General features: G+C 69.9%; 51 protein-coding genes and 1 pseudogene (2 of these 52 running past the window's edge). 42 read left to right on the forward strand and 10 right to left on the reverse strand.

All coding sequences use genetic code 11. From position 1 onward, the window contains the following. The 9 genes from ACZ6ZP_RS38490 to ACZ6ZP_RS38530 form a co-directional block, all read left to right on the forward strand. A protein-coding gene (locus tag ACZ6ZP_RS38490; protein ID WP_351170157.1) for a hypothetical protein crosses the window boundary here: on the forward strand, positions 1 to 575 show its 3' portion. Its footprint begins 286 nt before the window's first position; the window shows 575 of its 861 coding nt (coding positions 287-861); the start codon falls outside the window, past its left edge; it ends in the stop codon at positions 573 to 575. Next, a complete protein-coding gene (locus ACZ6ZP_RS38495) occupies positions 572 to 1,882 on the forward strand; it encodes a CpaF family protein (protein ID WP_351170160.1) in 1,311 nt (436 codons plus the stop codon). The genes ACZ6ZP_RS38490 and ACZ6ZP_RS38495 overlap by 4 nt, the downstream gene beginning before the upstream one ends. A gap of 7 nt (positions 1,883 to 1,889) precedes the next feature. Continuing rightward, positions 1,890 to 2,957 carry a type II secretion system F family protein gene (locus ACZ6ZP_RS38500; RefSeq protein WP_351170163.1) on the forward strand — a complete coding sequence of 356 codons (1,068 nt, stop codon included), beginning with the start codon at positions 1,890 to 1,892 and terminating at the stop codon, positions 2,955 to 2,957. Continuing rightward, positions 2,954 to 3,889 (forward strand): type II secretion system F family protein, encoded by a 936-nt coding sequence (locus tag ACZ6ZP_RS38505; protein ID WP_351170166.1) that lies wholly within the window; start codon positions 2,954 to 2,956, stop codon positions 3,887 to 3,889. The genes ACZ6ZP_RS38500 and ACZ6ZP_RS38505 overlap by 4 nt, the downstream gene beginning before the upstream one ends. Before the next feature lie 79 nt (positions 3,890 to 3,968). Then, complete coding sequence (locus tag ACZ6ZP_RS38510) at positions 3,969 to 4,220, forward strand: hypothetical protein (protein ID WP_351170169.1); 252 nt, start codon at positions 3,969 to 3,971, stop codon at positions 4,218 to 4,220. A gap of 103 nt (positions 4,221 to 4,323) precedes the next feature. Next, positions 4,324 to 4,707, forward strand: a complete 384-nt coding sequence (locus ACZ6ZP_RS38515; protein ID WP_383820344.1) for a TadE family protein — start codon at positions 4,324 to 4,326, stop codon at positions 4,705 to 4,707. Next, on the forward strand, positions 4,707 to 5,150 hold the full coding sequence (locus ACZ6ZP_RS38520; protein ID WP_469410278.1) for a TadE/TadG family type IV pilus assembly protein: 444 nt from the start codon (positions 4,707 to 4,709) through the stop codon (positions 5,148 to 5,150). The genes ACZ6ZP_RS38515 and ACZ6ZP_RS38520 overlap by 1 nt, the downstream gene beginning before the upstream one ends. After that, positions 5,147 to 5,623, forward strand: coding sequence for a TadE/TadG family type IV pilus assembly protein (locus ACZ6ZP_RS38525; protein ID WP_383820340.1), 477 nt, complete (start codon positions 5,147 to 5,149; stop codon positions 5,621 to 5,623). The genes ACZ6ZP_RS38520 and ACZ6ZP_RS38525 overlap by 4 nt, the downstream gene beginning before the upstream one ends. Positions 5,624 to 5,664: 41 nt before the next feature. Continuing rightward, on the forward strand, positions 5,665 to 6,306 hold the full coding sequence (locus ACZ6ZP_RS38530; protein ID WP_351170175.1) for a hypothetical protein: 642 nt from the start codon (positions 5,665 to 5,667) through the stop codon (positions 6,304 to 6,306). Positions 6,307 to 6,309: 3 nt separating this feature from the next. Here the strand turns inward: ACZ6ZP_RS38530 and ACZ6ZP_RS38535 are convergent, their stop codons facing one another. After that, positions 6,310 to 6,663 carry a hypothetical protein gene (locus ACZ6ZP_RS38535; RefSeq protein WP_351170178.1) on the reverse strand — a complete coding sequence of 118 codons (354 nt, stop codon included), beginning with the start codon at positions 6,661 to 6,663 and terminating at the stop codon, positions 6,310 to 6,312. Positions 6,664 to 7,013: 350 nt separating this feature from the next. Here ACZ6ZP_RS38535 and ACZ6ZP_RS38540 point away from each other — a divergent pair, with 350 nt between their 5' ends. Both ACZ6ZP_RS38540 and ACZ6ZP_RS38545 read left to right on the forward strand, forming a co-directional pair. Next, positions 7,014 to 7,631, forward strand: coding sequence for a hypothetical protein (locus ACZ6ZP_RS38540; protein WP_469410279.1), 618 nt, complete (start codon positions 7,014 to 7,016; stop codon positions 7,629 to 7,631). A 128-nt stretch (positions 7,632 to 7,759) separates the two neighbouring features. Beyond that, a complete protein-coding gene (locus tag ACZ6ZP_RS38545; protein ID WP_469410280.1) occupies positions 7,760 to 8,683 on the forward strand; it encodes a hypothetical protein in 924 nt (307 codons plus the stop codon). Between the two features lie 81 nt (positions 8,684 to 8,764). Here ACZ6ZP_RS38545 and ACZ6ZP_RS38550 read toward each other — a convergent pair whose 3' ends face one another. After that, complete coding sequence (locus ACZ6ZP_RS38550; protein WP_469410281.1) at positions 8,765 to 9,838, reverse strand: hypothetical protein; 1,074 nt, start codon at positions 9,836 to 9,838, stop codon at positions 8,765 to 8,767. A gap of 2 nt (positions 9,839 to 9,840) precedes the next feature. Beyond that, positions 9,841 to 10,470 (reverse strand): hypothetical protein, encoded by a 630-nt coding sequence (locus tag ACZ6ZP_RS38555; RefSeq protein ID WP_366461867.1) that lies wholly within the window; start codon positions 10,468 to 10,470, stop codon positions 9,841 to 9,843. A 450-nt stretch (positions 10,471 to 10,920) separates the two neighbouring features. Between ACZ6ZP_RS38555 and ACZ6ZP_RS38560 the strand changes: the two genes are divergently transcribed. The 4 genes from ACZ6ZP_RS38560 (at position 10,921) to ACZ6ZP_RS38575 (ending at position 16,711) form a co-directional block, all read left to right on the forward strand. Further along, a complete protein-coding gene (locus ACZ6ZP_RS38560; RefSeq protein WP_469410282.1) occupies positions 10,921 to 13,920 on the forward strand; it encodes a BTAD domain-containing putative transcriptional regulator in 3,000 nt (999 codons plus the stop codon). A 138-nt stretch (positions 13,921 to 14,058) separates the two neighbouring features. After that, the gene (locus tag ACZ6ZP_RS38565) at positions 14,059 to 14,775 is read left to right on the forward strand and encodes a prepilin peptidase (protein WP_469410283.1); all 717 of its coding nucleotides are present in this window, start codon (positions 14,059 to 14,061) and stop codon (positions 14,773 to 14,775) included. A gap of 93 nt (positions 14,776 to 14,868) precedes the next feature. After that, positions 14,869 to 16,068 (forward strand): cyclic dehypoxanthinyl futalosine synthase, encoded by a 1,200-nt coding sequence (gene mqnC / locus ACZ6ZP_RS38570; RefSeq protein ID WP_351170196.1) that lies wholly within the window; start codon positions 14,869 to 14,871, stop codon positions 16,066 to 16,068. 7 nt (positions 16,069 to 16,075) lie between these two features. Then, positions 16,076 to 16,711 carry an amidohydrolase family protein gene (locus ACZ6ZP_RS38575; RefSeq protein ID WP_351170198.1) on the forward strand — a complete coding sequence of 212 codons (636 nt, stop codon included), beginning with the start codon at positions 16,076 to 16,078 and terminating at the stop codon, positions 16,709 to 16,711. Positions 16,712 to 16,718: 7 nt separating this feature from the next. On the opposite strand, the gene ACZ6ZP_RS38580 is transcribed toward ACZ6ZP_RS38575, so the two are convergent. After that, positions 16,719 to 17,732: a chitinase gene (locus ACZ6ZP_RS38580; RefSeq protein ID WP_469410284.1), complete on the reverse strand. Its 1,014-nt coding sequence runs from the start codon at positions 17,730 to 17,732 to the stop codon at positions 16,719 to 16,721. Between the two features lie 329 nt (positions 17,733 to 18,061). On the opposite strand from ACZ6ZP_RS38580, the gene ACZ6ZP_RS38585 reads away from it, so the two are divergent. From ACZ6ZP_RS38585 to ACZ6ZP_RS38595, 3 genes and pseudogenes are all read left to right on the forward strand, one after another. Continuing rightward, positions 18,062 to 18,754: a demethylmenaquinone methyltransferase gene (locus ACZ6ZP_RS38585; RefSeq protein WP_361469059.1), complete on the forward strand. Its 693-nt coding sequence runs from the start codon at positions 18,062 to 18,064 to the stop codon at positions 18,752 to 18,754. 216 nt (positions 18,755 to 18,970) lie between these two features. After that, a pseudogene (locus ACZ6ZP_RS38590) lies at positions 18,971 to 19,039 on the forward strand (zinc-ribbon domain-containing protein); the annotation flags it as partial. A gap of 399 nt (positions 19,040 to 19,438) precedes the next feature. Beyond that, entirely contained in the window at positions 19,439 to 21,631 is a 2,193-nt protein-coding gene (locus tag ACZ6ZP_RS38595) for a hypothetical protein (protein ID WP_469410320.1), read from the forward strand. Positions 21,632 to 21,681: 50 nt separating this feature from the next. Here the strand turns inward: ACZ6ZP_RS38595 and ACZ6ZP_RS38600 are convergent, their stop codons facing one another. After that, the gene (locus tag ACZ6ZP_RS38600; protein WP_383820321.1) at positions 21,682 to 22,029 is read right to left on the reverse strand and encodes a PASTA domain-containing protein; all 348 of its coding nucleotides are present in this window, start codon (positions 22,027 to 22,029) and stop codon (positions 21,682 to 21,684) included. 30 nt (positions 22,030 to 22,059) lie between these two features. Further along, entirely contained in the window at positions 22,060 to 22,584 is a 525-nt protein-coding gene (locus tag ACZ6ZP_RS38605; RefSeq protein ID WP_351170211.1) for a GNAT family N-acetyltransferase, read from the reverse strand. Positions 22,585 to 22,681: 97 nt separating this feature from the next. On the opposite strand from ACZ6ZP_RS38605, the gene ACZ6ZP_RS38610 reads away from it, so the two are divergent. The 3 genes from ACZ6ZP_RS38610 to ACZ6ZP_RS38620 are packed head-to-tail and all read left to right on the forward strand — an operon-like array spanning position 22,682 to position 25,091. After that, positions 22,682 to 23,971, forward strand: a complete 1,290-nt coding sequence (locus tag ACZ6ZP_RS38610; protein WP_351170213.1) for a geranylgeranyl reductase family protein — start codon at positions 22,682 to 22,684, stop codon at positions 23,969 to 23,971. A 7-nt stretch (positions 23,972 to 23,978) separates the two neighbouring features. Further along, on the forward strand, positions 23,979 to 24,716 hold the full coding sequence (locus ACZ6ZP_RS38615) for an IclR family transcriptional regulator (protein WP_361469052.1): 738 nt from the start codon (positions 23,979 to 23,981) through the stop codon (positions 24,714 to 24,716). Between the two features lie 48 nt (positions 24,717 to 24,764). After that, positions 24,765 to 25,091, forward strand: a complete 327-nt coding sequence (locus ACZ6ZP_RS38620) for a putative quinol monooxygenase (protein WP_351170218.1) — start codon at positions 24,765 to 24,767, stop codon at positions 25,089 to 25,091. A gap of 106 nt (positions 25,092 to 25,197) precedes the next feature. On the opposite strand, the gene ACZ6ZP_RS38625 is transcribed toward ACZ6ZP_RS38620, so the two are convergent. Continuing rightward, the gene (locus ACZ6ZP_RS38625) at positions 25,198 to 26,016 is read right to left on the reverse strand and encodes a C40 family peptidase (RefSeq protein WP_366461871.1); all 819 of its coding nucleotides are present in this window, start codon (positions 26,014 to 26,016) and stop codon (positions 25,198 to 25,200) included. A gap of 1,048 nt (positions 26,017 to 27,064) precedes the next feature. Between ACZ6ZP_RS38625 and ACZ6ZP_RS38630 the strand changes: the two genes are divergently transcribed. The 15 genes from ACZ6ZP_RS38630 (at position 27,065) to recQ (ending at position 45,262) form a co-directional block, all read left to right on the forward strand. Continuing rightward, on the forward strand, positions 27,065 to 27,424 hold the full coding sequence (locus ACZ6ZP_RS38630; protein ID WP_003992243.1) for an NADH-quinone oxidoreductase subunit A: 360 nt from the start codon (positions 27,065 to 27,067) through the stop codon (positions 27,422 to 27,424). Between the two features lie 21 nt (positions 27,425 to 27,445). Continuing rightward, complete coding sequence (locus ACZ6ZP_RS38635) at positions 27,446 to 28,000, forward strand: NuoB/complex I 20 kDa subunit family protein (protein WP_160506582.1); 555 nt, start codon at positions 27,446 to 27,448, stop codon at positions 27,998 to 28,000. After that, positions 27,997 to 28,722, forward strand: a complete 726-nt coding sequence (locus tag ACZ6ZP_RS38640; RefSeq protein ID WP_469410285.1) for an NADH-quinone oxidoreductase subunit C — start codon at positions 27,997 to 27,999, stop codon at positions 28,720 to 28,722. The genes ACZ6ZP_RS38635 and ACZ6ZP_RS38640 overlap by 4 nt, the downstream gene beginning before the upstream one ends. Further along, complete coding sequence (locus tag ACZ6ZP_RS38645; RefSeq protein ID WP_351170226.1) at positions 28,722 to 30,044, forward strand: NADH-quinone oxidoreductase subunit D; 1,323 nt, start codon at positions 28,722 to 28,724, stop codon at positions 30,042 to 30,044. Before ACZ6ZP_RS38640 ends, ACZ6ZP_RS38645 begins: the two co-directional genes overlap by 1 nt. Positions 30,045 to 30,082: 38 nt before the next feature. Continuing rightward, positions 30,083 to 30,889 (forward strand): NADH-quinone oxidoreductase subunit NuoE, encoded by an 807-nt coding sequence (nuoE, locus tag ACZ6ZP_RS38650; protein WP_351170443.1) that lies wholly within the window; start codon positions 30,083 to 30,085, stop codon positions 30,887 to 30,889. After that, positions 30,886 to 32,250: an NADH-quinone oxidoreductase subunit NuoF gene (gene nuoF, locus ACZ6ZP_RS38655; protein ID WP_351170229.1), complete on the forward strand. Its 1,365-nt coding sequence runs from the start codon at positions 30,886 to 30,888 to the stop codon at positions 32,248 to 32,250. The genes nuoE and nuoF overlap by 4 nt, the downstream gene beginning before the upstream one ends. Further along, complete coding sequence (locus ACZ6ZP_RS38660) at positions 32,247 to 34,760, forward strand: NADH-quinone oxidoreductase subunit G (protein WP_383820311.1); 2,514 nt, start codon at positions 32,247 to 32,249, stop codon at positions 34,758 to 34,760. The genes nuoF and ACZ6ZP_RS38660 overlap by 4 nt, the downstream gene beginning before the upstream one ends. Positions 34,761 to 34,768: 8 nt before the next feature. Continuing rightward, entirely contained in the window at positions 34,769 to 36,133 is a 1,365-nt protein-coding gene (gene nuoH, locus ACZ6ZP_RS38665; protein ID WP_351170446.1) for an NADH-quinone oxidoreductase subunit NuoH, read from the forward strand. Continuing rightward, complete coding sequence (nuoI, locus tag ACZ6ZP_RS38670) at positions 36,126 to 36,797, forward strand: NADH-quinone oxidoreductase subunit NuoI (RefSeq protein WP_351170235.1); 672 nt, start codon at positions 36,126 to 36,128, stop codon at positions 36,795 to 36,797. Before nuoH ends, nuoI begins: the two co-directional genes overlap by 8 nt. Further along, positions 36,794 to 37,609, forward strand: a complete 816-nt coding sequence (locus ACZ6ZP_RS38675; RefSeq protein WP_351170238.1) for an NADH-quinone oxidoreductase subunit J — start codon at positions 36,794 to 36,796, stop codon at positions 37,607 to 37,609. Before nuoI ends, ACZ6ZP_RS38675 begins: the two co-directional genes overlap by 4 nt. Next, a complete protein-coding gene (nuoK, locus tag ACZ6ZP_RS38680) occupies positions 37,606 to 37,905 on the forward strand; it encodes an NADH-quinone oxidoreductase subunit NuoK (protein ID WP_249588397.1) in 300 nt (99 codons plus the stop codon). Before ACZ6ZP_RS38675 ends, nuoK begins: the two co-directional genes overlap by 4 nt. A 14-nt stretch (positions 37,906 to 37,919) precedes the next feature. Next, on the forward strand, positions 37,920 to 39,815 hold the full coding sequence (gene nuoL, locus ACZ6ZP_RS38685; protein WP_351170242.1) for an NADH-quinone oxidoreductase subunit L: 1,896 nt from the start codon (positions 37,920 to 37,922) through the stop codon (positions 39,813 to 39,815). A 5-nt stretch (positions 39,816 to 39,820) separates the two neighbouring features. Next, on the forward strand, positions 39,821 to 41,392 hold the full coding sequence (locus ACZ6ZP_RS38690) for an NADH-quinone oxidoreductase subunit M (protein ID WP_351170245.1): 1,572 nt from the start codon (positions 39,821 to 39,823) through the stop codon (positions 41,390 to 41,392). After that, complete coding sequence (gene nuoN / locus ACZ6ZP_RS38695; protein ID WP_351170248.1) at positions 41,389 to 43,092, forward strand: NADH-quinone oxidoreductase subunit NuoN; 1,704 nt, start codon at positions 41,389 to 41,391, stop codon at positions 43,090 to 43,092. Before ACZ6ZP_RS38690 ends, nuoN begins: the two co-directional genes overlap by 4 nt. 175 nt (positions 43,093 to 43,267) lie before the next feature. Further along, a complete protein-coding gene (gene recQ, locus ACZ6ZP_RS38700; protein ID WP_469410286.1) occupies positions 43,268 to 45,262 on the forward strand; it encodes a DNA helicase RecQ in 1,995 nt (664 codons plus the stop codon). A 142-nt stretch (positions 45,263 to 45,404) separates the two neighbouring features. Here the strand turns inward: recQ and fahA are convergent, their stop codons facing one another. After that, complete coding sequence (fahA, locus tag ACZ6ZP_RS38705; RefSeq protein ID WP_351170254.1) at positions 45,405 to 46,700, reverse strand: fumarylacetoacetase; 1,296 nt, start codon at positions 46,698 to 46,700, stop codon at positions 45,405 to 45,407. A gap of 193 nt (positions 46,701 to 46,893) precedes the next feature. Here fahA and ACZ6ZP_RS38710 point away from each other — a divergent pair, with 193 nt between their 5' ends. From ACZ6ZP_RS38710 to ACZ6ZP_RS38720, 3 genes are all read left to right on the forward strand, one after another. Then, the gene (locus ACZ6ZP_RS38710; protein WP_366461877.1) at positions 46,894 to 48,150 is read left to right on the forward strand and encodes a carboxylate--amine ligase; all 1,257 of its coding nucleotides are present in this window, start codon (positions 46,894 to 46,896) and stop codon (positions 48,148 to 48,150) included. Positions 48,151 to 48,279: 129 nt separating this feature from the next. Next, positions 48,280 to 49,482: an FAD-dependent oxidoreductase gene (locus ACZ6ZP_RS38715; protein ID WP_351170260.1), complete on the forward strand. Its 1,203-nt coding sequence runs from the start codon at positions 48,280 to 48,282 to the stop codon at positions 49,480 to 49,482. Between the two features lie 224 nt (positions 49,483 to 49,706). Next, a complete protein-coding gene (locus tag ACZ6ZP_RS38720; protein WP_351170263.1) occupies positions 49,707 to 50,522 on the forward strand; it encodes an HAD family hydrolase in 816 nt (271 codons plus the stop codon). Positions 50,523 to 50,528: 6 nt separating this feature from the next. On the opposite strand, the gene ACZ6ZP_RS38725 is transcribed toward ACZ6ZP_RS38720, so the two are convergent. Both ACZ6ZP_RS38725 and ACZ6ZP_RS38730 read right to left on the reverse strand, forming a co-directional pair. Next, complete coding sequence (locus ACZ6ZP_RS38725) at positions 50,529 to 52,517, reverse strand: CocE/NonD family hydrolase (protein WP_469410287.1); 1,989 nt, start codon at positions 52,515 to 52,517, stop codon at positions 50,529 to 50,531. A gap of 19 nt (positions 52,518 to 52,536) precedes the next feature. After that, the gene (locus ACZ6ZP_RS38730; protein ID WP_351170269.1) at positions 52,537 to 54,051 is read right to left on the reverse strand and encodes a peptide MFS transporter; all 1,515 of its coding nucleotides are present in this window, start codon (positions 54,049 to 54,051) and stop codon (positions 52,537 to 52,539) included. A 316-nt stretch (positions 54,052 to 54,367) separates the two neighbouring features. Between ACZ6ZP_RS38730 and ACZ6ZP_RS38735 the strand changes: the two genes are divergently transcribed. The 3 genes from ACZ6ZP_RS38735 to ACZ6ZP_RS38745 form a co-directional block, all read left to right on the forward strand. Further along, positions 54,368 to 55,378 (forward strand): polyprenyl synthetase family protein, encoded by a 1,011-nt coding sequence (locus tag ACZ6ZP_RS38735; RefSeq protein ID WP_351170272.1) that lies wholly within the window; start codon positions 54,368 to 54,370, stop codon positions 55,376 to 55,378. 155 nt (positions 55,379 to 55,533) lie between these two features. Beyond that, entirely contained in the window at positions 55,534 to 56,538 is a 1,005-nt protein-coding gene (locus ACZ6ZP_RS38740) for a CHRD domain-containing protein (protein ID WP_469410288.1), read from the forward strand. A 249-nt stretch (positions 56,539 to 56,787) separates the two neighbouring features. Then, a protein-coding gene (locus ACZ6ZP_RS38745; RefSeq protein ID WP_351170278.1) for a LolA family protein crosses the window boundary here: on the forward strand, positions 56,788 to 57,091 show its beginning. Its footprint extends 986 nt past the window's final position; 304 of the gene's 1,290 nt are visible here — the first part of the coding sequence; the start codon lies at positions 56,788 to 56,790; its stop codon lies beyond the right edge, outside the window.

Raw genomic sequence — 57,091 nt, forward strand, 5'->3', positions numbered from 1 at the left:
CCGAGCAGGCCGCCGGGCTCGCGGGTCTCTGGCCGACCCTCGGCCGCGCCTTCTCCCAGCTCGCCGACTCCCCGCACGCGCCGGCCGACGTCATCGCCGACTGCGGTCGTATCAGTGGGGACACCCCCGCCGTCGAGCTCTTCCCGCAGGCGGCCCTCGTGCTGCTCGTCTCGCGGACCGAGCCCGAGGCCATCGCGCGCGTCCGTGACCGGGCCGCCGCTCTCGCCACGAAGCTGCACGGCGGATCGCGGGGGGCCGCGTCCCTTGCGACCCCGCTCATCGGCGTACTCCTGATCGCCGACCCCTCGACATCCGCCAAGCTCGTCCACCAGGTCAACGACATGCTGATGGCCGCGCAGACCGGCGCCCGCGTCGTCGGCACGCTCGCCGAGGACCCGGCGGGCGCCGAGCAGTTGGCGGGCCGCAAGCGCGGACGTCTCGACAAGTCGATGCTGATCCGCTCGGCCCGCAAGGTGACCGTCGACCTCTACCAGCAGTACGGCGCCGCGTGGGCCAACCCGACCGCGGGCACGCACGGCGGGCACGGGGCCGGCGCGCACGGGGCCGGCCGATGAGCGTTCCCGTCGATCACCAGCTCGTGAAGCGGTTCCGGCAGGACGCCGGTGACCGCATCGCCGAGCAGCGCCGCCTGGACCAGGTCTCCGGCGTCACCCCCATGTCGGGCGAGGACGAGCGGCAGTACGCCCGCGCGGTCATCGCCCAGATCCTGGAGGAGTACGCCCGGATAGAGATCAACGCCGGGCGCACCCCGCTGGACGCCGAGACCGAGGAGAAGTACGCGGCCGCCGTGCACGCGGCGCTCTTCGGCGTCGGACGGCTCCAGCCGCTGCTCGACGACCCCGAGGTCGAGAACATCGACATCAACGGGTGCGACCAGGTCTTCGTCGGATACGCCGACGGCCGCGAGGCCAAGGCCGACCCGGTCGCCGAGACGGACGAGGAGCTCGTCGAGCTCATCCAGATCCTCGGCGCCTACTCCGGTCTCTCCTCGCGCCCCTTCGACTCCGCCAACCCGCAGCTCGACCTCCGGCTGCCCGACGGCTCGCGTCTGTCGGCCGTCATGGACGTCACGCGGCGCCCGGCGCTCTCCATCCGACGTGCCCGCATGGGCAAGGTCTTCATGTCGGACCTGGTGGGCAACGGCACGGTGACCCCCGAGGTCGCGCACTTCATGGCGTGCGCGGTGCGGGCCCGCAAGAACATCATGATCGCGGGCGCGACGAACGCCGGGAAGACGACGCTGCTGAGGGCGCTCGCGAACGAGATCCCGCCGCACGAGCGTCTTGTCACCGTCGAGCGAGCCCTTGAACTCGGCCTCGACCAGTTCGCCGACCTGCACCCGAACGTCGTCGCCTTCGAGGAGCGTCTGCCCAACTCCGAGGGCCAGGGCACCATTTCGATGGCGGAGCTCGTGCGCCGATCGCTCCGTATGAACCCGTCGAGGGTCATCGTCGGTGAGGTGCTCGGCGACGAGATCGTGACGATGCTGAACGCGATGTCGCAGGGCAACGACGGCTCGCTCTCCACGATCCACGCCAACAGTTCGAGTGAGGTCTTCAACCGCATCTCGACGTACGCCCTCCAGGCCACCGAGCGGCTGCCCATCGAGGCGAGCCAGATGCTCGTGGCCGGAGCCGTCAACTTCGTCGTCTTCATCCAGCGGCGCAACAACTACCAGACCGGCGGCAAGCTCCAGCGCATGGTGACCTCGGTCCGCGAGGTCAACGGCGTCGACGGCCGCGTGCTGTCCAGTGAGGTCTTCGCGGAGGCCGCGAACGGGCAGGTCGTCGCGCACGCGCCGATCTCCTGCATGGACGACCTGGCCGCGTTCGGCTACCGCCCCGCCGGGCAATGGGGGTGAGCACGACATGAACTCACTCGGCTCGATGGGCGGCCTTTTCTCGCTGCCCGTCCTGTACGCACTGGGCTGCGGTGTCGCGGTCGGCGGTGGCCTCGCGGTCCTCGCGATCGCGCTGCGCGGGCTGCCGGTGAAACCCGAGCACGAGAAGCAGAAGGCAAGCGAGCGGATGAGCGAACTCATCCGCTTCGCGGGCCGGCGCGGTTCGCTCGCGATCGGCGTGGGCCTGGCGGTCCTGCTCCTCACGCGCTGGGCGGTGGCGGGCATCGCGTCCGGCATCCTCGTCTTCTTCTGGGACAAGCTGTTCGGCGGCGCGTCGGAGGAGCGGTCGCAGATGCGGCGCGTCGAGGCGCTCGCCGCCTGGACGGAGTCCCTGCGCGACACGATCGCGGGAGCGGTCGGCCTGGAACAGGCGATCCCCGCGTCGGCGCGGGCGGCGGCTCCGGTGCTCCGCCCCCACCTGGACGCCCTGGTGGACCGTCTGCGCGCGCGTACGCCGCTGCCGGAGGCGCTGCAGGTCCTGGCCGACGAGATCGACGACGCGTCGGCGGACATCATCGTGGCGGCACTGATCCTGAACGCGAAGCTGCGCGGCCCGGGTCTGCGGCAGGTGCTCGGCGCCCTGGCCAAGTCGGCGCGCGAAGAGGTCGACATGCGCCAGCGCGTGATGTCGCAGCGGGCGTCGACGCGGCGGTCGGTGCAGATCGTGGTCGCGGTGTCGATCGCGTTCGTGCTCGGCCTCTCGATCTTCAACCGCGACTTCGTCGAGCCCTACGGCACGGCGGTGGGCCAGCTCGTACTCGCCTGCGTCTGCGGCCTGTTCGCACTCGGCTTCTGGTGGCTGCGCAAGCTCTCGACGGTGGAGACACCGGACCGCTTCCTGGTCAGGGACGAGCCGGGCGTGCAGTTCGTGCGCCCGCGGGGCCCGGGCACCGCCCCCGGTACGGGCGAGCAGGCCCCGCTGACGGGCCAGGCGGGCCCGTACGGCCAGCCGCAGGCACAGCCGGGTTCGGCCCCGGGCCAGCCGGGTCACCCCGGTCAGCCGGGCTACTCGAATCCTGAGGGGGTACGTCGATGAGCCTGACGATGCCGATAGTGATAGGCGCCATCATGGGCCTGGGCATCTACGCCCTCGTCCGCGCCCTGATGCCCTCCAAGCGGAGCGCGGTCGCGACGGTCGCGCGGATCGATGCGATGCGGGCCAGGGGGGCGGCGTACGAATCGCACCGCTCACCGGCCGGGAACGCCGGCAAGAGTTCGGGGCGGCTGGACTCGACGCGCTCCCGGGTGGGCGAGCGGGTCGCCGAGTTCTACCTCACGCAGGGCTGGGAACAGCGCTCGCTGCGGGCCGACTTGGCCGTGCTCGACCGCAGCTGGGAGAAGTTCCTGGCGACCAAGACGCTGCTGGCGGCTGCGGGAGTCTTCTTCGGGCCGTTCATGTTCGTCATCATCTGGACGCTGGGGGTCGGTCGCAGCCCGATCATCCCCGTGTGGCTCGCGTTGATGTTCGGCGTCATCTTCTTCTTCCTTCCCGACCTCGAAGTGCGAAGGGACGCCGCGGCCAAGCGGCGTGACCTGCGCCGCGTCATCGGCGCCTATCTGGACCTGGTGTCGATGAGCCTGGCGGGCGGCCGCGGCCTCCCCGAGGCCCTGATGGCGGCGGCGGAGATCTCCGACGGATGGGCGACGCAACGTATCCGAACCGCTCTGGCCGATGCGCGGATCACCGGCATCAGCCAGTGGCAGGCGCTCGGCACGCTCGGCGAGCAGCTGGGCATCGAAGAGCTCAAGGACCTGTCGGCCTCGCTCGCCCTGGTGGCGGACGACGGTGCGAAGGTGCGTGACTCGCTCGCCTCCCGAGCGGAGACGATGCGCCACCGCGAGATGGCCGAGATCGAGGGCAGCGCGGGCGAGAAGTCCCAGTCGATGCTCGTCGCCCAGCTGCTTCTCTGTGCCGGCTTCCTCGTCTTCCTCATCTTCCCCGCGGCCATGCGCGTGTTCCAGGTCTAGCGATCTTTACGGCGACGGACGGGCCGGCGGACGGCGGCGGCCCGACAACCTCCCCCCACTCCTGAGAGGACAACTCACCATGAACGGACGGAACTTCAGCACCGGCAACCCGGCTGTGGACTTCCTGGTCACCTTCCTGAAGGGCCGCGTGCAGCGTGCCCGCTCCGGCGAGCTCGACCGCGGTGCGTCCGCGGTCGAGTGGGTCATCATCTCGGCGGTCGTCGTGGCGATCGTCGGCGTGGTCGCCGCCGTGATCAACGGCGCGCTGAAGGGCGGCGCGGAAGACGTCAAGAACTGCATCGAGGGCGCGGACGCCGACGGCACCTGCTGATCGGCCGTTGACCGGGGATCGAGGGCGGATACGAGTGCGCGGATGCGTGAAGCGATGGATACGCCGCAGGGTGGAGGCAGCCTCCACCCGCGGTGAATCCGGCATGACCGCGATCGAGTTCGTGCTGCTCACCCCGGTGCTGTTCTTCATGATCTTCGCGACGGTGCAGTTCGCGCTGTACTTCTTCGCGGATCACGTCGCCCAGGCCGCGGCCCAGGCGGGTGCGCGCAAGGCCCGTGCGACGGCCGACGAGAACCCGGGCGGCTGGCGGGGCGAGGCGCGGGACGTGGTCGACGCCTACATCCGGCAGCTCGGCCCGCAGTTGGTGCTCGGCCCGGACGTGAAGACGGTCGAGCCGAAGGCGAACACGGTCGGCGTGGAGATCACCGCGAAGGTGCCTTCCGTCTTTCCCGGTCTCGACATGACGGTGCGCGCGCGGTCGTCCGGACCGGTGGAGCGGTTCGTCGAGGAGGGCGAGGGCGGCTGATGAGGAACGTATGGGTACGTGCTCTTCTCCGGTACCGCGCGCTCGGCCTCGGGTCCGACCGGGGTCTTTCGACGATCGAGGTGGTCATCCTCGCGCCCGTGATGATCCTTTTCATCCTGATCCTGGTGGCCTTCGGTCAGCTCGTCGACGGCCGGGGAGCCGTCGACGGCGCCGCGCGTGACGCCGCGCGCGCCGGATCGATCCAGAAGGACATGGGCACGGCGATGGCCGAGGCACGGGCGGCGGCGGAAGCAGACCTCGAGGGCGTCTGCGTGGGCCCGGTCACCGTCAGCCAGACGAGCGCGGGCTTCGTCCCCGGCACGTTCTTCACGGTGGAAGTGAGCTGTGAGGTAAGGGGCCTGGCCATGCTGGGCCTCGACATGGAGACGACACTGAAGGCCAGCTTCAGCTCTTCGCTGGACCCCTACCGGAGGTCGGCGTGAGCACCGCTACTCGTATCGGCCCGCGCCTGCGCGCGTGGGTGGCCGCCCGCCGCGAACGCCTGGACGACCGCGGCTCGGGCGCGGGCGCCGTCATCATCTTCGCGCTCGTCTTCCTCTCGCTCTCGGCCTTCGTCATCGACGGCGGCCTGTCGATCTCCAAGCGGGAGCGGGCCGCGGACATCGCGGAACAGGCCGCGCGGTACGCCGCGCAGGATCTCGACACCGAGGGCATCTACGAAGGTGCCAAGGGCGCGCCCATCAACTTCGAGAACTGCGGCGCGCGAGTACAGCAGTACGCCCGCTCGACGGGCATGCGCGGCGCGGACGTCGCGGCGACGCACTGCGTGACGGCGAACGCGAACCAGGTCGAGGTCGAGGTCCAGCTGACCTACAGCCCGGTGTTCACGGGGATGTTCTACGGCGGCGACGTGACGGTGCACGGCCGCGCGGCGGCGGAGAACGCGGTCGGCTGACGCCGGCGGCGGTGAGTGTTGTCGAAAGGACGAGGACAGCCATGACCCGGTATACGGAGCCGCGGACCATCGCTCGCGGCGGGTTCAGCATCAAGGTGCCGGAGACGTGGTGGGAGTTCGACGTGCGGCCCGAGTCGCGCGACGCCGCCATCCGGCAGATGATCAACGACCGCGTACGTCAGCGCCCGGAGCTGGCCCCGTATCGGGAGGACTTCGAGGGCTTCCTGCGCAAGGCGTCGAAGGATGCCTGGCAGTCCGGCGCCCTGTACTGCGGCTGCATGGCGGAGAGCTTCGGCGGCGATACGCCGGTCACCGGCTCGGTCACGGTCTCCCTGGTCGGCGCCCGCACGGCGAACGGCGACGTCCTGCCGACGGACCCGGACCGCATCGTCGCCCAGCTCGGCGTGCGCGAGGCCAGGCGGGAGGGTGACGCGTGGCGGAAGGTGAAGACGGTCGACATCCCGGGCGTCGGGCTCGCGGCGCGGACGTACGGCCTGGAGGACATCTCCGTGCCGGGCGACGAGCGCACGATCCGCGTCGTCCTGATGCAGACCTTCATTCCGGTGCCGGGGCAGGAGGGCAAGGTGGCACTGGTCTCGGGCAGCAGCCAACAACTCGAACTGGCGGACGCGTTCTTCGACATCTTCGACGCGGTGACGTCTACGTTCCGCTTCGCGGAGTGACGGCTACGTGCCGTCTTTGCCCTTGCCCTTTCCCGTGCCCGTGCCCTTGTTCGGCTTCACCGCGTCGTTGACCTCCTTGGCCAGCTTGTCGTCCAGCTTCTTGAACTCGCGTACGACGGCGTCGGACAGTTCGGCGAGGGCGGTCAGCTGCTGGCCGATGTCCTCGCGGCCGTCCTCCCAGTTGGACTCGAAGTCCTCGAGCGAGTCGTACACGCCGCCGTCGCCGATGTCGTCCCTGTAGGACTCGAAGGTCTTCTTCGTCCGGTTCATGCGGTCCTTGATGGAGCGCAGCCGGGATCCGTAGTCCTCCAGCTCGGTGAGCGGGACCGCGAGGTCGCTCTTTCCCTTACCGCCCATGTTCGTATCCCCCTTGGGTGCCGAGGTAGAGCTTGCCGCCCGGAGCGATTCCCGCATAGCTGTTGCGGAGATCTCATCGTCCCACTCGGCCGCGAGAGGGTCGAGCCGAAACCACTGCGGCGTTCAGGCCGCCCCGCGGGTGGCGCCCGGCGTCGTAGACGCCTCGAAGGGCATGCGCGGCGAGGCGTCTACTTGAGGGGTCAGCCGGACTCATCCGACATTCACTCCGGGGACGACGATCATCTGGTGACCTTCGGGAGCGGCGGCGGGTTTTACCTCCTGTCCCCGTTTGCAGGAGGTAGGTCCGGATGCGTACGAGAGTGGCGTCGTCGTCGCTGGTTGGTGTGGCTGTGGCTGTGGCTGTGGCTGTGGTGGTGCTGGCTGGGTGCGGTGGTGGCACGGAGCCCGAAGGCTCCGACGAGATCGCTGGAGTGGGCGAGGGGGCGAAGGCCTCGCCCGAGGCGCACCCGGTGCGCGACGGGATCGCACGGCCCAAGGTGTCGCTGCCGCAGGGGGACCAGCTCGTCTTCGTGCCCCGGGAGACGGGTGACGCGAGGACGGACGCGGTGCTGCGTGACAACGCCGAGTACTTGCGGGCCATCGACGAGGCGATCGGGAACCAGGACCCCAAGGCTAGGGCGGTGGCCTTCTACAGCAAAGGTGCGGCCTACCTGGACTCGGTGGACTGGATCGGCGGCTTCGTCGAGGAGGGCACCACGGTGACGGGGACGGTGCGTTACGTCGATCGTCGGGTCACGTTCGGAAAGGACGGTTCAGCCGGGCTCACGTACTGCGGGGACGAGTCCAAGGGCTACACCAAGAACCTCAAGACGGAAAAGACCAACGTCACCCCGGTCACCAAGGATTCGTACGTCTTCTACAACGACCGGCTGAGGAAGAACACCAAGGGCGTGTGGCAGGTCACCAAGAGCGTTTCGGAGCGAGGCAGCAAGGCCTGTCGCCCATGACCGGCCGCCATGGCGCGGCATCCGCGCTCACCGCGTTCGCGGTACTCCTTCTCATCATGCCGACAGCCGCGCCGAGTTGGGCTGACCGGAGCCACAACGGAGGGTCCAGCGAAGAAGCGAAGGGTGGCATGAGCGGCGGTGCCATCACTGTGGAGACGAGGGTGCGGACGTCGGTCGGCGGTGGCTCGACCGGCATGTCATCCACGACCGGCTCGCTGGCACCGGTGAGGCCCGACTGGACGCCCCCGGCGTGCTGGTACGAGCCCGCGTTCTCTCCGAAGGAGATCGAGCGCACCGTCAAGGCGTGGCGGAGGTTCGGGGCGGGGGCTCCGCTCGTCGGTGGGATCGGGTACGTCATCAGCGACGCGCTGGAGCACCGTTACAAGGACGGCCATCCCTACAAGAACTACAACCTCTCCAAGCAGGGCGAGGGCATGTTCTGGGCGCCCGTGGTCAATCCGAACCGTGAGGGCGAGCCCGAGGCGACGGCGTGCGACCGGCAGCCCTTCTGGGTGGACAAGGGGCAGACTCCGGACGAGCCCCTGGCCGTCTCCCCGGAGGTCCTCGCCGAGTACGCGTACGACGAACTCCCCGTCCCCGGCACCGAGATCAAGATGGCGCCGCGCGGCAGGTCCACGGTGAACCTGCCCACCTGGGTCTGGCTGGACAAGGCCAGGTTCAAGAAGATCACCGTCACCGCGAGCCTGCCCGGCACGGGCCTCTCGGCGACGACGACGGCCGAGCCCGAGGCCCTGCACATCGATCCGGGCACGCAGGACGCGACCCGTTTTCCCGCGTCGGGCGCGTGCGCGATCCGCAAGGGCGGCGGCATCGGCGAGCCGTACGTGCGAGGCAAGGCGGAGAGGGTGCCGCCGTGCGGGGTGACGTACCTGCGCTCCACGGCCGCAGACGAGGCGTACGCCGTCCGGGCCACGCTCAGTTGGAAGATCCACTGGACCAGCACCACGGGCGAGGGCGGCTCGCTGCCGTCCGGCTCCTTCGGCGCGACTCAGCGGATTCCCGTACAGGAGATCCAGTCCGTGAACCGCTGACCCCGGCCAGGGTCCGCCGGTGAATCGCCGTCAATGCCATATCTCGGGGTCGAAACCAGGCCTGGGTCGCCACCTCTTGCCTCAGCGGTTGATCGACTGGATTTCCTGGACGTCCATGTCCTGGGTCGTCTCGAAGGTGCCGTTCGGCAGCAGGTGCTTGCCGTCGTTGTCGGAGCCCTCCCAGGAGATTTCCCAGGTGATCGATGCCTTCAGTTGGTACGGCTTTCCGCCCGTCGCGCGGAGGTACTTGATGCCGCACGGCGGGTCCTGCTTCGACTTGCCCTTTGCGTAGGGCGTGCCGATGCTGCCGTCTTCGTTGATCTCGCATTCGCCGGAGGCGGGGAAGGTCTCCGCGTCGGACGTGCCCGGTTCCAGGTGGAGGCTCTTCGGCTTGGCCGTGGTCTCCGCCCACAATCCCGTGTTCGGGAGCTCCGCGCGGACCTTGACGTCCTTGAAGGTGCCCTTGTCCAGCCAGACCCAGGTCGGCATGTTCACCGTCGACTTGGCCTCCGGCTTCAGTTCCACCTCGGTCTCGGGGACCTTCACCTTGTCGTAGGCGTACTCGGCGAGCATCTCCGGCGTCGGGGCGTGCGGGATGTCGGGGACCGTTCCCGCGTCTTGCCAGAACATGATGCGGCCGCAGTCCCAGGAGTCCGGGTCGGTGTCGTCCGGTGCGACACCGCGCCAGAAGTAGCCGTCCTTGCCGATGTTGTAGTTCTTGTAGCCCTCGGCGCGGCTGTTCTCGTCGTCGAAGTTGTCGTTGGCCTCGCCCTTGTCGTAGTGATCGATGAAGATCGCGTCCGACCAGAACTCGTGGATGCCGGCGTCGTCGACTTCTCCGGCCTCCGCGGCCTTCTTGAGCTGCTCCGGCGTGTAGGCGGGCTCGTACCAGCAGGCCGGGGGCTTCCAGTTGGGGTCGATCGGCGCGAGGTTCCCCTTCTTGCCGCCGCCCTCACCACCGCTCTTGTACGTGACCTTGATCGAGGAGTGCGTGACCCCGGCCCCGAGGTTGCCTTCGTCGTCCACGCTGCCGCCGCCTTCATGGCCCGGCCCGCCCAGCGCCAGCGCGGGCGAAGGGACGAGAGCCGAGACGATCGCCAAGGGGGCGATCACCCGGACGGCAACGGTTCCTATGGCGCTGCGAGTGGAGCGCATGATCAGCATCCTCCCGGGGCGGTCTCCACCGAGGTGGTCATCCAGACTCCGTTGTCGCTCTTCTCGAGCGCCGTGCGGTACTGGACCTTGGGGGACTCGCCTTCGGGGGTCCCCTCCTTCTTGCCGGTCTTGAGGTCCTTGCTGAAGCCCTTGCTCTCGTCCACGCAGTAGAAGAGGGTCGCCCGGCCCTTCTCGCGGATCTCCGCCTCGGGGCTGAAGGCCTTGATCTCACCGGTGATCGTCAGCCCTTCGTAACCCCTGACCCACTTCTCACCGCTGGCGAGGGCGGAGCGGGCGCTGTAGAAGGCCAAGTAGTCGGCCTCGGGGTCGGCTTCACCGATCGCGGCGTAGGTTCCGCGGAGTCGTTCCTTGCCGTCGTTCAGGATCGACTGGATCTTCGGATCGCTGTCCGTCCAGCCCTCGAAGTCGGCCTTGAAGGACGTGGGCAGGGTGATCTTAGGACGGTCGACGTCCGACGATTCCGACGCGGTGGGCGACGGTTTGCCCGACCCCTTCCCCGCCCCCTCGATCCTGTCCGAGGAGTCATCGCCCCCGCCGCCTCCGCAGGCGGTCAGGAGCAGGGCCGCGCTCGTCACCAGCGCGGTCACGGTGGGCAGGGTGCGACGGGCCACGATTGCAGTCCCCCAGAGTTCGGCGTGTGTGCAGGAGAGAATGGAGCCGGACGAAATTACCAGGCGTGGGTAACCAGTACCGGTGGGCCTTGTGAAGGTTCTCGTGTTCTGTGCGGTGACGGAAGCGAACGCGAATGACGGGGCCCCAAGTGCTACGGGGGCGCAGCGATTCCGTGCCGGAACTGTGACGCGGGGGAGTGAAGGGGGGATGCGTGCCTGTTCTGGGCGGGCAATCCCGGGCGCGAGAACGGGCGGAGGCGGACCGTAAGCGGGCGGAGAGAGTGCCGCTTAACTCTCAACTCGGGCTCAAACGGGCACCCGCGCAAGACCCTTGGGCACCGATGCCTCTGTATGACCTTCGGCCCCTTCCGTACCATCGCCTCAGTACCCTCAGCGCACACACCGCTGATCCCTATCCGCTCCCTCTCAGAGGACACCAGGACTCCCGCCATGGCGCGCACCACTTCAAGTTCGAACGGCGGCCCGTCGGCTCCACGGAATCGGACGCCGCAGCCGCTGCCCCGGCGTCGTCGTACGTTCGGGGACTTCGTCAAGGCGTTCCTCGCCTTCGTCGCGTTGGCCGTGCTCGTCATCGGCGTCCCTGGCGCGCTCGCGTACGCCGTGGGGTGGCCGCTTCCGGGCGGTGCGCCCTCGCTGGACTGGTTGCAGCAGGAGATCACGGTCGGGACGTTCATCAACGTACTGACCGTCGTCGTCTGGCTCGCCTGGGCCCAGTTCACCGCCTGCGTGCTGGTGGAGGTCAAGGCCGCGCTCTCCGGGGTCGGGATGCCGGGGCGCATTCCCGGGGCCGGTGGCAGTCAGCTGCTCGCCCGGCAACTCGTCGCCGCCCTGCTCCTGGTCGGCGCCACCGCCGCCAGCTTCGCGCCGGGGCTCTCGCAGTTCGGGCAGTCCCTGGAGGGGAATCAGAAGCCCGCTTCCGCCGCCTCCGCCCAGCAGACCCCCGGCGGTCTCTTCGGGCAGGAGCAGGCCGGGAGCGCCGCAAGTGCCGTCGCCGAGCAGGCCGAGCAGGCCGCCGCGCAGGCCGGCAGCAGCGCCAAGGACGGGGACACCAAGTACTACCGGATCCAGCCGCCCGAAGGACGGCACCACGATTCGATGTGGGAGATCGCCGAGCGGCACCTGGGAGACGGCCGCCGGTACAAGGAGATCTACCAGCTCAACAAGGACCGCGAGCAGCCCGACGGGTCGCGGCTGTCCGAGGCCAGCCTCATCCGGCCGGGCTGGATCATGGAGATGCCCGCGGACGCGCACGGCGGCGAGCTCGTCGAGATGCCCGACGAGGCGCCCAAGGTCTCGCAGGACGTCAAGGAGCAGATCTCCGACTACGCCAAGTCCGGGGACCACGCCAACGAGCAAGGCGGCGGCCAGCAGGGTGGCGGCGCCACGGAGCAGGGCGGCGGCGGGTCCGTCGACCGCGACACCGCGCACATCACCATTCCCGAGCAGCGGCCCTCCGACGGCGCGCGGCAGGAGGCGCCCGTCGCCAGTAGCGGGAGTGAGTCCGAAGGGTTCTCCTTCGGGCTGCCCGAGGCGCTCATCGGCGCGCCTCTCCTCGCCGCTGGACTCCTCGGCGCGCTCGGCCGCCGTCGGCGTCACGCCCTGTGGCAGTCGGCCATGGGCGCCGTCGGCGGACGTCGCGGCATGGAGCCGCCGACGCCGACCGGGGGCGCGGCCGCCGCGCAGGACGCCCTGCTCGTGGGGGCCGACCCCGAGGGCGTACGCCTTCTTGATCTTTCGCTGAGGGGGCTCGCCGCCGCCCTCGCCGAGGAGTCGCGCGCGCTGCCCACCGTCTACGCCGCCTGGCTCAGCAACGGCGATCTGCACCTCCAGCTCGCCCAGCCCGCCGGACGGCCGCCCGCGCCCTGGCAGTTGGGGCAGGACCAGACGTTCTGGATGCTGGCGCGCACCGACGCCGAGCAGTACGAGGACGTGGACACCGCCGCTCCCTACCCGGGGCTCGTCAGCCTCGGCACGCTCGACGACTCGCGGCTGCTGCTCAACCTCGAAGCCGTGCCCGGTGTCGTGTCGCTGAGCGGGACCGAGGCCGACCGCGCCGCGGTCTTCGCCTCCGTCGCCGCCGAGCTCGCCACCAACGGCTGGTCCGACCGCATGACCATCACCCTCGTCGGCTTCGGGCAGGACCTGACGCCGCTCGCGCCCAACCGGCTGCGCCACCTCGACGACATCGAGGCGCTCATCGAGACGATGGAGGCCGAGACGCGCCAGCGGCGCGGTGCCCTGGGCGCGGCCGGGCACGACTCCGTGCTCACGGGTCGTACGGGGCCCGCCCAGCACACGCGCTGGGCGCCGCACCTGGTGCTTCTCGCCGCCGAGCCCACCGGCGACGACGCCGTGAAGCTCGCCGAACTGGCCGCGGACGCCAGCCGGCTGGGCATCGGCTACCTCGTCGGCACCGAGTCCGGGGACATGCCGGGTGCCGCCTGGGAGATGGAGATCACGCCCCAGGGCAAGCTCCTCGCCCCGCTGCTCGGGCTGGAGCTGGAGGCGCAGACCCTGCCCGAGGCCCTGCAGCGCTCCGTCGTGGAGCTCTTCGTCGACGCGGACCCGGGCGAGGGCGGCACACCCGGTTCGCCCGGTCAGGCCGGTTCCGGTCGTACGGCCACCGCTCCGCCGTTCCTCGTCGACGTCACCGAGCAGGGGCGGCCCGCGGTGTACGCGCGCCTCGTCGGTACGTACGAGATCATCGGCCTCGACACGCCTGACGGCGAGCGCAGCCCGCTGATGCACGAGGCGCTGGCGCTGCTCCTGCTGCACCGCGAGGGTGTGCACCCCCGGGTGCTCGCCTCCGCGCTGTGGCCGCGGGGCGTCACCGAGGACGTACGCGACGCGCTCGTCGACCGGCTGCGCGAGTGGCTCGGCACCGAGCCCGACGGATCGCCGCGGCTGCGGGCCGACCAGAGCGGGCGGCTCACGCTCGCCAAGTCCGTCGTCTCCGACCTGGATGTCCTGCGGTCGCTCTACCACGAGGCGACGCAGGGGCGCGGGGCCAACAGCCGGGCCGTACGTGGGCGGATGCTCACCGATGCGCTGGTGCTGGTGCGGGGGCCGTTGCTCGCGGACCGGCCGCAGGGGCGGTACGCGTGGCTCACGCACGAGATCATCGACGCGCAGCTGCCGCTGCTCGTCGCCGACATCGGGCTCGCCCTCTCCGAGTTCCACCTGGAGAAGGGGCGCGCGGAGAAGGCCATCGAGGCGCTGAACGCTTCGCTGAATTCCGCGCCGGGCGATGAGCGGCTCTGGAACGAGCTGCTGCGGGCCACCCATGCGGTGGGCGACCCCGGTCGCCTTCAGCAGGTGGCCGCGGATCTCGTCGCCCGGAGTGGGGCTCGGGGCGTGCCGCCCCGGACGGAAGCCCTGCTGGACGAGCTCCTGCCTGCCTGGCGCAGTGGCCTCACGGCTGTCAGCTGACGCCGGCTGAGTCGGCACTCGGCAGCTTCGGCGTTGTGCCCACCCTTCCCCAAGCTCTCGGCTCCGCTCGAGCAGGGGAGACCCCAATCGCCTTGCGGAACGCCTGCCTACAACGGGGGAGACGGTTATCTCGTGTACGTGACGCTCATCATCGGCGCCCTCCTCTGGGGCGCCGTCACGGGGCTGCTCGTCCCCCGCGCCGCGTACCGGCTCTCCGTCTCGCCCGATGAGGCGTGGCGGGACAGCTGCCCCGGCGGGCATCCCGTCGGGGGGTGGGTCGGGCTCGCGCGGTGCGGGGAGGACGGGACCCGCTACGGGCCCCGGACCGCGGCCGTCGCCACCGCCACCGCCCTCGTCTGCGCCGCCCTCGCCGCCGCCACCGGCGCGCGGCCCGAGCTCGGCGTCTGGCTGCTGCTCGCGCCCTTCGGGGTGCTGCTCGCCGTCGTGGACTTCGGGGTGCACCGGCTGCCCGACGTGCTCACCCTGCCGCTCGCCGTGGCCGCGCTCGCCCTCCTGGGGGCCGCCGCGCTGCTGCCCGAGCACGGTGGGTCCTGGCTGCACTCCCTGTACGGGGCGCTCGGGCTCGCCGGGGCGTACTTCGTGCTCTTCCTCATCAGTCCGAACGGCATGGGCTTCGGCGACGTGAAGCTGGCGCTCGGCCTGGGGGCCGCCCTCGGCTGGTACGGGTGGGGCGGGGTGCTGCTCGGCACCTTCGCCGGGTTCCTGCTCGCCGCCCTGTACGGGACCGGCCTGGTCATCGCCCGCCGCGCGGGGCGCAAGACGGCCATCCCGTTCGGGCCGTTCCTGATCGGCGGCGCGTTCGTGGGGCTGCTGGTCGGGGCCTACGCCGCCTGACGTCGGGGCCTACGCCGCCTGACGTCGGGCGGCCGGACCCCCTGGCGTACGCTGGATCGGTCCGTCCAGAACCCTTACGAAAGGGACGCCCCGGTGACCGAGAAGGCCGACCTTCAGTCCGTCCTCGACCGTGCCGCCGCAGGTGGGCGGATCAGCGCCGAAGAGGCGCTCGACCTCTACCGCGACGCGCCGCTGCACGCGCTCGGTGCCGCCGCCGACGCCGTGCGCCGCCGCCGGTACGCCGGGACCGAGCACATCGCGACGTACATCATCGAGCGGAACATCAACTACACCAACGTGTGTGTGACCGCCTGCAAGTTCTGCGCCTTCTACGCGGCCCCCAAGGACACCAAGAAGGGCTGGACGCGCGACCTCGACGACATCCTGCGGCGCTGCGCCGAGACCGTCGAGCTCGGTGGCACGCAGGTCATGTTCCAGGGCGGGCACCACCCGGACTTCGGCGTCGAGTACTACGAAGAGCACTTCTCGGCGATCAAGAAGAACTTCCCGCAGCTGGTCATCCACTCTCTCGGCGCCTCCGAGATCGAGCACATGGCCCGCATCTCGAAGGTCTCCGCCGAGGAGGCGATCCAGCGGATTCACGCCGCCGGGCTCGACTCCTTCGCCGGTGCCGGTGCCGAGCTGCTCCCGGCCCGCCCCCGCAAGGCCATCGCCCCGCTCAAGGAGAGCGGCGAGCGCTGGCTGGAGATCATGGAGATCGCCCACGGGCTCGGCGTCGAGTCGACGTCCACGATGCTCATGGGCACCGGCGAGACCAACGCCGAGCGCATCGAGCACCTGCGGATGATCCGCGACGTGCAGGACAGGACCGGGGGCTTCCGGGCCTTCATCCCGTACACGTACCAGCCCGAGAACAACCACCTCAAGGGCCGCACCCAGGCGACCATCTTCGAGTACATCCGCATGATCGCGATCTCGCGGATCTTCCTCGACAACGTCGCCCACATCCAGGGTTCCTGGCTGACCACCGGCAAGGAGGCCGGCCAGCTCACCCTGCACTACGGCGCGGACGACCTCGGCTCCGTGATGCTGGAGGAGAACGTCGTCTCCTCCGCGGGCGCCAAGCACCGCAACAACCTGCGCGACATGATCGACATGATCCGCACCGCGGACCGTGTGCCGGCCCAGCGCGCCACGACGTACGAGCACCTCGTCGTGCACGACGACCCGGCGAACGACCCGACCGACGACCGCGTCGCCTCGCACATCTCGTCCACGGCGATCGAGGGTGGCACGGCCCACCCCGAGCTGAAGCTGCTGGCCTCCAACTGATGCCGCTGTGCTGACGGTTCACGCCGCGCCGCTGGTCCTGCCGGTCGGCGCGGCGCCGGTTCCCGGGGGTGCGGTACTCGTCGACGGCGACCGGATCGCGGCCATCGGGACGTACGAGGACGTGGTGGCCGCGCAGCCGCGCGCCCGCGTCCGGCAGTGGCCCGGGGTGATCACGCCGGGTCTCCGGCAGTGGCACGGCCGCTGGCTCCTGACCCGCGTCTACCACCCCGATCCGCGCGAGGCCGACGAACTCGGCACCGAGCCGATCGTCGGTTTCGAGTGCGACGACGACTCCCGGTGGGCCGGGAGCGTACGGCGCGGTCTGCAGCGCATGCTGGCGCACGGCACGACGCACGTCGGCGGGGGCTTCCCGGACGGGGTGCGGCAGGCGGTGACGCGGTCCGGGCTTCGCGAGGTGGCGGACGCGTGGCGGCTTGCGCCGCCGCTGACGACCGGCCCTGACCTCGACCCCTTCGTCGAGGGGATCGACCTGGCCGGTACGGTCCACGGTCCGTTGAGCGTGGGCGGTCGCGCCGACCTCGCCGCCTTCGACGTACGTGATGAAGCCGGGCTCCTGGCGCAGGGCTCGGGGACGTGCGTCGCCACGGTCCTCGGCGGACGCCTGGTGTACCGGCGGCGGTAGGGGCCGGTCAGCCTGACAGCGTTTCCGCGAACGCCCCCGCCTCCTGCTCCACCCCGCTGCACGTGTCCTGGGCCTTCGCCGTCGACGTGCCCTTCGCGCACTCCTGGTCGCGGAACGACGTCCACATCGACAGCCAGGCCACGCCCTTCTTCTCGCCGTACGCCCGTAGTTGGGCCGCGTCGGCGAGCGTGAACGTCTCGCCCTTCACGTCGTTCACGCCGATCATCGCGGTGACCGCGAGGCCCTTCCAGCCGTTCCTGTCCGAGAGGCCGAAGGCCTTCTTGATCTGGGCGTGCGCCTTGGTGGCCGACGTGATCGCGTAGTCGCCCATGTCGCCGGTGTAGGACGTGCCGTAGTTCATCGCCATGATGTTCACCGTCGAGACCCGTGCGTCGTGGTCGTTGGCGGACTCCAGGAGCGCCACGCTGTCGGCGTCCAGGCCCGAGGGCATCACGGGGAGCGTGAACGTGGCCTTCAGGTCGCGCTTCTTCTGGAGCAGCGCGATCGCCTCGGAGCGGCGGGCGACGGAGGCGGCATCCGTGAGCGCGTCGCCCTCGATGTCGAAGTCGGCCTCGGTCGCGCCCGTGGCGTCCAGGACCTGGGCGTAGGCGTCGGCGAGTTCGGACGCGCTGTCGCAGGTGAGCGCGAGCTCCTTGCCCGCGGCCCCGCCGAAGGAGACGCGGACGGCGCCGCCCGATGACTTCAGCTTCGCGATCCGGGACGCCACCGCGTCGTCGCCGATGTCCGTGGTCCCGCCCCACACGGGCGCGCAGTCGCCGCCGTCCGCGACGACGAAGGCCAGGTTGTACGTCGACGGGGTGCCGGAGCTGTCGCCGTCCCCGGCGGTCGTGGCACTGACGTACGGGGCGAAGGCGGTCGTGGATTCGGGCGCGGAGGACGCCGTCGTGCTCTCGGCCGTGCCTGCGGGGGAGTCCTCGCTCGCCGAGCACCCGGAGCACACCAGCGCGGCCAGACAGACGAGACCGGCGGTCGGCTTCAGCAGGCGCCGGGTATTTCGCACGCCTCGTATATTCCGCACGTTCACTCGCTCACTGGCTCGGGAAAGGCTGACGTTTTCAACGTACCCGGAATGGCCGGTGGGCACGAATGGCCGTCAACTCTCCCAGCTCAGTGACAGGTTGGCGCGATTCTCACGGTCCGCTCACTTCCCCTCAGGGAGTTTTGCGAAATTGCCCTGCTTGCATCCATCAATGCATTCCGATTCTGCCGTCGAAAAGCGTGCCGCGGCCAGGCCACGGCGAACTGGAACCACAGGCCGCCCGGCGCGGGCCCCGGATGCTGCCGTGAGCCGCTTTCCTGAGCCGGTGCCCGTACTGCCACAATGGTCGGGTGACCCGCGCATCTCTGGACAAGCAGCCGCACGAAGTCGCCTCGATGTTCGACGACGTGGCGGAACGGTACGACCTGACGAACGACGTGCTGTCGCTCGGGCAGGCCCGGCTGTGGCGCAAGGAGGTCGCGAAGGCCGTCGACGCGCGGCCCGCGCAGAAGGTCCTCGACCTCGCCGCGGGGACCGCCACCTCCTCGCAGCCCTTCGCCCGGGCGGGCGCGTACGTCGTGCCCTGCGACTTCTCGATCGGCATGCTCCAGGTCGGCAAGGGGCGCCACCCCTGGATGCCGTTCACGGCCGGGGACGCGACGAAGCTGCCGTTCAAGGACGACACGTTCGACGCCGTCACGATCTCCTTCGGCCTGCGCAACGTCCAGGAGACGGACGAGGCGCTGCGCGAGATGTACCGCGTGACGAAGCCCGGCGGCCGGGTCGTCATCTGCGAGTTCTCGCACCCGACGTGGACGCCGTTCCGCACGGTCTACGAGGAGTACCTGATGCGGGCGCTGCCGCCGGTCGCGCGCGCCGTCTCCTCCAACCCCGACGCGTACGTCTATCTCGCGGAGTCCATCCGCTCTTGGCCGGACCAGCCGGCGCTGGCCGCGCGGTTGCGGGAGGCGGGCTGGTCGAAGGTGGCGTGGCGGAATCTGACGGGTGGGGTCGTGGCCCTGCACCGCGGGTTCAAGGCCTAGGCCTGCGGCTTTCCCACGCCTGAACCGGAGCGCGCGGAATCCTGCGATGTGAACCGAGTTGACGGGAACCAGCCGCCGGGCAAGATGTGTCCGTTGTGATACGACCCCGCCGACGCGGCGGTGTCGATGCGAAGCCGCTCTTTCGCGTCGGCCGCCGCGGGATCGTTCGGCGCGGGTCGGTGTTGCTGGTCATCTCCCCAATGACGGAGCGTTCCCATGGCGTCGTACTGCCCTCACTGCGGGGCACCCACCCCTGACGAGGCCCGCTTCTGCATGAAGTGCGGGCACGAGCGCCCGCGCGACACGTCGGTGGACGCGGGTCCCGCGGAGCTGCCCGCGGCAGAGCTCGGTGTGCCTACCTCGGCGGACGCGTCGGCTGAGGCTGACGCTCCGGTTCCGGCTGCGGCTGCGGCTGCGGCTGCGGACGAGGCTGCGGACGCGGAGGAACCTGAAGCGGAAGCTCCCGCAGGCGGGGCCGAAGACACGCCCGCGGGGCCCGGGTACACCGCAACTTCCCTTCCCGCGCCCCCACTTCACCCGGTCGTGGTGCCCACCGTCCCCGTGTCACCGCCTCCGCCCGTGCATGCCCCCGGGGCCCCCTCGCCCCTCGGTGCCTTCTTCGGGCGGGCGTTCCGGGGGGACTGGGCCGGAGCCGCTCAAGCCGCGCTGTGGCCCGTTGGGTTGGTGCTCGTCGCCGCCGTCGCGCTGGCCGTTCCGTCCTACGGGCAGGGCGAGGAGAGTGACGTCGTCGGGTTCGGCGAGCGGCTGCGGATCGCGCTCGCGCTGCTGCTCCAGGCCGTGGGCGGCGGCTTCGAGATCTCGGGCGGCGAGCGGCAGCAGTCTTCCGTCTTCGGCGGCGAGAGTTCCAGCATGGACGTCGCCTTCGACGGCAGCGCCACGCTCCACCTCATTCCGCTCACCGCCACCGCCCTGTGGATCGGGGCCCTCTTCATCGGCGTACGCGTCCTGCGCAGCCGCGTCCTCCTGCGGACCGGAGGCCACGGCGGCGGCACGGCCGGGCTCGAAGCGGCCGTGCGCGTCACGCTGTTGGTGACCGTCGGCACCCTCGTGCTCAGCCTCTTCGCGCAGCCCGAGATCGAGGGCGTCGAGCTCTCGTCGTCGCCGGTGCTCGCCGCGCTCGGTGCGCTCGTCCTGGGACTCGCCGTCTCCTGCGGTGTGCTGCACCGCGACGACCTGGCCCCCTGGCTGGCCCGACGGCCCGGCTGGCAGGCGGCGTTCCGCGCCACCGGCACCGCGCTGCGGGCGCTCGCGATCGTGCTGGCGCTCTGCTCGGTCGTCGCGTTCATCAGCCTCGCCCAGATCGACGACCTGGAAAGGCTCGCCGACCTCGACGACGCCGATGTGTCCCCGCTGGTCATCGCCCTGCTCGTGCTGCCGAACCTCGGCGTCGCCGCGCTCGGCCTGGGCTGGGGGGCGCCGCTCAAGGCGTCCGTCGAGGGCAGCAGTTCGGCGTACGGCGGCGGCTACGAGAGCGAGTCCTTCGGGCTCTCCGAGCTCGGCGACGTCACCAACGACTGGGCGATCGTGGGGGCGTTGACGCTCGGGCTCGTGTGCGCACTGACGCTCGGCATCCTCGCCGCACGCCGATCCGCGCACCGGGGCGAACAACTCCTCGCAGCCGGGATCTTCTTCGGGCTCTTCCTGATCGTCGCCGGGTTCGGCGGGTTCGGCGTCGACGCCACCGGAAGCGCCTCGTCGGAGTTCGGCGGCGGCGCAGGCGGGAGCGGTTCGGGCAACGGCAGCTTCGACGCGGGCGTGAGCGTGCCGGACGCGCTGCTGTTCGGGCTGCTCTGGGTCTTCGCCGCGGCGTTCCTCGCGCCGTACCTGCTCCAGATGGCGGGGCAGCGTACGGGCATCGTCCCGGTCCCGGTCCCGCCGGTGCCGCCGATGCCGGTCGGCGGTCCCGCGGGCGCGCCCGAGGCTCCAGGCGCCGCGACCGCCGATGTCGCCCTGGCGGACGCACCGACGGCCGGAGTAGCCACCCCCGTGCCCCAGCTCCCCGCACCCCCGGCCCCCGCGCCGCCCCAGCACGCGTACGACCCGGCCGCGAACCCCGGCTACGCCCCCGCCGCCTACGACCCCCACGCCTTCCAGCTGCACCAGCGGGGCCCGGCCACCCCCAGCTCCCGCCGCACCGCCGTGTGGGTCGGCACCCTCGCCGGTGCCTTCCTCATCGGCAGCGGTATCGCGGCCGGCGTCCTGCTCTGGCAGAACAACGAGGACGGCAAGGCCGACAACGCCGGGGGCAAGGACGACAAGCCCGCCGTCACCCGGACCGAGGACCCCACCGCGTCGCCGTCACCGTCCCCCTCGTTCACCCCGACCGAGGAGCCGAGCGAGGAGCCGACCGAGGAGCCGACCGAGAGCCCGGACGCCCTGGCCGACGCCGCCCCCGAACTGCCCGCGGGCTACGACCTGGTCTCTGACGTGAGCGGCTTCGAGTTCGCCGTGCCCGACGGCTGGAGCCGGCAGGGCGAGGACCGGCCGGGGCAGATCGTGTACGCGGGGTCGACCGGCCGGGAGGAGTTCCTCGTCGGCGTGGTGCCGAACGCCCCGTACACCTCGTACGAAAACTTCACGACCATCGAGAAGGACGCCAAGAAGGACCCGAAGAAGTCGGACTACCAGCGCATCCGGCTGGAGCCGAACACCTTCCAGGGGCGCAGCGGCGCGATCTGGGAGTACACCTTCACCGACACGGCGGGCCGCGAGATCCACGCGGTGAACCAGAGTTACGTCGCGGACAACGGCACCGAGTACGCCATTCAGCTCTCCTGGCGCGCGGACTTCTGGCCCGCGGGCGAGGGCGAGAAGACCCACAGCACCGCGCTGGAGCACTGGCGGCTCAACGGCTGAGGCACCCGGCGGCGCTACAGGCGCTACAGGCGTCACCGGCGCCCCCGGCGTCACAGCGCGGCGCCGACCTCGTTCCCCGGCTCGTCCAGTTCCTGTCGCAGCCCGCCGTCCGGAGGCCCCGGGCGGCGCGGCTCGCGCACCCCCGCGCCGCCCTCGCCCTCGTCGGGGCCGAGATCGAACCAGACGGTGACGACGGCGTCGCGGGGGATCCACGTGTCGGGGGGCGGGTACTGCCGGACCACGAAGTCGAGGACCACCAGATGGAAGTCGGGGCGGTCCGGCGCCGCGAGCAGCAGGCCGTGCTTCGCCGCCGACTCGCGCGCGTCCACGGCCATGAGACCGATCAGCCGCGGCACGCGCACTTCGGCCGTCCTGGGCGCCTTCGGCACAGATGTCACCCCCCAGCGGTACCGGGAAGGGTAGACCCGCTACAGCGCGAGCCGGAAGCGATGGGCCTCCCGCTTCGACACCGGAGACGTCAGCGTCTGGGCCAGTTCCATGCCGAGCCGCCGGGTCACCGCGGCGGACCGTTCGTTGCGGACGTCGACCATCGCCACCACGTCCCGTACGCCCGCCGCGCGCACCCGCTCCAGGGTGGCCTGCGCGGCGGCGGTCGCGTACCCCTTGCCCCAGGCGGCGCGGCCGAGCCGCCAGCCGATCTCGATCTCGCCCTTGGGCCCCCAGTCGTGCGGCCAGGGCTGCGCTCCGGTGAAGCCGATCGGCTCACCGTCGGCGTCGAGCAACGTCCAGAGGCAGAAGCCGAGTTCGGCGTCGTGTCTGCGCTGCCGGGCGGTCAGCTCCTCGTACACGGAGAGCTCGGCCGACCTGCCGCCGTGGAACTCCATGACCTCCGGGTCGTCGAAGAGGCGGTGCCAGACGAAGGCGTCCTCGTGGGTCGGCACGCGCAGGTGTACGGCGGGCAGGGTCTTGGTCGGCAGTGCCTGCTTTGTCACGGGTGGCCCTTCGGCTGGCTGATCAGTACCGCTGCATAGACTGCCCATATCCCGTGCCCTCCGGCACACAGATTTCGAGCCTTGGGGAGAACCCGCCGTGACCCAGCCCCAGCCCCTCACCGAACACACCGCTGATGTGATCGTCGTCGGGGCCGGGCCAGCCGGTTCCACGACCGCCTACTACTTGGCGAAGGCCGGACTCGACGTACTCCTCCTGGAGAAGACCGCGTTCCCCAGGGAGAAGGTCTGCGGCGACGGCCTGACCCCGCGCGCCACCAAGCAGCTCGTCTCCATGGGAATCGACATCTCCGAGGAGGCGGGCTGGCTGCGGAACAAGGGCCTGCGGATCATCGGGGGCGGTGTTCGCCTCCAACTGGATTGGCCGGAACTCGCCGCCTACCCGAACTACGGCCTCGTCCGTAAGCGCGACGACTTCGACGAGCAGCTCGCGAACCAGGCCCAGAAGGCGGGCGCCCGGCTGTACCAGCGCTGCAACGTCGGCGCCCCGATCGTCGACGACCGCACGGGCCGCATCACCGGCGTGCACGCCAAGCTCGGCGAGGAGAAGACCCCGGTCACCTTCCACGCCCCGCTGGTGGTCGCCGCCGACGGCAACTCGACGCGTCTCTCCCTCGCGATGGGCCTGCACCGCCGCGACGACCGCCCGATGGGCGTCGCCGTCCGTACGTACTTCACCTCGCCCCGCCACGACGACGACTACCTGGAGTCCTGGCTGGAGCTGTGGGACCGGCGCGGCTCCGAGGACCGGCTCCTTCCCGGCTACGGCTGGATCTTCGGCATGGGCGACGGCACGTCGAACGTCGGGCTCGGCATCCTCGACTCGTCCTCCGCCTACAAGGAGCTGGACTGGCGCGAGGTGTTGAAGGCCTGGTGCGCCTCGATGCCCGAGGACTGGGGCTACACCCCGGACAACATGACGATGCCGATCCGCGGCGCCGCCCTGCCGATGGCCTTCAACCGCCAGCCGCACTACACCAAGGGCCTGCTCCTGGTCGGCGACGCGGGCGGCATGGTGAACCCCTTCAACGGCGAGGGCATCGCGTACGCCATGGAGTCCGGGCAGATCGCGGCGGACGTCATCGTCCAGGCGCACGCCCGGCAGACACCCGCCCAGCGCGAGTTGGCGCTGCACCGCTACCCGAAGGTCCTCAAGGACACGTACGGCGGCTACTACACGCTGGGCCGCGCCTTCGTGAAGCTCATCGGCAACCCGAAGGTCATGAAGATCGCCACCCAGCGCGGCCTGACCCACCCGATGCTGATGCGCTTCACGCTGAAGATGCTGGCCAACCTCACCGACCCGACTGGCGGCGACGCGATGGACCGCATCATCAACGGTCTGAGCAAGGTGGCCCCGAAGGCGTGAGCACCCCATGAGCGCGGACCCCGGTCCCGCGTCGGTGGACCGGGCGCTCGACCTCCTGGAGGCGATCGCCCGGGCCCCCGGCCCCGTCCCCGCCAAGGTGCTGGCCGGTGAACTCGGCTGCGCCCTGTCGACCGTCTACCACCTGCTCGCGCCGCTCACCGCGCGCGGACACGTGGAGCGCACGGGCGCCGGGTACGCGCTCGGGCCGCGCGTGCCCGCCCTCTACCGCTCCTTCCAGCGGCACGCCGGGATCGACGAGGCAAGCAGAGGGCTCCTGTTGGGCGTACGAAGGGCTGTCGGCGCCCACGCCTATCTGAGCGCGCGGCGGGGCAGCCGGATCGCGGTCGTCGACAGCACCGCGTCGCCGGGGGAGGCCGACCCCTTCGAGGTCGGCCTCGACCAGGGCGCCCACGCCACCGCCCACGGCAAGGTGCTGCTCGCCTCGCTGAGCCGGGCGGCCAGACGCCGCTATCTCGACGCGCACGGACTGCCGCGCCTCACCGAGAACACGATCACAAGCCCCGACCGCTTCGAGGCCGAGCTGCGCCGGGTGCGCGCGGCGGGCGTCGCCGTGTCGGTGGGGGAGACGGACCCGGCGTTCACCTGCGTGGCCGTGCCGCTGCCGGACAGTGCGCGGGCCCTGTCGGTCTCGCTGCCGACCGCCGCCTACCGCGGGCGGCAGCGGGAGTTGGCGCGGGTGCTCACACGGGCGGCGCGGCGCGGGTTTCCGACGCTGCCGGAATAGGGACATCTCCGGCTTGCCCGGCGCGGCGGTCGGCAGGACGCTGGCCGCATGATTTTCATCGCCGTCAAGTTCACCGTCCGCCCCGAGTACGCCGACAGCTGGCTGGAGCGGACCGCCGAGTTCACCCGGTCCACGCGCGCGGAGGAGGGCAACCTCTTCTACGACTGGTCCCGCAGCGTGGACGACCCGAACCAGTTCGTGCTCCTGGAGGGCTTCGCCTCGCAGGAGGCCGGCGCCGCGCACGTCGGTTCCGACCACTTCAAGGCCGCCATGGAGACGATGTCCGAGTTGATCGCATCGACCCCGGAGATCATCCACACCGAGATCCCGGGCAGCAGCTGGTCCGAGATGGGCGAGCTCTCGCCGAAGGGCTAGCCGGGGGCGCGGCCCTCGGGCCGGGGCGTACGGCTCGTCGAGCACACGGAAGGGCCGGGGACCCCACCACGGGGTTCCCGGCCCTTCTGCGTAGCTGTGAGGGCCCTCAGAGGACGCGCACGGCGCCGTCGGCCGGGTAGCCCGACAGGTCCTGGATGACAACGCCCTTGCTCGGGTTGGCGGCGTCGAGGTACTGACCGTTACCGATGTACACACCCACGTGGTACGCGGAGCCCGCGCCACCCCAGTAAAGGATGTCGCCCACCTGGACGTTGGAGAGCGAGACCGGGGTGCCCGCGACCGACTGGTCCTGCGAGACGCGCGGAAGGTCAACGCCCGCCTGCTTGAACGCGGCCTGGACGAGGCTGGAGCAGTCCCACGCGTTGGGTCCGGAGGCACCCATGACGTACGCGTCGCCGAGCTGGGCCTTGAGGAAGCCGATGACCGAGCCGACGCTGCCGCTGGCCGGGGCGGGCGCCTCGGCGGTCGAGGCGCTGGAGCTTGAACCGGCGGCGCTGAGCGTCGTGCGCTCGGCGGAACGCGACGCGCGCTCCTCTTCCGCCTTCTTCTTGGCGGCGGCCTCGGCCTTCGCCTTGGCCTCGGCCTTCTTCTCGGCCTGCGCCTGGTCTTCCTTGGCCTGCTTGGCGGCCTTCACGGCGGCCGCGTCCTGCTCGGCACGGAGCTGGTAGCTGTCGGCGGTCTGCTGGGTTGCTTCAGCGGACTGCGCGATCTGCGTGGAGAGATCCGTGGTGAGCGTGGGCATTTCGATGGTCTCGGTCACCGGCTCGGCGGCGGTCGCCGTTCCGGCGGCGGCGGCCACTGCCAGGGTGCTGAGGACGCCACCGGCAACTCCGGCGCGCAGGGCCATCTTCGAGGCGCTACGACGGGGCTTCCGGTGGCTGGGTATGTGAGCGGTGTGGGACATGAGAACAACCGCTATCAGGGAGTCAGGGTTCCCTTCAAGAAACGTGGGCTGCGCCACAGTTGCCCCCGGCGGCCTCGAATCCCGGGCGTGTCACTTCTTATTGACGCCGTAACGGGCAATGCGGACAACGGCGATCACGCCTGTGATCATGGGTTTTCTGCGATACGCCCGAATTGCCCGTGGACTACCACCGGTTGAGCCGGTTGGCCAACCCCGGTTTCTCCGCCACGATCACTCGTGTGGCACAGGTCACAGGTGTGGCCCTAGGGGATCTCCCTGAGATCCCGCCGAGACCTTCCCGAGATCTCCCGAAGAATTCAGGGGTGTTGTCGGCGGTGTCGCCGGCGTGGGGGATCGGTGACGGATCGACGGGGAATCGACGGTGGATCCGCGGTGGATCCGCGGTGGATCTACGACGAGGCGGCGCGAAGGGCACATGTCGGGCGCTCGCGAAGGCGCGTACCGACCGCACGTGAAGGGGTGCGTGCCGACCGCTCATGAAGAGGTGGGTGCCGAGCGCTGGTGAAGGTGCGCGCCGGGTGCTTGTGCGGAGGAGTGCCTGGCGCTGATGCGAAGGCGTGCCTGGTGCTTGTGCGGAGGCGTGCCGGGCACTTGTGAAGCCGCGCGCCCGCCGCTCGTGAATCGGTGCACGCGTTCATGGCCGTCCACCTTCATCCACACCTCTCCCGCCAAAGTGTGAACGAGCCGCCACTATCAAGCCAGCGCGTCCAGCGCCAATTTGCTTGCGGCGGCCATCGCTTGATAGGGCGACCCCCTCCCGACCAGCGGTAACTCGCTGAGATGTCACCTCTGGTGATCACTCAGGCGCTTCGCGTATGAAGATCACCGCTCATCCGACTTCATGATCCTTCGTCAGGTGGTGGAGATCACAAAGCCGTTGTCGCACCCCGTGTCGCAGATCACAGACCGGCGGGCATAAGATGCGGGGCAGTTGGGCTTGTGACCTGCTTCACATGTACGCGATCTTCGCGGGCCGCAGTCCAATGCAACCGCCAACAGTCAGTGCCGACTGAGAGGAGCGAGGAGCGTGAATGCCTATGCGCCCATCCTCGTGCTGGGAGCCCTCGGGGCAGGCTTTGCGATCTTCTCCGTGGTCATGGCCACGCTTATCGGTCCAAAGCGGTACAACCGCGCCAAGCTCGAGGCGTATGAGTGCGGAATCGAGCCGACGCCGACTCCGGCCGGTGGCGGGCGATTCCCCATCAAGTACTACCTGACGGCGATGCTCTTCATCGTCTTCGACATCGAGATCGTCTTCCTTTACCCCTGGGCCGTCACCTTCGACGCGCTGGGGATTTTCGGGCTCGTGGAGATGCTGCTCTTCGTGCTCACCGTCTTCGTCGCGTACGCGTACGTATGGCGGCGTGGCGGCCTGGAATGGGACTAAGGGTCTGAGGGGCAAAGAGCAATGGGACTCGAAGAGAAACTGCCGAGCGGATTTCTGCTGACCACCGTCGAACAGGCCGCGGGCTGGGTGCGCAAGTCATCCGTCTTCCCCGCGACCTTCGGCCTCGCGTGCTGCGCCATCGAGATGATGACGACGGGAGCCGGGCGTTATGACCTGGCTCGCTTCGGTATGGAGGTCTTCCGCGGTTCGCCGCGGCAGGCCGATCTGATGATCGTGGCCGGGCGTGTGAGCCAGAAGATGGCGCCGGTCCTGCGGCAGGTCTATGACCAGATGCCCAACCCCAAGTGGGTCATTTCCATGGGGGTTTGCGCTTCGTCGGGCGGGATGTTCAACAATTACGCGATTGTGCAGGGCGTGGACCACATTGTCCCTGTTGACATCTATTTGCCCGGCTGTCCGCCGCGGCCCGAGATGTTGATGGACGCGATCCTCAAGCTCCACCAGAAGATCCAGGGCGGCAAGCTCGGGGTCAACGCCGAGGAAGCGGCCCGCGAGGCGGAGGAGGCGGCCCTCAAGGCGCTCCCCACCATCGAGATGAAGGGGCTGCTGCGGTGAGCGACGACCACCCGAACGGGAACGCGAACGGGAACGGAGTTCCCGCCCCCCGCGACGAGGCCGGCGAGGTCATCGGCGTACGCAAGGGCATGTTCGGCGCCAACAACGGCGGCGACACGTCCGGTTACGGCGGGCTCGTGCGGACGGTCACCCTGCCGGGCGCCTCCGCGCGCCCCTACGGCGGCTGGTTCGACGAAGTCGCGGACGAGCTGGAGGGGGCCCTGGAAGAGCAGGGGCTGCTTCCGGAGAACGCGATCGAGAAGACGGTCGTCGACCGCGACGAGCTCACCTTCCACATCGCGCGCGAGCACCTCGTCCGGGTCGCGCAGACCCTGCGCGACGACCCGGCCCTGCGCTTCGAGCTCTGCACGGGCGTCTCGGGGGTGCACTTCCTCGAGGACAAGGGCCGCGAGCTGCACGCCGTCTACCACCTGCGCTCGATCACCCACAACCGCCTGATCCGGCTCGAAGTCAGTGCCCCTGACGCCGATCCGCACGTCCCCTCGCTGGTCGCGGTCTACCCGACGAACGACTGGCACGAGCGCGAGACGTACGACTTCTTCGGCCTGATCTTCGACGGTCACCCGGCGCTGACGCGGATCATGATGCCGGACGACTGGCAGGGCTTCCCGCAGCGCAAGGACTACCCCCTCGGCGGCATCCCCGTCGAGTACAAGGGCGCCCAGATCCCGGCTCCGGACCAGCGGAGGTCGTACAGCTGATGAGCACGTCACATGCATCCGCGCGCGAGACGACCGAGGGGACTGTATATACAGTCACCGGCGGCGACTGGGACGAGGTCGTCCAGTCCGCGGCCCGGTCCGACGACGAGCGCATCATCGTCAACATGGGTCCGCAGCACCCGTCCACCCATGGTGTGCTCCGGCTCATCCTGGAGATCGAGGGCGAGACCGTCTCCGAGGCCCGCTGCGGCATCGGCTATCTGCACACGGGCATCGAGAAGAACCTCGAGTACCGCACGTGGACGCAGGGCACGACGTTCGTCACGCGCATGGACTACCTGACGCCGTTCTTCAACGAGACGGCGTACTGCCTGGGGGTCGAGAAGCTCCTGGGCATCGAGGACCAGATCCCGGACCGCGCCTCGATCATCCGCGTGCTCCTGATGGAGCTCAACCGGCTCTCCTCGCACCTGGTGTGCATCGCCACCGGCGGCATGGAGCTGGGCGCGACGACGATCATGATCTACGGCTTCCGCGATCGTGAACTCGTTCTCGACATCTTCGAGCTGATCACCGGCCTGCGCATGAACCACGCGTACATCCGGCCCGGCGGCCTCGCGCAGGACCTGCCCCCGGGGGCAGTGGACCAGATGCGCGAGTTCGTGAAGAAGATGAAGAAGAACCTTCCCGAGTACGACAAGCTCGCCACCGGGAACCCCATCTTCAAGGCCCGTATGCAGGACGTCGGCTACCTCGACCTCGCAGGCTGCATGGCCCTCGGCGCCACGGGCCCCGTCCTGCGCTCGGCGGGCCTGCCGCACGACCTGCGCAAGTCGGACCCCTACTGCGGCTACGAGAACTACGAGTTCGACGTGCCGACCGCCGACACCTGCGACTCCTACGGACGCTTCCTGATCCGCCTGGAGGAGATGCGCCAGTCGCTGCGCATCATCGAGCAGTGCCTGGACCGCCTGGAGCCGGGTCCGGTCATGGTCGGCGACAAGAAGATCGCCTGGCCCGCGCAGCTGGCGCTCGGCCCGGACGGCCTCGGCAACTCGCTCGATCACATCAAGAAGATCATGGGCACCTCCATGGAGGCCCTGATCCACCACTTCAAGCTGGTGACCGAGGGCTTCCGGGTCCCGGCCGGGCAGGCGTACACCGCGGTCGAGTCGCCCAAGGGCGAACTCGGGGTGCATGTCGTCTCCGACGGCGGCACCCGCCCCTACCGGGTCCACTTCCGCGACCCGTCCTTCACCAACCTCCAGGCCATGGCGGCGATGTGCGAGGGCGGCCAGGTCGCCGACGTCATCGTCGCCGTCGCGTCCATCGACCCCGTGATGGGAGGCGTCGACCGGTGACCACCACTCCCCAGCAGGGCACGGGCGTCAGCCTGGGCATGCCCCAACTCCCCGCCCCCGACTTCCCGGCCGACGTACGGGCCAGGCTCGACGCGGACGCCAAGGAGGTCATCTCCCGCTACCCGGACTCCCGGTCCGCGCTGCTCCCGCTGCTGCACTTGGTGCAGGCGGAGGAGGGCTACGTCACGCGCACGGGCATGGCCTTCTGCGCGGAGGTGCTCGGCCTGACCACCGCCGAGGTCACCGCGGTCGCGACCTTCTACACGATGTACCGGCGCAAGCCCTCCGGCGACTACCAAGTCGGCGTCTGCACCAACACGTTGTGCGCCGTCATGGGCGGCGACGCGATCTTCGAGCAGCTCCAGGAGCACCTGGGGGTCGGCAACGAAGGGACCACGGAGGACGGCAAGGTCACGCTGGAGCACATCGAGTGCAACGCGGCCTGCGACTTCGCCCCCGTCGTGATGGTCAACTGGGAGTTCTTCGACAACCAGACTCCCGAGACCGCCAAGCGGCTCGTCGACGACCTGCGCGCGGGCGTGCAGGTCGAGCCGACCCGCGGCGCCCCCTTGTGCACGTACAAGGAGACGGCCCGGATTCTGGCCGGATTCCCGGACGAGCGCGCGGGCGCCGTCGAGGCGAGCGGCGGCGCGGGCCCCGCGTCGCTGATCGGACTCCGCCTGGCCAAGGGCGACTTGCCGCAGCCGCGCGTGGTCCACCCGCGCACGGGCGGTCCGCAGGACGAGGCGCCTGCCGAGCACCTCAGCTCGCACGACGCACCGCAGGAGACCTCGGCATCCGACCCGGCCCACCCGGCCGGACCGACCGCCGAGGAGGGGGAGTGATGACCTTGGCAGCCGAGATCGACCACGAGACAAGCCCCGAGAAACTGCTCGCGCCGGTGCTCTCGGCGTTCTGGGACGAGGAGAAGTCCTGGACGCTGGAGACCTACCGGCGGCACGAGGGGTACGAGGGTCTGCGCAAGGCCCTGGCCATGGCGCCGGACGACCTCATCGCGTACGTGAAGGACTCCGGTCTGCGCGGCCGGGGCGGCGCGGGATTCCCCACCGGAATGAAATGGCAGTTCATTCCGCAGGGAGACGGAAAGCCTCACTATCTAGTTGTCAACGCCGACGAATCGGAGCCGGGGACCTGCAAGGACATCCCGCTCCTCTTCGCGAACCCGCATAGCCTCATCGAGGGCATTGTGATCGCCTGTTACGCGATCCGCTCGTCGCATGCCTTCATCTACCTGCGTGGTGAAGTCGTCCCCGTGCTCCGACGGCTGCACGAGGCCGTGCGTGAGGCGAAAGAGGCGGGATTCCTGGGCGAGAACATCCTGGGCAGCGGAATCGACCTCGAACTCACCGTGCACGCGGGCGCGGGCGCGTACATCTGTGGTGAGGAGACCGCGCTGCTCGACTCGCTCGAAGGCCGCCGTGGCCAGCCGCGACTGCGTCCCCCTTTCCCTGCTGTCGCGGGCCTCTACGCATGCCCCACTGTCGTCAATAACGTCGAGTCCATCGCGTCGGTTCCCGCGATCCTGAATCGCGGAAAAGACTGGTTCAAGTCGATGGGGAGCGAGAAGTCCCCCGGCTTCACGCTCTATTCGCTGAGCGGCCACGTCACGAGCCCCGGTCAGTACGAGGCGCCGCTGGGCATCACGCTGCGCCAGCTGCTCGACATGAGCGGCGGGATCAGGGCGGGCCACCGGCTCAAGTTCTGGACGCCGGGCGGGTCTTCGACGCCGATGTTCACCGACGAGCACCTCGACGTCCCCCTGGACTACGAGGGCGTGGGCGCCGCCGGTTCGATGCTGGGCACGAAGGCGCTCCAGTGCTTCGACGAGACGACCTGCGTCGTGCGGGCGGTCACGCGCTGGACCGAGTTCTACGCCCACGAGTCCTGCGGCAAGTGCACGCCCTGCCGCGAAGGAACGTACTGGCTGGTGCAGTTGCTGCGCGACATCGAGGCCGGCAAGGGCGTCATGTCCGACCTGGACAAGCTGAACGACATCGCCGACAACATCAACGGCAAGTCCTTCTGCGCCCTCGGTGACGGCGCCGCCTCGCCGATCTTCTCCTCGCTCAAGTACTTCCGCGAGGAGTACGAGGAGCACATCACCGGCAAGGGCTGCCCCTTCGACCCGGCCAAGTCGACTCTCTGGGCCGACCGGCCCGCCGCACATTCGGAGGTGAACGCATGACAGTGACCACCAACAGCGCTCCCTCCGGAGGGGGCGAGCCGGCCGTTCCGCCGGAAGACCTCGTGTCGCTGACGATCGACGGCATCGAGATCAGCGTCCCGAAGGGGACGTTGGTGATCCGGGCCGCCGAGCTCCTCGGCATCGAGATCCCCCGGTTCTGCGACCACCCGCTGCTCGATCCCGCGGGCGCTTGCCGCCAGTGCATCGTCGAGGTGGAGGGCCAGCGCAAGCCGATGGCCTCCTGCACCATCACCTGCACCGACGGCATGGTCGTGAAGTCGCAGCTCTCCTCGCCGGTCGCCGAGAAGGCCCAGCGCGGTGTGATGGAGCTGCTCCTCATCAACCACCCGTTGGACTGCCCGGTCTGCGACAAGGGCGGCGAGTGCCCCCTGCAGAACCAGGCGATGCAGGTCGGCGACACGGACACCCGCTTCGAGGGCAAGAAGCGGACGTTCGAGAAGCCGGTGCCGATCTCCACGCAGGTGCTTCTCGACCGCGAGCGGTGTGTGCTCTGCGCGCGCTGCACCCGCTTCTCCAACCAGATCGCGGGCGACCCGATGATCGAGCTGCTGGAGCGCGGCGCGCTCCAGCAGGTCGGCACGGGCGAGGGCGACCCCTTCGAGTCGTACTTCTCCGGCAACACCATCCAGATCTGCCCGGTCGGCGCGCTGACCTCGGCGGCGTATCGCTTCCGCTCCCGGCCCTTCGACCTGGTGTCGTCGCCGTCGGTCTGCGAGCACTGCGCGGGCGGCTGCGCGACGCGCACCGACCACCGGCGCGGCAAGGTCATGCGGCGCCTCGCCGCCGACGACCCCGAGGTCAACGAGGAGTGGCTCTGCGACAAGGGGCGCTTCGGCTTCCGTTACGCGCAGAAGCCGGATCGCCTCACCACGCCGCTGGTGCGCAACTCCGCGACAGGTGAGCTGGAGACCGCAAGCTGGCCCGAGGCGCTCGAGGCCGCGGCCACCGGGCTCGCCGCCGCGCGCGGCCGGGCCGGTGTGTTGACCGGCGGTCGCCTCACCGTGGAGGACGCCTACGCGTACAGCAAGTACGCGCGCGTGGCGCTCGACACGAACGACATCGACTTCCGCGCGCGCGTGCACAGCAGCGAGGAGGCCGACTTCCTCGCCGCCCGGGTCGCGGGCCGGGGCCGGGATCTCGACGGCACCGGAGTCACGTACGCGGAGGTGGAGAAGGCACCCGCCGTCCTGCTCGTCGGGCTCGAGTCCGAGGAGGAGGCGCCCGGGGTCTTCCTGCGTCTGCGCAAGGCCTGGCGCAAGCACGGCCAGCGGACGTTCTCGCTCGCGACGCATCAGACCCGGGGCCTGGAGAAGGCGGGCGGCACGCTGCTGCCCGCTGCTCCGGGCACCGAGACGCAGTGGCTCGACGCCCTGGCCGGCGGAGCCGGTCTCGAGGGTGACGGTGCCAAGGCGGCCGATGCGCTGCGCACTTCGGGCGCGGTGATCGTGGTCGGCGAGCGGCTCGCCGCCGTGGCGGGCGGGCTCACCGCCGCCGTACGGGCCGCGTCCGCGACCGGTGCGCGCCTGGTGTGGATTCCGCGCCGGGCGGGGGAGCGCGGCGCCGTCGAGGCGGGCGCGCTGCCTTCGCTGCTGCCCGGCGGGCGTCCGTCCACCGACCCGCGCGCGCGGGACGAGGTGGCCACCGCCTGGCGCGTCGCCGAACTCCCGCACCGCTACGGCCGCGACACGGGCCAGATCATCGAGGCCGCGGCCACCGGCGAACTGCGTGCGCTGCTCGTGGCGGGCGTGGAGGTCGCCGACCTTCCCGACCCGGCACGCGCGCGTGAAGCTCTCTCCGAGGTCGGCTTCCTGGTCTCCCTGGAGCTGCGGCCCAGCGAGGTCACCGAGCACGCCGACGTCGTACTGCCCGTGGCGGCGGTCGCGGAGAAGCCCGGCACCTTCCTCAACTGGGAGGGCAGGGCGCGGATGTTCGACGCCGCGCTCAAGCCGGACCAGATGACGCGCACGCTGGCCCCGACGGACGCGCGTGTGCTGCACATGCTGGCCGACGCCGGGGACGTGCACCTGGGTCTGCCCGACCTGGCGAGCGCCCGGCGCGAGCTGGACCGGCTCGGCGGCTGGGACGGCCAGCACGTCGGCGACCCCCAGGAGACGGCGGCTCAGCCGCCACGGCCCGCTTCCGGAGAGGCCGTTCTCGCGGGGCACCGGCTGCTGCTCGACCAGGGCCGCCTCCAGGAGGGCGACGAGGCGCTCGCCGGCACGCGGCACGCCGCGGTCGCCAGGCTCTCGGCGGCCACCGCGGCCGAGGCGGGCGTCAAGGACGGCGACGTCCTCGCGGTCACCGGCCCCGCGGGGGCGACGGAACTGCCGCTCCAGGTCACCGAGATGCCCGACCGCGTGGTGTGGCTGCCGCTGAACTCGACCGGGGGAGGCGTCACTTCCGACACCGGCGCGCGCCCCGGCGACCTCGTCCGCATCGGCCCGGCGCTCCTGCCGGAGCCCTCTGAGGCCCCGGAGGTGACGTCGTGATGCACCACATGGTGCCGCTTGCGGCGGAAGACCTGTCCATGTTCGGCCGTGACCCGTGGTGGCTGGTGGCCGTCAAGGCGGTCTTCTGCTTCGCGTTCCTGATGGTGACGGTGCTCTTCTCCATCGTCTGGGAGCGCAAGGTCGTCGCCTGGATGCAGCTGCGCATCGGGCCCAACCGGCACGGCCCCTGGGGCATGCTGCAGTCCCTCGCGGACGGCATCAAGCTGATGCTCAAGGAAGACCTGATCGTCAAGCGCGCGGACAAGGTGGTCTACATCCTTGCCCCGATCGTCGCGGCGATCCCGGCCTTCATGGCCATCGCGGTGATCCCCTTCGGGCCCGCGGGCAACGAGATCTCGATCTTCGGCCAGCGTACGACGATGCAGCTCACCGACCTGCCGATCGCGATGCTCTACATCCTCGCGGTCGCCTCGGTCGGCATCTACGGCATCGTGCTCGCGGGCTGGAGCTCCGGTTCGACCTATCCGCTCCTGGGCGGCCTGCGCTCCTGCGCGCAGATGATCTCGTACGAGATCGCGATGGGCGCCGCGTTCGCCTCGGTGTTCCTCTACTCCGGGTCGATGTCGACCTCGGCGATCGTGGAGGCGCAGGCGGACCGCTGGTACGTCCTGCTGCTTCCGGTCTCGTTCCTGATCTACATCGTGACGATGATCGGTGAGACCAACCGCGCGCCGTTCGACATGCCGGAGTCCGAGGGCGACCTCGTCGGCGGCTTCAACACCGAGTACTCGTCGATCAAGTTCGCGCTGTTCATGCTCGCCGAGTACGTCAACATGGTCACCGTCTCGGCGGTCTCGGTCACCCTCTTCCTGGGCGGCTGGCGGGCCCCGTACCCGATCAGCACCTTCTGGGAGGGCGCGAACCACGGCTGGTGGCCGATGCTCTGGTTCGTGATCAAGGTCCAGCTGCTGCTGTTCTTCTTCATCTGGCTGCGCGGCACGCTGCCACGCGTCCGCTACGACCAGCTGATGAAGCTCGGCTGGAAGGTCCTGATCCCGGTCTCGGTCGTCTGGCTGATGCTCGTGGCGACGGTCAGGGCGATGCGGAACGAGGAGTACGACTTCACCTCGATCGCGCTCTATGTGGGCGGCGGGGTCATCGCGCTCCTGTTGCTCTCCGTGGTCGTCGACATCTTCCGCGACAAGCGCGAGAAGGAAGCGGCAGCCGAGGAGGAGCCGGTCGCCTTCGACCCGATGGCGGGCGGATTCCCGGTTCCGCCGCTGCCCGGCCAGAGTCTGCCGCCCGTGCCGCGCCGACGCTCGCGCCAGGAGCGGGAGTTGATTGTCAGTGGTGGGCCGGATACTCAAAGTGACGGAACCCGCAGTGACGGAAAGGAGGCGTCCGATGGCTGAGTCGAAGAAAGAGTCACACCAGTCGCAGCACGAGTCGAACCAATCGAAGCAGGGGTTCCAGAACCCCGTAGCGGGCTTCGGCGTGACCTTCAAGGCCATGTTCAAGAAGCGGCTGACCGAGCAGTATCCGGAGCAGGAGAAGACCACCGCTCCCCGCTTCCACGGCAGGCACCAGCTCAATCGCCATCCGGACGGCCTGGAGAAGTGCATCGGCTGTGAGCTCTGCGCCTGGGCCTGCCCCGCGGACGCGATCTATGTGGAGGGCGCGGACAACACCGAGGAGGAGCGCTACTCCCCGGGCGAGCGGTACGGCCGCGTCTACCAGATCAACTACGCCCGCTGCATCCTGTGCGGCCTGTGCATCGAGGCGTGCCCCACGCGCGCGTTGACGATGACGAACGAGTTCGAGCTGGCCGACAGCAGCCGCGAGAAGCTCATCTTCACCAAGGAGCAGCTGCTCGCCGGCCTGGAGGAAGGCATGGTCGAGTCACCGCACTCGATCTTCCCGGGCACGGATGAGCAGGACTACTACCGCGGTCTGGTGACGGAAGCGGCGCCCGGCACGGTTCCCCAAGTCGCCGTCTCCAAGGGGGAGACGCCCCAGGAGGCCGCCTCCACCTTCGGGGACTCCGAGCCCGCGTCGGAGAAGGTGATCCGCCGATGACGCAGCTCGCCGCCTACACCACATCCACCGGTGAGGCCGTCCAGTTCTGGGTGCTCGGCACGGTCGCCGTGATCGGCGCCCTGTGCACGATCCTCATGAAGAAGGCCGTGCACAGCGCGCTCTGCCTCGCCGGGACCATGATCATCCTGGCGGTCTTCTACCTCGCCAACGGGGCGTACTTCCTGGGCATCGTCCAGGTCGTCGTCTACACCGGCGCGATCATGATGCTCTTCCTCTTCGTGGTCATGCTCGTCGGTGTCACCGCCGCCGACTCCCTGAAGGAGACCATCAAGGGGCAGCGCTGGCTGGCCGGCCTCTGCGGCTTCGGCTTCGCCATCCTGCTCTTCGCGGGGATCGGGAACGCCTCGGTGAACGAGTTCGCGGGCCTCGGCAAGGCGAACGCGGGCGGCAACGTGGAGGGCCTCGCCGAGAGCATCTTCACGAAGTACGTCTTCGCCTTCGAGATCACCGGCGCACTGCTCATCACCGCCACCGTCGGCGCGATGGTGCTCACCCACCGCGAGCGCACGGAGCGCGCCAAGACGCAGCGCGAGATGTCCGAGGAGCGCGTGCGCGGCAAGCACCTCCCGCCGCTGCCCGCCCCCGGTGTCTACGCCCGGCACAACGCCGTGGACGTCGCCGGACTGCTCCCCGACGGCACCCCGTCGGAGCTCACGGTCAACAAGACGCTGCGTGAGCGCGGCCAGATCCGCGATGTGTCCGCCGAGGCGCTGGACGACCTGCGGGCCCTCGAACAGCGCTCCACGGAGCGCCTCGAGCGGTCGCCCAAGAGCGAGGAGGCGTCGAAGTGAATCCGGTCAACTACCTGTATCTTGCGGCGCTGTTGTTCTCGATCGGCGCCACCGGCGTGCTGATCAGGCGGAACGCGATCGTGGTCTTCATGTGTATCGAGCTGATGCTCAACGCGTGCAACCTCGCCTTTGTCGCCTTCTCCCGGCTGCACGGCAATCTCGACGGCCAGATCATCGCGTTCTTCACGATGGTCGTCGCCGCGGCGGAAGTCGTGGTCGGCCTCGCGATCATCGTGTCGCTGTTCCGCTCCCGTCACTCGGCCTCGGTCGACGACGCCAGCCTGATGAAGCTGTAAGGGGTCGCTGAAAAGTGGAGAACCTGATCGCGCTGCTCGTAGCGGCGCCTCTGCTCGGAGCGGCCGTACTGCTGTGCGGCGGGCGGCGATTGGACCGTGTGGGCCACTGGCTCGGCACGCTGCTCGCGGCCGCCTCCTTCGTCGTCGGCGTCGTGCTCTTCGCCGACATGCTGGGCAAGGGCGCCGAGGAGCGCTCCCTGTCGCAGCACCTGTTCAGCTGGATCCCCGTGGAGGGCTTCCAGGCGGACATCGCCTTCCAGCTGGACCAGCTGTCGATGACGTTCGTCCTGCTGATCTCCGGTGTCGGCACACTGATCCACATCTACTCCATCGGGTACATGGAGCACGACGAGCGGCGCCGCCGCTTCTTCGGCTACCTGAACCTGTTCCTCGCGGCGATGCTCATCCTGGTCCTCGCCGACAACTACCTCCTCCTGTACGTCGGATGGGAGGGCGTCGGCCTTGCCTCGTACCTCCTGATCGGCTTCTGGCAGCACAAGCCCAGCGCGGCCACCGCCGCGAAGAAGGCCTTCCTGGTCAACAGGGTCGGCGACATGGGCCTCTCGATCGCCATCATGCTGATGTTCACCACCTTCGGGACCTTCGCCTTCGGTCCTGTCCTGGAGGCCACCGGTGAGACGTCGGAGGGCAAGCTGACGGCCATCGGCCTGATGCTGCTGCTCGCGGCCTGCGGCAAGTCGGCCCAGGTGCCGCTCCAGTCCTGGCTCGGCGACGCGATGGAGGGCCCGACCCCGGTCTCGGCCCTCATCCACGCGGCGACGATGGTGACCGCGGGCGTGTACTTGATCGTCCGCTCCGGCGAGATCTTCAACGCCGCACCGGACGCGCAGCTGGTCGTCACCGTCGTCGGTGCGGTCACGCTCCTCTTCGGTGCGATCGTCGGTTGCGCGAAGGACGACATCAAGAAGGCCCTCGCCGGGTCGACGATGTCCCAGATCGGGTACATGATCCTGGCCGCGGGCCTCGGCCCCATCGGCTACGTCTTCGCGATCATGCACCTGGTGACGCACGGCTTCTTCAAGGCCGGGCTCTTCCTCGGGGCCGGTTCGGTCATGCACGGCATGAACGACGAGGTCGACATGAGGAAGTACGGCGGCCTCAGGAAGTACATGCCGGTCACCTTCGTGACCTTCGGGCTCGGCTATCTGGCGATCATCGGCTTCCCCGGTCTGTCCGGCTTCTTCTCCAAAGACAAGATCATCGAGGCGGCGTTCGCCAAGGGCGGCACGGAGGGCTGGATCCTCGGCTCGGTAGCGCTGCTCGGCGCCGCGATCACCGCGTTCTACATGACGCGCGTCATGATCATGACCTTCTTCGGAGAGAAGCGCTGGCAGCCGGACGCGGACGGCAACGAGCCGCACCCGCACGAGTCGCCCAGGTCCATGACGATCCCGATGATCGTGCTCGCCTTCGGGTCGGTCTTCGCCGGTGGCTTCTTCAGTATCGGCGACCGCTTCATGCACTGGCTGGAGCCGGTCACCCACCACGACCACGGCCACTCGCCGCTGAGCGCCACCACGGTCACCGGCGCCACCATGGTGGTCCTGCTCATCGGTGTGGCCCTGGCCTACGTCCAGTACGGCCGCAAGCCCGTCCCGGTCACCGCCCCGCGAGGTTCGCTGCTCACCCGGGCGGCCCGGCGCGATCTCCTCCAGGACGACTTCAACCACGTCGTCCTGGTCCGCGGCGGAGAGCACCTCACCCGCTCCCTGGTCTACGTCGACCACACCCTGGTCGACGGAGTCGTCAACGGCACGGCGGCCTCGGTCGGCGGGCTCTCCGGACGGCTGCGCAAGATGCAGAACGGCTATGCCCGCTCCTACGCGGTCTCGATGTTCGGCGGCGTTGCGGTACTCATCGCCGCGACCCTGCTGATGAGGGCGGTCTGATACCGATGTCCTTTCCTCTGCTGACAGCGACGGCGGCCCTGCCCGCGATCGGTGCGATCGCCACGGCGGCCGTCCCGGCCGCCCGGCGGACCGCCGCCAAGTGGCTCGCGCTGCTCGTGTCGCTCGCCACGCTCGCGCTCGCCGTGACCGTGCTCGTGCGGTTCGACCCCGACGGATCCCGCTACCAACTGACCGAGTCCCGCGCCTGGATCGCGGAGTTCGGGGTGCGGTACGAGCTCGGGGTGGACGGCATCGGTGTCGCCCTCATCGCGCTCACCGCACTCCTGATGCCCTTCATCATCCTGGCGGGCTGGCACGACGCCGACCCCCTGGAGACGAAGTCCTCGCGCTGGCGGCCGACTCAGGGCTTCTTCGCCCTGATCCTCGCCGTCGAGGCGATGGTGATCATCTCCTTCGCGGCCACCGACGTCTTCCTCTTCTACATCTTCTTCGAAGCCATGCTCATCCCGATGTACTTCCTCATCGGCGGCTTCGGGGACCGTGCCCACGCGGGCAGCGACGAGAAGGCCTCGGCGCAACGCTCGTACGCGGCCGTGAAGTTCCTCCTGTACAACCTGGTCGGCGGCCTGATCATGCTGGCCGCCGTCATCGGTCTCTACGTGGTGGCGGGGAACTTCTCGCTCCAGGAGATCGCCGAGGCGCGGGCCAACGGCTCGCTGGACATGGCGACCAACACCGAGCGGCTGCTCTTCCTCGGCTTCTTCTTCGCCTTCGCGGTGAAGGCGCCCCTGTGGCCGCTGCACACCTGGCTGCCGAACGCGATGGGGGAGTCCACGGCCCCGGTCGCCGTCCTGATCACGGCCGTGGTCGACAAGGTCGGCACCTTCGCGATGCTGCGGTTCTGCCTCGGGCTCTTCCCCGAGGCGAGCAAGTGGGCGACGCCGGTCATCCTCGTGCTCGCGCTGGTCAGCATCATCTACGGCGCGCTGCTCGCGGTCGGCCAGCGCGACATCAAGCGCCTGGTGGCCTACGCGTCGATCTCGCACTTCGGGTTCATCATTCTCGGCATCTTCGCGATGACCTCCCAGGGGCAGTCCGGCGCGACGCTCTACATGGTCAACCACGGGATCTCGACCGCCGCGCTGATGCTGGTGGCCGGCTTCCTGATCTCGCGGCGCGGTTCGCGGCTCATCGCGGACTACGGAGGGGTGCAGAAGGTCGCCCCGGTGCTCGCGGGCACCTTCCTGATCGGCGGTCTCGCGACGCTCTCGCTGCCGGGACTCGCCCCGTTCGTCAGTGAATTCCTGGTCCTGGTCGGTGCGTTCGCGCGCTATCCGGTGGTCGGGATCATCGCCACCATCGGCATCGTGCTCGCCGCGCTCTACACCCTCGTCCTCTACCAGCGGACGATGACGGGCCCGGTGAAGCCGGAGGTCTCGGCCATGCCGGACCTGCGGGTACGTGAACTCGTGGTCGTCGCACCGCTGATCGCGCTCCTGATCGGCCTCGGTGTCTATCCGAAGCCGCTCACCGACCTGGTGAACCCGGCGGTCAAGCACACCATGTCCGACGTACAGCAGAAGGACCCGAAGCCCGACGTGGAGGCGGCCAAGTGAGCGCATCAGCCGTCCACAGCCTGTGGACAATGGCGTCGGCCGCGGCGCCCCAAGATCAGATCGACAAGATCGACACTCCCACGATCGAGTACGCGCAGCTGTCACCGACGTTGATCGTCATCGGCGCGGCGGTCCTCGGGATCCTCATCGAGGCCTTCGTACCGCGCAAGTCCCGTTACTACGCGCAGGTGTTCGTGGCCGTCGTCGCCCTCACCGCGGCCTTCGCCGCGGTCGTCGGCCTCGCGACCACGGGGTACGGCACGACGAAGGCGCACATCGCCGCCATGGGCGCGATCGCGGTCGACGGACCCGCGCTCTTCCTCCAGGGCACGATCCTCCTCGCGGGGCTCGTGGCGATCTTCACCTTCGCGGAGCGGCGGCTCGATCCGGTGACGCATGGCGTTGGGGCCTCCCCTGCTCGAACGAAGTTGAGAGCTTGGGGACGCGTCGACTCGTTCGCCGCGCAGGCCGGTGCCACACCGGGCAGCGAGGGCGAGAAGGCCGCCATGAAGGCCGGGTTCACCACCACCGAGGTGTTCCCGCTGGCCCTCTTCGCGATCGGCGGGATGCTCGTCTTCCCGTCGGCGAACGACCTCCTGACGCTCTTCATCGCCCTCGAGGTCTTCTCGCTGCCGCTCTACCTGCTCTGCGCGCTCGCCCGCCGCAAGCGCCTGATGTCGCAGGAAGCCGCCGTCAAGTACTTCCTGCTCGGCTCGTTCTCCTCGGCGTTCCTGCTCTTCGGGATCGCCCTGCTGTACGGGTACGCGGGCTCGGTGTCGTACGGCACCATCGCGAAGGTCGTCGACGGCAGCATCCAGACGGTGAACCCGGCGCTCGCCGACACCATGGGCAACGACGCGCTGCTCCTGATCGGCGCCGCGATGATCGTCATGGGCCTGCTCTTCAAGGTGGGCGCGGTGCCGTTCCACATGTGGACGCCCGACGTGTACCAGGGAGCGCCCACCCCGGTCACCGGCTTCATGGCCGCGGCGACCAAGGTGGCCGCCTTCGGCGCGCTGCTCCGGCTCCTGTACGTGGTCCTGCCGGGGCTGCGCTGGGACTGGCGGCCCGTGATGTGGGGCGTCGTGATCCTCACGATGCTGGCCGGTGCGATCGTCGCGATCACCCAGACCGACATCAAGCGGCTGCTCGCGTACTCCTCGATCGCCCACGCGGGCTTCATCCTCGCCGGTGTCATCGCCATGACCCCGGACGGCATCTCGTCGGTCCTCTTCTACCTGGCGGCCTACTCCTTCGTGACGATCGGCGCGTTCGCCGTGGTCACGCTGGTGCGGGACGCGGGCGGCGAGGCCACGCACCTGTCGAAGTGGGCGGGGCTCGGCCGGCGCTCGCCGCTGGTCGCCGCCGTCTTCGCGGTGTTCCTGCTCGCCTTCGCCGGCATTCCGCTGACCTCCGGGTTCTCCGGAAAGTTCGCGGTCTTCAAGGCGGCGGCCGAGGGCGGCGCCGGTGCGCTTGTCGTGGTCGGTGTGATCTCGTCCGCGATCGCGGCGTTCTTCTACATCCGTGTGATCGTGCTCATGTTCTTCAGCGAGCCGAAGGCGGACGGTCCGACCGTCGCCGTGCCCTCGCCGCTGACGATGACGGCGATCGGCGTGGGCGTGGCGGTGACGCTGGTCCTGGGCGTGGCCCCGCAGTACTTCCTGGATCTGGCGAACCAGGCGGGGGTCTTCGTCCGGTAGCCGCCTGCTCCGGTAGCCCACCTGTTCTACTCGCCGCGGCCCGGCATCCCCTCCGACAGGGGTGCCGGGCCGCGGCCTGTGGATAACTGCCGGAGCTGTCGGTGCGGAGCCCTATCGTGGAGTCTGTGGTCGAAGCGCGGCACACGGGGGCAGGGCGATGGATGGGAACAGTGGCATGAGCGAGGTGACCGTACAGAGCGCGGTGGCGGAGAGTGACGCCCTGCGGACGCTGCACCGCGTCTTTGGATATGACGCGTTCCGCGGTGAGCAGGAAGCGATCATCGAGCACGTGGTCGCGGGCGGGGACTCCGTCGTGCTGATGCCCACCGGCGGCGGCAAGTCGCTCTGCTATCAGATCCCCGCCCTGGTCAGGCCCGGCACCGGCGTGGTCGTCTCCCCCCTCATCGCACTCATGCAGGACCAGGTGGACGCGCTGCGGGCCCTCGGCGTGCGGGCCGGGTTCATCAACTCCACGCAGGACTTCGACGAGCGGCGCGTGATGGAGGCCGAGTTCCTCGCGGGGGAGCTCGACGTGCTGTATCTGGCGCCCGAGCGGCTGCGCCTGGAGGGGACGCTCGATCTGCTCTCCCGCGCCAAGATCTCGGTCTTCGCGATCGACGAGGCGCACTGCGTGGCGCAGTGGGGCCACGACTTCCGCCCGGACTATCTGGCGCTCTCGCTGCTCGGCGAGCGCTGGCCCGACGTGCCGCGGATCGCCCTGACGGCGACGGCGACGCACGCCACGCACCGGGAGATCACCGAGCGGCTCGGCATGCCGGACGCGAAGCACTTCGTGGCGAGCTTCGACCGGCCCAACATCCAGTACCGCATCGTGCCGAAGGCCGAGCCGAAGAAGCAGCTCCTGTCCTTCCTCAAGGAGGAGCACGCGGGCGACGCGGGCATCGTCTACTGCCTCTCGCGCAACTCGGTGGAGAAGACCGCCGAGTTCCTCTGCAAGAACGGCATCGAGGCCGTGCCGTACCACGCGGGCCTGGACGGCAGGACGCGCGCCGCCCACCAGTCCCGCTTCCTGCGGGAGGAGGGCCTGGTCGTCTGCGCCACGATCGCCTTCGGCATGGGCATCGACAAGCCGGACGTCCGGTTCGTCGCCCACCTCGACCTGCCGAAGTCGGTCGAGGGGTACTACCAGGAGACGGGCCGCGCCGGCCGTGACGGCCTGCCCTCCACGGCCTGGATGGCGTACGGCCTGCAGGACGTCGTCCAGCAGCGGAAGATGATCCAGGGCAGCGAGGGGGACGAGGCGTTCCGCCGCCGGGCGGCCTCGCACCTGGACTCGATGCTGGCGCTGTGCGAGACCGCCCAGTGCCGCCGGGTCCAGCTCCTCACGTACTTCGGCCAGGACGCGGACGCGCAGTCCTGCGGCAACTGCGACACCTGCCTGACACCGCCGGAGACCTGGGACGGCACGGTCCCGGCCCAGAAGGTCCTCTCCACGGTCGTGCGCCTCCAGCGCGAGCGCGGCCAGAAGTTCGGCGCGGGCCAGATCATCGACATCCTGCTCGGCAAGAAGACTGCCAAGATCATCCAGTTCGACCACGACCAGCTCTCGGTCTTCGGCATCGGCGAGGAGCTCGCGGAGGCCGAATGGCGGGGCGTGGTGCGGCAGTTGCTGGCCCAGGGACTGCTCGCGGTTGAGGGGGAGTACGGCACGCTGGTCCTGACCGAGGAGAGCGGCACGGTCCTCGGCCGGGAGCGGGAGGTGCGGTTGCGCAAGGAGCCCAAGCGGCCCGCCGCGGCGAAGGCCGCGAAGGGGGAGCGGAAGGCGAAGTCCGCCGCGGCCGTCGCCGAGCTGCCGGCGGAATCGGTGCCGGTGTTCGAGGCGCTGCGGGCATGGCGCGGGGCGCAGGCCAAGGAGCTCGGCCTGCCGGCGTACGTGATCTTCCACGACGCCACGCTCCGGGAGATCGCCACACTGCGGCCCACGTCGCTCGCGGAGCTGGGCGGCATCAGTGGCCTGGGCGAGAAGAAACTGGCGACGTACGGAGAGGGCGTGCTTGAGGTCCTCGCGGAGCTGGGCGGAGCGGCCACTCCACCGCCCCCGCAGGCCGCGGTGCCCGAGCAGGCCGCAGCGCCCCCGCAGGCCCCGGAGCCGCCGGAGGCCCCGGAGCCGCCGGAGGAGGAGTGGCCGGAGCCGCCGGACGACTTCTGAGCGGCCGAGGGGCAGCGACCCAAAGGGGCGCGGGGCTCTGACATGTGCGGCTCCGCCGCGTGGGCGCGACCAGCCACGGTGGCGCCGCAGACGAACCAGGTGCGGAGGGAGCCGGGGGTGAACTCACCCCCGGCCGACAGTCCTACCGCGCCGAGGCGACCCTGCCAGAAACCTCGCCGAGGCCCACCCGGGTGCCATCGGGCCCGGGGGCCCATGCCGTGAGGGTGACCTCGTCCCCGTCCTCCAGGAACGTCCGCTTCCCGTCCGGAAGGACAAGCGGGTCGCGGCCGTTCCAGGTGATCTCGATGAGGGAGCCGTACTGGCCCTCGGAAGGTCCGCTGACCGTGCCCGAGCCGTACAGGTCGCCCGTGCGCAGGGACGCGCCGTTCGCCGTCATGTGGGCCAGCTGCTGGGCGGCCGTCCAGTAGACGCTGGAGAAGGGCGGCTCGGAGATGACGTGGCCGTTCAGGGTCACGGTGATGCGCAGGTCGTAGCCGGCGGGCTCGTCCGCGACGGACTCCGCCGAGTCGTCCAGGTAGGGCAGGAGTTCGTGCGTGCGCTCTGGAGGGGCGACCCGCGCCGCGTCCAGGGCTTCGAGGGGGGTGATCCACGCCGAGACCGAGGTGCAGAAGGACTTGCCGAGGAACGGCCCGAGGGGGACGTACTCCCAGGCCTGGATGTCGCGCGCCGACCAGTCGTTGAGCAGGGTCAGGCCGAAGACGTGGTCACGGAAGTCCGCGAGCGGCACCGGGGTGCCCAGCTCCGACGGCGTACCCACGACGAAGCCGACCTCGGCCTCGATGTCCAGGCGGACGGAGGGTCCGAAGACCGGGGCGGTCTCCGCGGGAGCCTTGCGCTGCCCGGACGGGCGTACCACTTCAGTTCCAGAGACCACAACGGTGCCGGACCGGCCGTGGTAACCGATGGGGAGGTGCTTCCAGTTCGGGGTCAGCGGGGTCGGAGCGTCAGGGCGGAAGATCTGCCCCAGGTGGGTCGCGTGGTGCTCGGAGGCGTAGAAGTCCACATAGTCCGCGACCTCGAAGGGGAGGTGCAGCCTGACCTCGGACAACGGGTGCAGCAGGGGGCGCACGACCTCGCGGTGCGCCGGGATCGTGACCCAAGCGGTGAGCGCGCGCCGCACGTCGGACCAGGCCGTGCGGCCCGCGGCGAGCAGCGGGTTGAGCGTGGGCCCGGCGAGCAGCGAGACGTAGGGCGAGCCGAGCGCGGCGGCCGCGGCCCCCGCGTCGAGGACGTGATCACCGAGTCGTACGCCGACCCGGCGCTCCGTGGTCCCGGGCGCGTCCCCGGCCAGGGAGAACACGCCGTACGGGAGATTGTGCGGCCCGAAGGGATCGCCCTCCGCGAGAGCGAACGGGTCGCTTACGGAGCGGACGGAAGGGTCGCTTCCGCCCTGATCGAGCGGGGTGTGCTCGGACATGCGTACCTGCCTCGCTTTCCATATGGGTGTGCCACACGTTACGTGGAAGCCCCCGGTTGGGGCAGTGTCTAAAGAGTTCGCAATGTCCGAATAAGCCTTGCTGGAGTGGTCAGTTCCGGCTTAGCGTCCTTTGGGGGACGCGGACGGGGTGGGTCCGGGTCAGACGGAGGGACACGTGGGGGGACCCGTGGCCATGAGGAACTACAGCGTGCCCTTCGCGGTGGACCGTGAGGTGCCCGGCCTGATCGTGAAGTTCGGCAACTATCCGCTGCACCACGGAGGTGTGGGCGCGATCCGCAGCCTCGGGCGGCTCGGCGTTCCCATGTACGCGATCACGGAGGACCGCTACACACCGGCCGCCGCCTCGCGCCATCTCACCCGCGCCTTCCCCTGGCCGACCACGGGGGCGGAGGAGCCGGAGCGGCTCGTCGAGGGGATGCTGCGCGTCGCGCGCCGGATCGGCAGGCCCACGGTCCTGATCCCGACCGACGAGGAAGCGGCCGTCCTCATCGCCGAGCACCAGGGCGCGCTGGGCGGGGCCGGGTTTCTCTTCCCGCGCGTGGAGCCGGAGTTGCCGCGTCGCCTCGCCAGCAAGCAGGGCCTGCACGAGCTGTGCGTGGAGCACGGCATAGCCTCGCCGGCCGCGTGCTTCCCCGAGAGCTACGGCGACATAGTGGAGTTCGCCGCCGGGGCGGTCTTCCCGGTGGTCGCCAAGAACCGCGAGGCGTTCACGCGCCGCTCCCGCCCCGCGGTGAACGGGACGACGCGCATAGAGACCCCCGGGGGCCTGCTCGGCCTCGCCCGTGACTGGGGCGAGCGGCCCGGAGTGATACTCCAGGAGTACCTGCCCAGGGAGCAGGCCGAGGACTGGATCGTGCACGCGTACTTCGACGCGGACTCGGAGCCGCGCGCGATCTTCACGGGCGTCAAGGTGCGCTCCTGGCCCCCGCACGCGGGGATGACGGCGAACGCGTACGTCGTCGACAACCCGGAACTCGCGGACCTCGCCGCACGTTTCATCAAACAGATCGGCTTCACCGGCGTCATCGACCTCGACCTGCGCTTCGACCGGCGCGACGGTCAGTACAAACTGCTCGACTTCAACCCCCGCATGGGCGCACAGTTCCGACTCTTCGAGAACGAGTCGGGGATCGACGTCATCCGTGCGATGCACCTGCATCTGACGGGCCGCCCGGTCCCCGAGGGGGAACAGCGCGCCGGTCATCGGTATGTCGTGGAGAACATCGACCTGCCCGCCCTCCTCGCCTACCGCCGCAGTGGCTACACCACACCGCACGCGCCCCCGCACGCGCGCGGCACGGAGCTTGCCTGGCTCGCGGCGGACGACATGAAGCCGTTCTTCACGATGCTCGCGCGCTTCGTGCGGCCCGGGGCGAAGCATCTGTATCAGCTCTGGCGCACGAACAGACGCGGCAGCAGCGCGAGCTGACCACCCGTCACGGCGGGCGTCACGGCGCGCGCCACCACAACTGAATCCAGTGGTTCCAGCTGAATCCAGTGGACCCGGCACCACACGAAGTAGGCACACGCAACAAGTGACGTCCTGGGGAGGGACTTCGTGATCCATCCAGTAGCAGTCATCGGGGCGGGGCCGTTCGGCCTCTCCACCGCGGCCCACCTGCGGGCGCGCGGCATTCCGGTGCGGGTCTTCGGCGATCCGATGGTGAGCTGGCGCGCGCACATGCCCGCGGGGATGCTCCTGAAATCGACCCCGGTGGCCTCGAACATCGACGCGCCGCAGCGCGGCCACGACCTCGTGGACTACTGCGACGCGGCGGGGATACGGCGCCTGGTCACTGACGAGGACATCATCCCGATCGAGACGTTCGTGGCCTACGGGGAGTGGTTCAAGGAGAAACTCGTGCCCGACCTGGAGCAGGTGCGGGTCGTGTCGGTCGACCGCGGGGGCACGGCGGGCTTCGACCTGAAGCTGGACTCCGGCGAGCAGTTCACGGCCCGCGCGGTCGTCGTCGCCACCGGTCTCTCGGGCCTGGCGCAGCTGCCGCCCGCGCTCGCCGCGGCCGCCCCGGACGGGCCGACCCCCACAGGGCCGGTCTCGCACAGTTCGCAGCACAGCGACCTGTCGCGGTTCGCGGGGCGTGAGCTGATCGTGGTCGGCGCGGGGCAGTCGGCCCTGGAGACGGCCGCGCTCGCCGCTGAAGCGGGCGCGAACGTACGGGTGGTGGCGCGCGGCAAGGGGTCGGTGGCCTTCGGTGAGCCTCCGTGGAAGCAGCCGAGGCTGCGCCCCGAGTCGCCGTTCGGCCGCGCCTGGTCGCTCTACGCGATCAGCTACTACCCCCACCCCTACCGCTATCTGCCCCCGCAGGCTCGCCACTTCCTGGTCCGCCGCATCCTCGGACCGCTGGGCGCGTGGTGGCTGCGCGAGCGCTTCGAGGGCAAGGTCGAGACGCGCGAGGTCCGCCGTGTGACGTCGGCGGAGGTCCGGGGCGGCAGCCCCGTCCTGCGGGTGGAGACCCTGGGCGGCCGGGACCGCGAGCTCTCCGCCGACCACGTCATAGCGGCGACGGGCTACCGGGTCGACATCGCCGCGATGGACTTCCTGGGCCCCGCGCTCCGGGCCCGCCTCGCCACGAGCCGCGGCACGCCGAAGCTGGGCGCGGGGTACGTCTCGTCGGTCCCGGGCCTGTACTTCACGGGCCTTCCGGCGGCGGCGTCGTACGGCCCCGTGATGCGCTTCGTGTGCGGCACGGAGTTCGCTTCGCCGCGGCTGGTGGGGCACTTGGCGCGGGTGCACGGGTGAGGTGACGGGAGTGCGCAGGGGGCGTACGCCTGGCGCCTCCGGCCCCTGCACACTCCGCGCACTTCAAGAGCGGGGCGGGCCGCCGGGATGCGCCCCGAAGCCGGTTCGCGGCGACTCGTCCCGGTGAATCCTCCGAGCGCCGGTTGTGCGACCAGCGCACTGCGCGCGTCACAGCTCCTGTCACGTTGCTTTCAGCATCGCCGGGGATCCGTATTCTCTGGATCATGGCTGCCCCCCTCGCATATTCACTCATCGCCACTGACCTGGACGGGACGCTGCTGCGCGGCGACGACACCGTCTCCGACCGGTCGCTGGCCGTGCTCGCGGCGACGGCCGCGGCGGGGGCGCGCCACCTGGTGGTGACCGGGCGACCCGCGCCGCGGGTGAAGCCGCTCCTCGACGATCTGGGCGGCGGTGGCCTCGCCGTCTGCGGTCAGGGGGCGCAGTTGTACGACTCCGGGGCCGACCGCATGGTCTGGTCCGTGACGCTCGACCGCGAGCTCGCCGAGGCCGCGCTCGGGAAGATCGAGGCGGAGGTCGGGCAGGTCTACGCCGCCGTGGACCAGGACGGCGTGGACGGGCTCACGCTCATCGAGCCCGGCTATCTGATGCCGCACCCCACGCTGCCCGCCGTACGCGTGCGAGGGCGTGACGCGCTCTGGGCCGAGCCCATCAGCAAGGTGCTCCTGCGCCATCCCGAGCTGACCGACGACGAGTTGGCCGCCGTCGCCCGCGACGCCGTCGGGCCCCTCGCCACCGTCACCATGTCCGGGCCCGGCACCGTCGAGCTCCAGCCGCGCGGGGTGACCAAGGCGACCGGGCTCGCGCTGGCCGCCGAGCGGCTCGGGATGACCTCCGAGGACACCATCGCCTTCGGGGACATGCCCAACGACGTACCGATGTTCGTGTGGGCGGCCCGCGGTGTCGCCATGGCCAACGCCCACCCCGACCTCAAGTCGGCCGCCGACGAGGTGACTTCGTCCAACGAGGACGACGGGGTGGCCGTAGTCCTGGAGCGGCTGCTCTCGGCGCGGCGGTAGGGCGCGTCAGCCCGCCGTCCGCGGGATGCGCTTCTCCCACGTCCGGTGGAACACCACCTCGTCCCCGTCCTTGCACACCACCTCGTTCGACGTGATGAAGTCCGCCGCGTCGCAGGTGATCTCCGAGCGGGACCGGATCGACACGTCCCACGCCAGCTCCGGGCGGTGCAGGCGGATCGTCCAGTCGGAGCGGGTGCGGGCGCTGAGGGGGTCGGACTCGTCGATCGTGTACGTCTCCACCGCGTCCTCGGTGAATTCGAGGCCGTCCGGGTAGACCCGCGTGCCGCCGTAGCGCGGGTCCACCTCCATGCGCCATTCGCCCTTCGCCACATCGCGTACGACGAGGCGCTCGGGACGCAGCTCGTCGAGCGTCGCCGGGTACACCACCCCGAGCGGCTCCGACTGCTCGGGAGCCTCGAAGGTGATCGAAGGGTCGAGATCGCCCTGCCGTACGGGGAGTTCGAGCGCGCTGCCCGCCGGGTCCAGGACGAAGCCCGCCGATTCGGCCTGCGGCCAGATCCACGGCCAGTACGCCGACGACACCGCGAGCCGGATCTTGTGACCCGGCGGGAAGGTGTGGCCGATCGCGTTGAGCTCGAACGTCACGTCCTCCGTCCCGCCCACCGGCCACGGATCCACCCGGTCCCGGCCGTTGCGGGCCGACAGGTTCAGTACGCCCCGGGTGACCAGGGTCGACGAACCGTCCGGGGCCACGTCGCACACCCGCGCGATCGCCTGGCCGGACGGGGCGTCCATCTTCAGGCGCAGCGTCACCTTGGGGCGGCCCAGGATGCGTACGGCAGCGGGGACCTCGAACTCGAAGCACGCCGACTTCGCGTCCTCGTCGCGCTGGTCCGGCGGCAGGTCCGCGTCGTTGCCGAAGGGGAAGTAGCGGCCCGCGTCCAGGCCGGTGTGCTGGGGGGAGTTCACCACCATGGGCGCGCCCTGGAGGGCGTAGGACGTGGGTGTGACGTTCGGCGACGGCCAGGAGGGGTCCCCGACCCAGCCGCCCGGCAGCTCGGCGTACACGGTCGCCGGCGGGTGCGAGTCGCTGATCCAGGAGCGCAGCTTCGGCTCGGCCATGATGCCCGTGTCGACGCCCTTGAGGTGGTGGTCCCACCAGCGCAGCGTCTCCTGGAGGAAGCCGATCGCGGGGCCCGGCGGCAGCCCCCGGTCCGGGTACTGGTGCGACCACGGGCCGATCAGCCCCCGCACCTCGCCCGGCAGATGCTCGACCAGGCGCAGGACCGTGTCCCGGTAGGGGTCGTGGAAGCCGCCCACCGCGAGGACCGCCGCGCCGATCGCCGAGTAGTCCTCGCAGACGCTGCCGTGCCGCCAGTAGGCGTCCCGGGTCTGGTGGTCGAGCCAGGTGTGGATGAAGGGGTCCACGGCTTCGAGACGGCTCAGCCACATGTCCCGCCAGCGGTCGCCGACGAACAGCGGGTCCGGCGGGCGCGAGACGAAGGCGAGCATCGTCGCCGCCCACGCGTGCATGTCCACCGCCAGGACGGAACCACCCATGTAGTGCACGTCGTTGTCATAACGGTCGTCCGCGGAGCAGACCGTGATGATCGCCTTGAGCGGCTCGGGTGCCAGGGCCGCGATCTGGAGGGAGTTGAAGCCGCCCCAGGAGATGCCGAACATGCCGACCTTGCCGGTGCACCAGGGCTGCTCGGCGAGCCAGTTGACGACCGCGACCCCGTCCGCCAGCTCCACGGCGTCGTACTCGTCGCCCGGCATGCCCTCCGAGTTGCCGTGGCCCCGCACGTCCACGCGCACGGAGGCGTAGCCGTGGCCCGCGTACCAGGGGTGGCGCTGGAAGTCGCGCGGCGCCGTCCAGTCGCTCAGGCGGTAGGGGAGGTACTCCAGGAGCGCGGGGACGGGTTCGTCCGTCACCGGGCGCCAGATGCGCGCGTACAGCTTGGTCCCGTCCGGGAGGGGTACCTGGACGTCCTCGCGCGTGGTCTCGTACGGGAAGGAAGTGCGAATCTGCATGGCGGGAACCTCAGTGTCCTCAGTGGACGGGATGCATGGTGCGGCGCAGCCACGGCGCGAGCAGGACGACGGCCACACCCGCGGCCACCGCGATCGCGCCGTTCACGCCGAAGTACGCCGGGTTGGAGACCTCTCCGTAGAGCTTCACGATCTGCGCTTGGATGCCGTTGGCAAGGGCGAGCGAGAGGAACCAGAGGGCCATGGTCTGGCTGGCGAAGGCCTTGGGGGCGAGCTTCGTCGTGGCCGACATGCCGGACGTCTCGACGAGGATGTCGCCGAGCCCGAGCAGCAGGTAGGAGCCGACGATCCACCAGACGGCCATCTTGTACGTGTCGTCCCCGTGCCCCGAGGTCGGCAGGACCATCAGGAGGAACGAGAGCCCGCCCAGGATCACGCCGAAGGCGATCTTGTTCGAGGCGTGCGGCTGGCGGTGGCCCATCCTGGCCCAGACCGCGGCGACGACGGGGGCGAGCGCGACCTCGAAGGCGCCGAGCGCGGAGGCGTACCAGCTGGCGGGGAACTCGTAGCCGAGGATCGACGTCTCGGCGTTCGTCGACGCGAGCAGGATCATCGTCGAGTAGGCCTGGAAGAGGATGAAGTTGAAGACGACCGAGGCGAGGAAGAGGACCACGTACGGCCTCAGCCGCCCGCGTTCCTCGCTGCTCACGCGCGGGCTGCGGAACATCACCACGAAGTAGGCGATCGGCGCGATCACCGAGATCAGGGTGAGCAGGTCGACGAAACGGTCCATCGTCAGCCAGCCCAGGGCGGCGAGCAGCCCCGCGAGTGCCGCGAACACGAGGACGCCCACGACGATCAGGACGACCGCGCGGCGCATCGCGTCCTTGGGCAGCGCGAACTCGGCCGCCGCCTTGCGTCCGGCGAGGTGACGGCGGCCCAGGACGTACTGGACGAGGCCGAAGGTCATGCCGATCGCGGCCGCCGAGAAGCCCCAGTGCCAGCCCTTGTGGTCGCCCAGCCAGCCGGTGATCAGCGGGCCCGCGAAGGCGCCGATGTTGATGCCCATGTAGTACAGCGCGAAGCCCGCGTCGCGGCGGTCGTCGTCGGTGCGGTAGAGCTTGCCCACCATCGAGGCGACGTTCGGCTTCAGGAGACCGGTGCCCGCGCTGATCAGGCCCAGGCCCACCCAGGTCATCGTCGCCGTCGGGACGGCCATCGAGTAGTGGCCGCAGGCGATGAGGATGCCGCCCCACAGGACCGCGCGGTACGAGCCGAGGATTCGGTCGGCGAGCCAGCCGCCCGCCACCGAGACGAGGTAGACGAGCGTTCCGTACGCCGCCGACACCGAGGCGGCGGTCCCGGAATCCATGCCCATTCCGTCGTTCGCGACGGAGTCCGCGAAGTACAGGACGAGGATGGCCTGCATGCCCAGGAACGAGAAGCGCTCCCAGACCTCGAGACCCGACAGGGTGAGCAGCCCGCGCGGCTGCCCGAAGAAGGCGTGGTCGTCGCCGGGCGGTGGCTCCGTCGGCGGCTCCGCGGGCGGTTCGGTGTCGGCCTCAGTGCGGGACAAAGGTTCTGCTCCCGGTAGTTCCGTTGTTCATGGGGCTTTCGGGGATCACGGGGATTACGCGGATTACGGGGCGATGCGGTCTTCTGTGTCGTATCAGCTGATCAAGAACATACCGGTGGTGATCGCACGTCGCCTGGGCGGCATTGCACAGGCGGGTGCCCACTGTGATCGAAAGGCGACCGGATACGCTGACTTGAGTGATGGCAGCGACACATCGACAAACCGTGTCATCGACGCGATCATCACGCAAAGATCGACCGAGTGATGATCGACCGAGTGACCGACTTGTGATCGTCAGCAGACAGGAGAACCCCTCGTGACCGTCGTCGGGCCCTTCGGCCTCAGCGTGCGGGACCAGGCTCTCGAAGCCGATGTCCAGGCCGGATTGGCGGCCGTCGAGGAAGGTCTGCTCGACGCCACCAAGAGCGGGGTCCCCTTCATCACGGAGGCCGCGCAGCATCTGGTGCGCGCGGGCGGCAAGCGGTTCAGGCCGCTCCTCGTGATGCTCGCCTCGCAGTTCGGCGATCCGTACGCGCCGGGCGTCGTGCCCTCCGCCGTTGTCGTCGAGCTCACGCACCTCGCGACGCTCTACCACGACGACGTGATGGACGAGGCGGACGTGCGCCGCGGGGTGGACAGCGCCAACCAGCGCTGGGGCAACTCCGTCGCCGTGCTCACCGGCGACTTCCTCTTCGCCCGCGCCTCGTACATCCTGGCCGACCTCGGCCCGGACGCCGTGCGCATCCAGGCGGAGGCCTTCGAACGCCTGGTCACCGGCCAGATCCTGGAGACGGCGGGCCCGACCGAGGGCCGCGACCCGATCGACCACTACCTCGACGTGCTGGGCGGCAAGACCGGCTCTCTCGTCGCCGTGGCCTGCCGTTTCGGCGCCATGATGTCGGGCGCCGACGAGACCGTCGTGGACGTCCTGACCCAGTACGGCGAGCGGCTCGGCGTGGCCTTCCAGCTCGCCGACGACGTACTGGACATCGCGTCGGACTCGCACGAGTCCGGCAAGACGCCCGGCACCGACCTGCGCGAGGGCATTCCCACGCTGCCGGTCCTGCGGCTGCGCGAGCGGGTGGAGAAGCTCGGGCTCCCCGAGGACATCGCCCTCTCCGAGCTCCTGGACTCGGACCTGACGGACGACGCGCGGCACGCGGAGGCGCTGGCGCGGCTGCGGGCCCACCCGGCCCTGGAGCAGGCCCGCAAGGACACCGTGCGGTACGCGGAGGAGGCGCGGGACACGCTCGCGCCGCTGCGGGACTGCGACGCGAAGACCTCGCTCGTCGAGCTCTGCGATCTGGTGGTCCACCGGGCGGGCTGAGACCCCCGCCAGAGTCGGTCAGGCGCCTACGGAGTGTGACCTACGTCACACTTTACGTTGGACTTGGATTGAGTCCAGGATCAGATCTATTCCGTACCTATGCCCGGAAGCCGACGCAGTGGGGCGTCGGCTCAGGTACGGGGAGATTTCTGACCATGGGCACTTTTGGTACCTCCGGCACTGTCGCGAACAGGCGCCGGACCTTGCTCGCCGCCGGTGTGGCCGTCGCCGCTGCGGGAAGCCTGGCGGTGGCGGCGATGCCCGCCTTCGCGGACGGCGGCAGCAGCGCCAGCACCAGCACCAGCACCAGCACCACGACCAGGACCACCAGCAGCACCGGCGGAGCCATCTTCGCGGCGAGCATGAACGGCGCGAACGAGGTGCCGGTGCCGGGCGGGCCCGCGGTCAACGACAAGGACGGCAAGGCCCTGGAGTTCGTCCAGGTCAAGGGCGACAAGGTGTCCGTCACGGTCAAGTGGCGCGGCACCGGAAAGCCGACCGCCCTGCACATCCACCAGGGCGCCAAGGGCACCAACGGCGGCGTCAGGATCGACTTCACCGGGCTGCTCGGCAAGAGCAAGGGCAACCGCGTCACGGGCACGGTCAAGGTCGACGACGCGGCGCTGCTCAAGCAGTTGAAGGCCGATCCCAACAGCTTCTACGCCAACCTGCACACCGCCGAGTTCCCCGGCGGCGCGGTCCGCGGCCAGCTCCACAAGGTGACGACGGACTTCGACTTCCGGGGCGCGGCGGCCAACTTCCAGGCGTCCGTGATCCGGGGCGAGCAGATCTACGAGTGCAAGAAGGCCGACGACGGCTCCGGAAAGTTCGCCTTCGCCCAGCGTGACGTGCGCGCCCGGCTCGGCGGCGCCATCGCGCACGACTTCGTCGCCCCCAACTCGGGCACCCCGCGCTGGACCGCCCCCGACCGCAGCCAGGTCACCGGCAAGCTGATCTCCCGGACCCCGAACGGCGACAAGAACATCCCCGAACTCGACCTGGCGGCCACCCAGACGGGCAAGCCGCGCGGTCTGCTCGCCGGCACCGCGGAGATCCTGCGCCTGAACACCGAGGGCGGGGTCGCACCGGCGGGTTCCTGCAAGCCGGGCGCCATCGCGAAGGTGCCGTACAAGGCGGACTACGTGTTCGTGCAGCGCTGAGCCCCTGAGACCGAAGCGGCGCTTCCCCTACTGGTCGGGGGAGGCGCCGCCTGTTTTTGTCATCCCACAGCAGTACGTGGAGTTGCTCCCGGGGTCTGACGCTTCCGGCTGGCCGATTTGGTCGTATAGAGAACAGCAAGGTCCAGCAAGAACAACCACTCCTGACCTATTCGGGTGAGAATGGCGGCGCGGGGTGGACGCACGCACGTACTGGGAAGGCCGCCGCCGACCACGGAGGTAGGGCACACAATGGCACCGTACGAACCGGAGCAGAACACCAGTGAGACCGGGGAGCTGCGCGTAGGCCGCCGGAAGGCGGCGCGTTACGTGGTCCCCGTCGCGGTGGCGGGGGTGGCGGCGGCGACCATCGGGCTCGTCCCGGCGCTCGCGACGTCGGGCGACCCCAAGCTGCCCGACGTCACCGCACAGGAACTCATCGAGAAGATCGCCGCTTCGGACACGGAGCAGCTCTCGGGCACCGTGAAGATCAGCACCGACCTCGGCCTCCCGTCCTTCGGCGGCGACTTGGCCGGCGGCTTCGCCCCGGGCAGCG

The sequence above is a fragment of the Streptomyces sp. NPDC054047 genome, from assembly GCF_055585065.1.

What these genes read in the sequence shown, in the direction of transcription:
- ACZ6ZP_RS38505 (WP_351170166.1), top strand. Translation starts at nt 2,954, where the DNA reads ATGAGCCTGACGATGCCGATAGTGATAGGCGCCATCATGGGCCTGGGC.
- ACZ6ZP_RS38520 (WP_469410278.1), top strand. Translation starts at nt 4,707, where the DNA reads ATGAGGAACGTATGGGTACGTGCTCTTCTCCGGTACCGCGCGCTCGGC.
- ACZ6ZP_RS38535 (WP_351170178.1), bottom strand. Translation starts at nt 6,663, where the DNA reads ATGGGCGGTAAGGGAAAGAGCGACCTCGCGGTCCCGCTCACCGAGCTG.
- ACZ6ZP_RS38625 (WP_366461871.1), bottom strand. Translation starts at nt 26,016, where the DNA reads ATGTCCCACACCGCTCACATACCCAGCCACCGGAAGCCCCGTCGTAGC.
- ACZ6ZP_RS38660 (WP_383820311.1), top strand. Translation starts at nt 32,247, where the DNA reads ATGACAGTGACCACCAACAGCGCTCCCTCCGGAGGGGGCGAGCCGGCC.
- ACZ6ZP_RS38645 (WP_351170226.1), top strand. Translation starts at nt 28,722, where the DNA reads ATGAGCACGTCACATGCATCCGCGCGCGAGACGACCGAGGGGACTGTA.
- ACZ6ZP_RS38545 (WP_469410280.1), top strand. Translation starts at nt 7,760, where the DNA reads ATGAGCGGCGGTGCCATCACTGTGGAGACGAGGGTGCGGACGTCGGTC.
- recQ (WP_469410286.1), top strand. Translation starts at nt 43,268, where the DNA reads ATGAGCGAGGTGACCGTACAGAGCGCGGTGGCGGAGAGTGACGCCCTG.
- ACZ6ZP_RS38495 (WP_351170160.1), top strand. Translation starts at nt 572, where the DNA reads ATGAGCGTTCCCGTCGATCACCAGCTCGTGAAGCGGTTCCGGCAGGAC.
- ACZ6ZP_RS38675 (WP_351170238.1), top strand. Translation starts at nt 36,794, where the DNA reads ATGACGCAGCTCGCCGCCTACACCACATCCACCGGTGAGGCCGTCCAG.
- nuoE (WP_351170443.1), top strand. Translation starts at nt 30,083, where the DNA reads ATGCCCCAACTCCCCGCCCCCGACTTCCCGGCCGACGTACGGGCCAGG.
- ACZ6ZP_RS38710 (WP_366461877.1), top strand. Translation starts at nt 46,894, where the DNA reads ATGAGGAACTACAGCGTGCCCTTCGCGGTGGACCGTGAGGTGCCCGGC.
- fahA (WP_351170254.1), bottom strand. Translation starts at nt 46,700, where the DNA reads ATGTCCGAGCACACCCCGCTCGATCAGGGCGGAAGCGACCCTTCCGTC.
- ACZ6ZP_RS38615 (WP_361469052.1), top strand. Translation starts at nt 23,979, where the DNA reads ATGAGCGCGGACCCCGGTCCCGCGTCGGTGGACCGGGCGCTCGACCTC.
- ACZ6ZP_RS38550 (WP_469410281.1), bottom strand. Translation starts at nt 9,838, where the DNA reads ATGCGCTCCACTCGCAGCGCCATAGGAACCGTTGCCGTCCGGGTGATC.
- ACZ6ZP_RS38635 (WP_160506582.1), top strand. Translation starts at nt 27,446, where the DNA reads ATGGGACTCGAAGAGAAACTGCCGAGCGGATTTCTGCTGACCACCGTC.
- ACZ6ZP_RS38560 (WP_469410282.1), top strand. Translation starts at nt 10,921, where the DNA reads ATGGCGCGCACCACTTCAAGTTCGAACGGCGGCCCGTCGGCTCCACGG.
- nuoI (WP_351170235.1), top strand. Translation starts at nt 36,126, where the DNA reads ATGGCTGAGTCGAAGAAAGAGTCACACCAGTCGCAGCACGAGTCGAAC.
- ACZ6ZP_RS38510 (WP_351170169.1), top strand. Translation starts at nt 3,969, where the DNA reads ATGAACGGACGGAACTTCAGCACCGGCAACCCGGCTGTGGACTTCCTG.
- ACZ6ZP_RS38690 (WP_351170245.1), top strand. Translation starts at nt 39,821, where the DNA reads ATGTCCTTTCCTCTGCTGACAGCGACGGCGGCCCTGCCCGCGATCGGT.
- nuoH (WP_351170446.1), top strand. Translation starts at nt 34,769, where the DNA reads ATGGTGCCGCTTGCGGCGGAAGACCTGTCCATGTTCGGCCGTGACCCG.
- ACZ6ZP_RS38620 (WP_351170218.1), top strand. Translation starts at nt 24,765, where the DNA reads ATGATTTTCATCGCCGTCAAGTTCACCGTCCGCCCCGAGTACGCCGAC.
- ACZ6ZP_RS38515 (WP_383820344.1), top strand. Translation starts at nt 4,324, where the DNA reads ATGACCGCGATCGAGTTCGTGCTGCTCACCCCGGTGCTGTTCTTCATG.
- ACZ6ZP_RS38725 (WP_469410287.1), bottom strand. Translation starts at nt 52,517, where the DNA reads ATGCAGATTCGCACTTCCTTCCCGTACGAGACCACGCGCGAGGACGTC.
- ACZ6ZP_RS38500 (WP_351170163.1), top strand. Translation starts at nt 1,890, where the DNA reads ATGAACTCACTCGGCTCGATGGGCGGCCTTTTCTCGCTGCCCGTCCTG.
- ACZ6ZP_RS38740 (WP_469410288.1), top strand. Translation starts at nt 55,534, where the DNA reads ATGGGCACTTTTGGTACCTCCGGCACTGTCGCGAACAGGCGCCGGACC.
- ACZ6ZP_RS38720 (WP_351170263.1), top strand. Translation starts at nt 49,707, where the DNA reads ATGGCTGCCCCCCTCGCATATTCACTCATCGCCACTGACCTGGACGGG.
- ACZ6ZP_RS38530 (WP_351170175.1), top strand. Translation starts at nt 5,665, where the DNA reads ATGACCCGGTATACGGAGCCGCGGACCATCGCTCGCGGCGGGTTCAGC.